The sequence below is a fragment of the Nocardia sp. NPDC059236 genome (assembly GCF_042754085.1).
Lineage (GTDB): Bacteria > Actinomycetota > Actinomycetes > Mycobacteriales > Mycobacteriaceae > Nocardia.
Window position 1 is genome coordinate 283,943 of the sequence record NZ_JBHZAF010000008.1, and the last position, 56,464, is coordinate 340,406.

Below are 56,464 nucleotides of genomic sequence, written 5' to 3' on the forward strand. Positions count from 1 at the left end.
GGCGAGACGGTGATCGACGTGCCCGCGAAACTCTCCGCGCAGGTGCGGGTCTTCGCCACCGGCAACGGCCGCAAAACCGACCCCGTCGACGCCCACTCGGTCGCCTTGGCCGCCCTGCACGCACCGAACCTGCGACGGGTCGAAGCCGACCCGGAACTGGTCGCCCTGGGCATGCTCGCCGATCGTCGCGACGAACTGGGCCGGGCCCGCACCGAGACCTTGTGCCGGTTACATCGCCTGCTGCTGGAACTGATCCCCGGTGGCGCCAAACAGTTCCTCACCGCTGCCCAGGCCCGCGCGCTCATCAAACCGATCCAGCCGCTGGACGCGGCCGCCCGGGTCCGGCTGCGCCTGGTCACCGAGCTGATCGAGGATCTGGAAACCATCGACCGCAAGACCAAGTCCGCCGACAAGGAGTTGCGGGCGCTGGTCCTCGAACGCGGGTCGACCCTGATGGATCTGCACGGCATCGGGCCTTCCGGCGCGGCACGGCTTCTGGCCGATACCGGCGACATCGGTCGCTTCGCCACCCGGGACCGGTTCGCGTCCTGGTACGGCACCGCACCACTGGACGCCTCCTCCGGCGATCAGCAGCGGCATCGGCTCTCACGCGCCGGCAACCGCAAGATCAACCGGGTCCTGCACATCATGGCGATCGTCCAACTCCGCAACCGCACCGCCGGCCGCGTCTACTACAACGCCCGCAGAGCCGGCGGGAAGACCTCGATGGAAACGTTGCGCGCGCTCAAACGCCGCCTGTCCAACACCGTCTACACCCGGATGCTCGCCGATCAGCAACGCCGCGAATTAGCAGGCCCGGGAGGGCAATCGGGGACGACTCCTGACTCCAGCGTGACCGGCTCCAACCCGCACACCGGCCCTTCGGACAAGCCACATCCCGGACCCACCCACAAGGCTAGCTCCGCACCTACACCAGCGTCTTGACATAGAGGGGTGCCAGTAGCGGATGTTCAGCCGGCCTCGGTTCGGCACGGCCAGTTGATCTTCCGATGCCCGGCGCTGGCCGGTTCGGTCAGCGTGGTATGCGGCAGAATAGTGCGCTCAGCACTGGCCGGTTCTCCGGTGGACTCGGCTACCAGCTGCTCGTCCTGTCGTGGTCGCCCATTACCGTTGTCGCAGTACCGGACCAGCACCTGGGGTAACGACACCTTCGTCCGCCTTCGCGTGGAGATGCAGCGAACCGATCCGCCGTAAAGGGGAAGCGCGTGGATGACCTGCTGGAGATCGCCGCGGCTCTCCTGCCTGGTGTCCGCCTCGATCGCGCCGTCCTCGCGGCCAACGGCAACATCCATGACGTGCTGCTGATCCCCGATGTCGCCGCCGTCCGGGTCAGCAAGCGACCGTTGGCTGCTGCCGCGATGCCACAGCGGGTGGAAGTGCTTCGTTGGTTGGCCCGCGCGGGCCTGCCGTTTCGGGTTCCGGAGCCGTTGACCTCTGTCGCCATGTTCGGCGACCGGGCCGCTGTTGCTGTCTCGTGGATCGACGGCGCAGCTCTGCCTGAAGGTGTCGGCTCCGTCGGCCAGATCGCCGAGGTGCTGTCGGCTGTCCGCTCCGTGCCTCTCGACAGTGATCTGTTGGCCGTGCTCGACAGCCGAACTCAGGGCCGCCACTGGTCGGAGATCATCATCGCGGACATCGTTCCCCGCCTACCGGTCCGGTGGCAGCCCGAGGTCCTGCGTCGGCTCGACGCCGCCCTAACCCTGGAACCGGTCCCCGATGCCTTGGTGCACGGCGACCTCTGTGGCCCCAACGTCCACTGGTCGACCGACGGTAGGTTGCTCGGCATCCTCGACTGGGACCTGGCCATGCCCGGCGACCCTGCCCTCGACGTGGCGATGATGGCCTGGCACGGGTGGGACACCGTCCGCCGTGCCGTCCCCACCGAAATGTTTCACCGCGCCCGCATCTGGGACGACCTTCTCGGTGTCGGTCATCTCGTCGCGTGTATGAACGGCCGCCCCATGACCAACCCCGACAGCTTCGTCCAGGCCGTCGTGCCGTGGCTGGAGTCAGAAGCGAACCGCCACCCCGAACGCTTCGCGTAGCCGCACCGTACCTCGGTGCGGCTACCGCCCCGCCTGCCTGCCCGGCTGACCATCCTCGAATACCGGACAGTTGAATACGGCCCTTCGCTGTTATCTGACGCCGTTACTGCCACTGCTGACTCGTTGACCGCACGAAAGCTCTTTGATCGCACGAAAATCGGCATCAGCGCGCACTGCCGGCGGCCGTACGGCGCTCTGCCCGTTGATCTTCCGATGCCCCGCGCTGGCCGGTTCGGTCAGCGCGCCACGCGGCAAGAGCCGATGTTCGCTGGGTTCGGACGTAGGGTGAGGTCTCGTGGAGTCAGAGAGCAAGCTCGAGAACTTACGGTCAGTGCTCTCGTGCGTTTTCGAGAAGCTCGAAGCCGAGAGCCTCACCGAGCCCGACCGGGTCGAGCTGGTGGCGCGCGCCGAGGCGGTTCAAGACCAGATCGACGCGATCGAGGATGTCATCGCCGACGAGGAGCTCGTATGCACGCGGACTGCGCCCGTGCCGGAGCATTCGAGTGATCGACTGTTCTGAATTGCGGAACTTCGCGCAGAAGATCAACGTCCCGAGATGACCTCAGGACTTTGATCTTCCGAGGGGCCATGTAGTCGATTCGGACCGCGCTGGAAGCGGCAGTAGCGGCTGTTCAGACGGCGAGTCGGGTTCGACGGTCGACCTCGTTCTCGAGTGCTGCCCAGGTCTTGAAGAAGTCCCGCCTAATCCGCTTGCCGAAGTAGAACCGGAACAGTACCTCGAACGGCCCGGTGACCCGCACGGTTTTGACGCAGCGGACGCGTCCGTCACCGAGATCCTCGAACAGGTTCTCGCCCACCAGTTTTCCACCGGGCAGCACACTCTGCGAACCCCACCGAGATAGCGGTTCCACCATCGTGATGACCCAATCGGCCCCCGGCCCGCCCCGGGGCTTGGACCACCCGGTCGTTCCCGGTGCGAAAGCCCCATCCAGCCGGGCCGCCTGCTCGTGCGGATCCCACGCGGGTCGATTCTCGACATCGGTGGCCGTCGCCCACACGCAGGCCAGATCCCCGCGGATCACCGTTTCGGCCGAAATCTCGTACACCTCGAGCACTCCCATCATGTTGTCGCAACAACAATAAAATGTTGTTGCGACAACATGCAACAGGTGCGCTGGAATCGGCAATAGCGGACGTTCTGTACCGCAACAGGTTCCGGGCGCCGGCGCCCCGCGCCGGCCGGTTCTGTCAACGCGAAATGTGCCAATGCAGGACGTTGGGTGCCGAGTAGTCGACCGCCGGGCGACTGATTCCCGTGCACTGATGGACGCGCACCATTCGGCGGTCCGCCGCCTTACTGTCGGTGCTGTTGCCGCCCCACGTGTTGGTGTGTGCTCGATGGTTGCGCGATAGGCTTTGGAGGTGCCGGTCAGGGTGGATGGCACCGAAGCTGTGTCGGATATTCAGGTGTGGTTGTCGATCGTCGCGTGGGGCCACACCTCGGGGATTCGCGTTCCGGGGTATCGATGTGGTGCATGAGTCCCTCGAGCATCTGATCATCGATCCGGCAGAACGGAGCCGCACGGCGCTCGCTGCGGCGGTATCCCGGTTCGAGCAGGCGTGGGCGGCGTCGGGGTGTCCTCCTGACCTGTCGGCGTACCTGCCCGACGCCGATACCGAGCGGCGTGCGGTGCTGGTGGAACTGATCAAGGTCGACCTCGAGAACAGGTGGGTTCGGCATCACTTTCCCAAGCGCCTGGCCGAGTATTGCGAGCAGTACGCCGAGCTGCGGAGCGGCCCACTTCCGGCGGACCTGGTGTACGAGGAATACCACGCCCTGCGTCGCGGCTCGCGGCCGGTCGCGGGGGAGGAGCCGACCGAACCCGGGGCTACCGAGTCCGCGGCCGCGGGGATCGGCCGGGCTCCGGTCCAGTTGGACACCACCGGATATCGCAGCACGATGGTTGCTCGCCCGAGCGCGCAGGTCGCTCTGGGGGCGATCAATCCGGGGGACCGGGTCGGGGACTTCGACCTGCTGACGATGATCGGGGAGGGTGCGTTCGCCCGGGTGTATCTCGCGCGGCAACGCTCGATGCAGCGGCTGGTCGCGGTGAAGATCTCGCACAACCACGGTACCGAGCCGGAGACCCTGGCCCAGTTGGACCACGAGTACATTGTGCGGATCTTCGACCAGCGACTGATCGCCGATGGCGAGCTCAAGCTGCTGTATATGCAGTACCTGCCGGGCGGCACGCTGCTCGATGTGCTGAATCGGCTGCGGTCGACCCCGGTTGATGCCCGCAGTGGGCGGGTGCTGCTCGATGCCGTGGACGGGGTACTCGAGGACAAGGGCGAGGTTCGTGCCACCGATTCGGCGGTGCGGGCCCGGATCGCGGCGATGACGTGGCCGGAAACGGTTGCCTGGCTGGGGCGTCGACTCGCCGACGCGCTCGGGCACGCCGCCGGGCGCGGGGTGCTGCATCGCGATATCAAACCGGCGAACGTGCTGCTGAGCGCCGACGGCATACCCAAGCTCGCCGATTTCAATGTCAGCTTCAGTCGGCAGATCCGGGGGACCAGCCCGCTGGCGTACTTCGGCGGATCGCTGGCCTACATGTCACCCGAACAGCTCGAAGCGTGTCATCCGGAGCTGCCGGCGACGGCTGCCGACCTCGACACGCGCAGCGACATCTACGCGTTGGCCGTCATGCTGTGGGCGTTGCTCACCGGCCGCGTCCCGTTCGCCGACGAGGAGTTCGCCGGCATGTCGGAGACATCGCTGGGTCGCATGCTCGAACTACGCCGCCGGCCCATCGATCCGCAGTACCTGTCCGAGGTTCCCTCCGATTGTCCTGCGGCGCTGCGGCAGGTGCTGCTGACCTGCCTGTCGCCGGATCGCGAGTCCCGGTATGGCAGCGGGTCGGAATTGGCGCTGCAGTTCGATCTGTGCCTCGACGAGCGGGCCCGTGACCTCGTCTATCCACCGGAGAACAGTTGGCGGGCACGGCTTTCGCGCCATCCCGTCCCGATCCTGTGGCTTATCGCGTTGGTCGGCGTCGGACCGGCGTTGGTCTACCTGTACGGGCAGAGCTTGCAGTTCGGCAGAGGGAGCCCGTCGGGGGCCGTCCACTCGGAGCTCATCCAGGCCTCGAACACTTTCCATCTGATCGCCTGGCCGCTGGCCATCGTGAGCTGGGTCTACCTGTGCCGACATCTGATCGCGGTGCCCCGCGGCCTGCGCAAGGGCAGACGCTACGACGAGGCGACGCTGGCCCGCGTCCGATCACGCACCCTGTTCTGGGCCGACTTCGACGTGATGTTCACCCTGGTGTTCTGGATGATCGGCGCGGGGGTGTGGGTGGCCCTGCTCGGCGAGATAGCCGCTCGTCCGCCGCGGCTGTTGGCCCATGCGGCGATGCTGGTGCTGGTGTGCGGCGCGATCGCGGTCTCCTACATGTTCTTCCTGCAGACGTTCTACATCGTCCGCTGCGTCTACCCGATCTACCTGCGCCATGGGCACACGACCGTTCGCGATGCCGCCCACCTCCGGGCACTGCACCGACGAAGCATTGTCTACCTCGGCATCGCCGCATCGGTGCCCCTGGTCGCCGTGCTGACCGGGTTCCTCTACCTCGAGCCGGACGAGCGCGTCCGCATCACGAATTCGGTGCTGTGGTTGTGCGGGATCACCGGGCTCGCGTTCGTGGCCACCTATTGGCTGTTCCGAAAACTGGACGCGGACCTACGAGCCCTCGAATGGGTCGTCGAGAAGCGCTCGGGTGTCGAGATCGCATGAGCACTCCCAGCCGATGCTAGGAGGCCAGTCCGGCCATGCCGCGCTCGATCGCCGCGACGATCTGCGGGCGTAGCTCGGCCGTGGCGATGATCGAGTGCACCGAACCGACCTCGCGGGCGCGGGCGATGGTGTGGATCGCCTCGAACTCGGGGTTTAAGGAACATCGGCGCGAAAAGTAGCTCTAAATTAGAGCCGGATCCCGCAGAGATGGGCTGCCAGGCGATTCCGTCGCGCGAAGGTCTCGCCCACGCGAGCGACTCCGGAATTAATCTGCGGTAGCACGGTGGATTGATAGCCAAACCGCTTAGCGTGACTTTTCGCGGATCTGTCCCTCGATCCCGCAACAGCCGATACCAAGAGCCCGAGCAAGACGCGACATTCGCAGTAGCGGACGTTCCGCCAGCCTCGGATGGGCACGGCCAGTTGATCTTCCGATGCCCGGCGCTGGCCGGTTCGGTCAGCACGGTATGCGGCACGAGCGGACGTTCCGGTCAATCTCGAGGCGCCAGCGAAGTCGGCTCGCTGGATGGCGACGGCAGCAACGGCGAGGTGATCGCCGGCAGTGGCACGACTTGCGCATCTTCACCCTCGTCCGGATCCCGCTTTGACTGGGCGAATATGAACCCGACCACCAATAGCATCACAACGATCGCCGACATGATTTGCCATCGCCCGCTGTACAGGTGCTGCTTCAGTGTTGCGGTTCCGCTACCTTCCCTCCCATCGGGTGCTGTGCAGGGAGTGGCGGTCTCAGTCCGGCGACGGATGGGATTCGAGCTCGGCGAGATACGTGGCGGCGGTGTTGGCTTCGGGCACGCGGAGGCGGCGATAGATGTCGACGGCGGTGCGCAGGTCGGTCACGGCCGAGGCAGTGTCGCCGAGGCTGGCCCGACTGCGGGCGGCGCCGTGCAGGGCGCGGGCCTGTTCGAGATGGCTTCCGATTTTTCGGGCTAACCCGAGCGCATCGGTGAAGGCTGTCAACGCTTCGATCGGTTCACCGGCGTCGAGCGAGGCCGTCCCGATCTCATTGAGCACGCGGGCTTCCCCAGGGCGGTTGCCGATCTCCCGCAACACGGCCAGGGCCTGCCGGGAAAGGTCTGCCGCCTGCACGTAGTCCCCGGTCAAACGGCGCACACCGGCGAGGTTGGTGAGGGCGTTGCCTTCTCCGAGGCGTTCGCCGCTCTCCCGGTAGAGGGTCAGGGCCTGCTGGTACAGGACGATGGACTGGTCGTAATCACCGGATGCCATGCGCACGGCGCCGAGGCTGGTGAGAGTGTTGCCTTCTCCTGGGCGGTTGCCGATCTCCCGAAATAGGGTCAGGGCCTGTTGGTGCAGGTCTGCGGCCTGTACGTAGTGCCCGGTCGCCATGCACACGCTGCCGAGGTCGGTTAAAGCGTGGGCTTCCCCGAGGCGGTTGTCGATCTCCTGAAACACGGCCAGGGCCTGCCTGGAAAGGTCTGCGGCCTGCGCGTAGTCTCCGGTCGCCCTGAGCGCGACGCCGAGGTTGGTGAGGGCGTTGCCTTCTCCGAGGCGTTCGCCGCTCTCCCCGTAGAGGGTCAGGGCCTGCCGATACAGGACGATTGACTGGTCGTAGTCACCGGTGAATTGGCGCACGATGGCGAGGTCGATGAGGGCGTTGCCTTCCCCGAGGCGGTTGTCGATCTCTCGGTAGAGGTCCAGGGCCTGCTCGTGCAGATCGATGGCCTGGCCGTAGTGCCCAGTCCTCCACAGCACGCCGCCGAGGTTGGTGAGGGCGTTGGCGTAGGCGAGCCGGTCACCGAGGCGTTCGGCCTCGTGTGCGGCGCGCCGGTGCAGGCGCCGGGCCAGCGGCCAGGGCCCTTCCCGCTGCAACAGTCCGGCCATCACGTCGGTCAATGCGACCATCCGGGCAGGATCGTGGCTAGTGGTGTAGTCCAGGCAGGCCAGCAGGTTGGCGCGTTCGGCACGCATCCACGCCAACGCCAGATTCTCGTCCCCGAACTCCCGTACCCCGACACCGCCGGTCTCGACTGTCGGTGTCCTGGGGACGGGACGGGTGTGGCGTCCCAGCCACCGGTCGGCATTGGTGGCGCCATGCTGGTAATAATCCAGTAGCCGAGCCACTGCCTTGTTGTTGGCCTCTGCCGGGTCGGTGACAGTGAGGGTATGGGCGTAGTCGCGCAGCAGGTCGTGCAGCCGATAGCGCCCCGGTATGGTCTCCTCGATCAGGTGATCGGTGTAGAGCATGTCCAACTCGCGCCGGGCGGTCATGGCCGCGATATCGGCCAGCGCCGCCGCCGCACCAGTGTCGGTGTCGGGTCCAGGATGCAGGCCCAGGCGACGGAACAGTCGCTGCCGCTCGACTGGAAGGTCGCGGTACGACAGGTCGAACGCGGCCCGCACAGCCCGCTGCCCAGCCTCCAGTTCACTGAGGCGATCTGTCGCGCTGGTGAATTCGGCGGCCATTTGTTCGATGGTCCAGGCAGGGTGATGGGCGAAGCGCGCGGCCAGCAGCACGATCGCCAACGGCAGAAACCCGCACGACCGGGTAATCCGATCGACCGCCGCCCTCTCCATATCGGAGGCTGGTGTGCGGCGGGCAACGGTAATGAACAGCGCGGCGGCCGGATCGGGATCGAGGATATCTAACGGTACCGGCATCGCGTGATCCACCGCGACCAGACGGCGGCGGCTGGTGACCAGGGTCAGACATTCGAGTCCGGAGGGGATCAGGGGCGCGATCTGATCGGCGTCCACCGCGTCGTCGAGCACTATCAATACCCGTTTGTCGGTAAGCCGGTCGCGCCAAAGGTTGCGGAGCCCTTCCAGAGTGTCGGGCAGGAATTGGGGGTCGATCCCGAGGTCGGTGAGCAGACGGGCGAGCACGTCGGCGGGATTGGCGGGGGCCTGCCCCTGGGTGTGAGCATGCAGCTCGACGAAATAGCGGCCGTCGGGAAACAGTTCGGCCAGCTGGTGAGCGGCGTGGACGGCGAGAGTGGTTTTGCCGATGCCGGGCATTCCGTCGATGGTGTGGATCGACACGAGCCGCCCCTTACTCGCCGCTGCTACGATCCGCCTCAATTCGCTGTCACGGCCCAGGAATGTGCGCGGACCGACCGGAAGGGTACTGACCACAGTTGGGCGCGGAGGCGGGGTCGCTTGCTGCACAGTGACATTGGCGTCGCCGCCGGCCTGGACCATCAGGTTGTGGTCCCCGCCGATGGTCGCCCGCTGTTCAATTCGGGGGACCGGATCGACGTGACGATCGATGTCCTCGGAGGTGTCGTCGTCGCTCGGCTCGTCCGCAGGATCAGTCACGACGTGGGTGCCGGGGCTGTTGCTTGACGTTGGCGTCGCGGCCGGCCTGCACAGTGGTGTTCCGGTTGCCTTTCACTTCGGCGGTCTGGGTGATCGCCGCGACGGTGCTCTGGTCTCCGACGCTCAACCGCGGGAGGAGGTCATCGCTCAGGAGTTGTTCGAGTCCCCCACGTAGATCAGGGTTTTCGTTCAGTAGCCGGTGCAGCCGTAGCCGCCACGCGCCAGTCAACGCTTCCTGTGTCGAGGTGTCGTCGCCAGCAGCGACCGCGTCGGAGCGCAGCTCGTCGAGGTCCTTGCCTACCTGGTCGGCCTGCTCGGGCCGGGCCTTGCGCCACCAGCGCACGACGGCCTCCTTGGCCGTGTTCCAGGTTTCGGTGGCCATCACCTTCACCAACGCGGTCCCGACCGCCATCACGATGGGATCCACCGATCCGCCTCCTTCAGGCTCCGCCACACGAGTCGAATAATCGTAGATCCAAGGCCCCCAGCGTGATACCCGAACCAACACCCGAACAGCAGCAGGGCATACAAGAACACGCCATTTGTCGCCGCGAGTCATCGGTGTCATTTGCCTAGGCATTCGGAAACGATCGCTCGCTTACCAGATATGCCGGGTCGGTCAGGCATCATCGGAGCCTGCTATCCCGACCCCTCGCAGACTCGCTCATCGGCATCACCGTGCACTGACGACCTTGGTCAGCGGGCTCAGAGGGCCTCTGTCCGTTGATCTTCCACGCACCCATGCCGGCCGGTGCGATCGCCGTCGATCGGAGCCAGTGCTCGCTGAGCGGCCGTGTACTGTCGGCGCATGCAAGTGCGTCGTCGGAGGTTGGACCGCGCGGGCTGAGATGATCTGAGAGAGTTGAATTTCCACTGGCCCCGCCTGTCGGGGCGGGTACTGGTACGGGTGGATTCCTGATGGCGGGCCGAACTGTATTACGCCTGTTGGTCGATGAGCCGCAGGCCGTGCGTCAGGTCTGTTCCCGAATCCTGGATGTCACGTGGACGCCAGAATCGCACTCCTGGAAGGATCTCCGGACATATATCGTGCGAACGCTGTCGAACTCGACCCTTACTGCGTGGTCGCCTCCGGCATTTCAGCCCGGATTGTCGGCGTGGGTGAGGGTTTCCCACATGGAGAACATGTCCAGCCCGGCCGGGCGTTGCTTGTCGGTGAGGTGCTCGGTGTCGGGGAGGTCCAGGTGCATTCGGTTGTGCAGGGCGTTGTAGGCGACTTCGGTGACCGGGCCGAGTTCGCGTTGTAACTGCCCTTCGCAGAGCCAGGTCGGCATCGGTTGGCCGAGTTGGTATTTCGAATGCAGTTCGAGGGCGGCGCGGAGGCGGTCGGCTACTTGGGGGTAGAGGTCGTGTTGTTGGATGCGGCTGGTTTCGGCGATGTGGGCGATCGCTGACAGGCCGTATCCGGTGTGCGCGAAGTCGCGGCAGGTTTCCTGTGCGACGCCATCGACGAGCGTCGATTGGCCCCACCAGTATTTGGTGATCTGATCCGGGGTGGAGGCGTGGGTGCGGACCGAGATCCGCGGTTGTGGACCGTCCGAGGTGAGGTAGATATAGGCGGGGACACGATCGAGGTACATCGTTGCCGCCGTGTCGTAGGCGTGGTGATCTTCGAGGAAGACGCCGATGCCCTGGGTGGCCTCGATCATCGACAATTCCCAGTTGCCGTTCGACGTGGAGCCGGTGATTACCTTGGGCAGGTATACGTTTCGCAGCAGGTCCTGGAATCGAGCCAGATCCGGCCAGCTGCCGGAATAGGTGTAGCGGACGATCTCGGCCGCGCGGGTCCACACCGAGGCCGCCCATCCACTCTGTAGCGGGGCGTTGCTGCCGGTGTGATCGGTGAGCGTCGCCGACCACGCATCCATGACCTGAATCGACTTCCGCGCATAGCGCTCGTCACCGGTCAGATACCACGCCAGTGCGCTGGTGTAGGCGGCGTCGGCGTCGCGCCGCTCATCACTGCACCCGTTGTCGGGGTGGTCGTAGGGTCCGCAATCAACTACTGCCCGCGGCTTCGCCACGTACCCGAGGCCCGCGTACTGGCTCGCCATCATCGCGTCGAAGGCCGCCTTCCATGGCTGCGCCTGCGCCCGCACCTGCTGCCGCACGAAATCCAGCTGCCCCCGCGAGTCCAACACTCCCGGATGCACGAACCCCGCGGCGCCGGCGACAACGCTCGACGTCGTCGCCGGATGTGATGTCCCCGAGGGAGATCCGCATCCGAGGAGCGAGCCGACGATCACAACGACAGTCAGCGCCAGCCGGGGGGACCGGACCTGACTATTGACACGAGACGACCTCACCTCATCCCCAATCAGGGCAGCATTCAACACAATTCGGCCGTTCGGGTCCCGGTGGGCACGCCTGGATCGACCACGAAGACAGTACACCCGGGTCGCCTCGGGCCCACGGTGAACGACCGTGCCCGGCCCTCGTGCCCCGCGGGTGACCCTCGGTCGCGATCGCCACCGGCTCGGACACTTCGCCGTGCCGCTCATCGGGAATCGTCGATCGTGTGCTTTCCGGCGTGTGCAAATATTTCGCAATGGCTGGTGGAACGCATATGTGGCCGGTTGTCGACCTGGCCGATCTGCTCGATGTCCTCGATCTGACCGAGGTCGGGGCGGGTCGGTTCCGTGCTCGCAATGTCACCTCGACGCTGCCGACGACGCTCGGGAGTCAGACGCTCGCGCAGGCCGTGGTTGCCGCGGAGCGGACGGTGCCGCACATGGCCGTGCAGTCGCTGCACGGTGTCTTTCCGCGCGGTGGGTATGCCGATCGGGACGTCGATGTGGCGGTCGAGGTGGTGCAGTCGGGGCGGGCGCTGGCGACGGTCCAGGTGTCGTTCTCCCAGGAGGGGCGCGAGCACGCGCGGGTGCTGTCGATGCTCAGCGCCGAGGAGCCGGACTTCCTCAGCCACGGTGCGCACCTGACCGAGGGGCTGCCGGGGCCGGAGGAGTGCGAAGAGCTGCCGTGTGCGCTGTTGCCCTGGGAGGTACGGACATTCGGCGGAGCGGACGCGCTCGCGGCCGAACTGTCGGGACCGCCGGCCCTGGATGTGTGGATGCGCTGCGACAAGGCGCCGGATCTGCCCGGCCTTGGTCGCGCGTTGCTGGCGCACGGCAGCGAGGGCTTCCTGGGACCGGTCGCGATGCGCCCGTACCCGAAATCCGAGATCGCGCGCCGCGGCGGCCGCGGCGCGGCCGCGATGCTCGCCCAGACCGTCACCTTCCATCGGCCGTTCACGATGCACGACTGGCTGCTGCTGCACTGCGAGAGCCCCTTCGCCGGTGGCAGCCGGATGTACGGTCGCATCCAGATCTTCACCCAGGCCGGTGATCTGGTGGCGTCCGTTTCCGCCCAGGGCCTGATGCGCCAGGCCGGCTGACCAGCCGCGTCGAGCCTGCGGCCATGACCTGGGCCCACCCTGCGTCACCGAGGTGAGGCCGCCGGGTTTGTAGCCTGGACGGGGTGGATGCTGTGGACTTCGGTGACGAGCCCGATGCGGGGTGGGATTTCGCGGGTCCGGACGATGCCGGATGGCCGGGCGGCGCGATGATCGGTTATCGCGATATGGGCAGGGCCGGACTGGACCTCCGGGTTGCCGGGACGACGGCGGTCACCCTCGTGATCGGCTTCGGTGCCAGCGCGGTGCTTGTCGACGATGTCGCCGGCCGGCGAACTCTCGACGGGTTCGCCGCAGGGCTTGCCCTCTCGGCCATGCGAGTTCGCAGCGAACGAGCCGCATGTATCGAGATTCGCCTGTCGCCGACACAGGCGTACTCCCTGTTGGGTCTTCCCCCAATCGATTTGGGCTGCGGCGCTGTCGCGCTGGAGGATCTCTGGGGACCGCGGGTTCGGGTACTGCGCGAGCAGCTCGCCTCCGCCCCGGCGTGGGACGAGCGTTTCGCGCTGACGAAATCGTTTCTGGCACAGTGCGACAACCCGAATCGGTCGCCGGACCCGGAGGTGCTGGAGGCCTGGTTTCGAATCGAGTCCGCGCACGGCCGGTTGCGGATCGGTGAACTCGCCCGATCGCTCGGCTGGAGTCACAAGCGGCTGGGGTCGAGGTTCGAGTCCCAGATCGGACTCACTCCCAAGCGGGCGGCGATGCTTGCCCGATTCCGGTATGCCGTCGACAAACTGATGGCGGGCCGGCCCGCCGCCGACGTTGCGGCCGAGTGCGGGTACACCGATCAGGCTCACCTGTGCCGGGATGTGTCGATCTTCGCGAACGACACCCCGAGGGCTCTCACCGCACACTATCTGCCCGCCATCGCCCGGCACCGGTACCGGGCCTGGGGAGAATTTTTCCAATACCGGGCCGGGTAGCCCGGCCGATAGTGGTGGCCACCGACATCGACAACGAGAGGACACGTGTCGTGACCACCACCCTCGATTCCACGCAGCTGCAGGCCGCCCTGGATGCCGTCCACCGTGCGGGCATGCCGGGAATCTTCGCGGAAGTCCGCGCCGGTGACCAGATCTGGTGTGGCGCAGCCGGAGTCGCCGACGTCGCAACCGGACGACCCGTCACCAGCGATATGCGCCACCGCGTCGGCAGCATTACCAAGACGTTCACCGCCGCCGCCGTACTGCGGCAGGTCGACAACGGTGAGATCGAGCTCGACGCACCGATCGGCCGCTATCTGCCCCGTCTGGTTCCCGGGGATCGGGGCGCGGAGATCACGGTACGGATGTTGCTCAACCACACCAGCGGCCTCGCCGAATACCTGCCCCATGCCTATCCGTCACTCGCGGCCTTTCCGGACCTGGCGAGGACGACGCCGGACAGCCTGGACGACAACCGATTCACCCGCTTCCACCCGACCGAGCTGATCGAGATGGGTGTCTCGGCGCCGGCCACCGGAGCCCCGGGTGGCACCCCCGGGATCTACTCGAACACCAATTACCTTCTGCTGTGCGAACTTCTGGAGTCGGTCACCGGCACCTCGGCCGAGAAGTACATCACCGCAGACATCATCGAGCGTGCCGGGCTGCGCGATACCGAACTCCCGGCCGGACCGCACATCGACGGGCCTCACTCCCTGCACTACGAATCGTGGTTCGGCATGATCGAACCGCCGCGCGACTACAGCGTTTTCGACATGTCGTGGGTCGGACCGGCGGCGTCACTGATCTCCACCGTCACGGACCTGAACCACTTCTTCGGCCTACTGCTGGCCGGTGAAATCATCAGCCGCCCGGCCCTGGCGGAGATGCAGCGCACCGTTTCGGTTATCTCCTTCGAGGGAAAGACCCTCGACTACGGTCTCGGCCTCCAAACGCTGCCGGCCCCCGGCCCCGCCACCTTCTGGGGCCACGACGGCTCCGTCTGGGGTGGCGGCGCACTCTCGATGGCCAGTGTCGACGGCACCCGTCAACTGTCCGCCGCCGTGAACCTCCAACGCTGGAACCGTCCCGCCATCGCGCCGCAGCCCCATCCCATCGACGCTGCCCTGCAAGCCTTTATCCACCAGGCGCTCGCGTAGCAGCGTGTCCCGCAGCGACAGAATCCGCCTGACTTGGTGAGCGAGCACATTTCTAGACCAGTGTCTGGAATGTGGTCCATTTCATATGGTAGCGTCACCCGCGCACAGATCGAGGTTGATCACACGGCCGTGGGGAGGGGGTCGGCGCGCGGCGTCCGACTTGCCCTCGAGGGTTGAAAGACCGGTCGTACGAGGAGGTTCGATGTCGGCGGCTGAGATGCCGGTGCGGCCGGATGCCGAGGGGATGACCGTGGCGGGGGTAGTGCGCCGGAACTTCGCCGAGACCGTGCTGTCGAGCCTGGCCACGCTGGGGCGTGCGTTGCGGATCGGCGCCGGCGCGATCCGCATCGGTGTCATCGATGTCGTGCGGCTGCGCTTCCAAGTGCACGAAACGCTCACGCAGGCTTGGTTTTTGATCCGGGTGACCGCCATTCCGAGCGTGCTGATGGCGATTCCGTTCGGGGTCATCGTCTCCGCGCAGGTCGGCAATATCGTCTCGCAGCTGGGCGCCGACTCGATGATCGGCGCGGCCGGTGGGCTCGGGGTGATCAAGCAGGGTGCGCCGATGGCCACTGCGATGCTGCTCGGTGGTGCGGGTGCGGCCGCGATCGCGGCCGATCTCGGGGCGCGGACCATTCGCGAGGAGGTCGATGCCATGCGGGTCATGGGCGTGGATCCCATTCAGCGCCTGGTCGTTCCGCGCATCGCCGCGATGATGCTGGTCGCCCCGCTGCTCAATGTGCTGATCGTGTGCATCGGCATCGCCTCGGGGTTCGCCGTGGCGGTGGCCGCGCTCGATGTCACTCCGGGCAGCTACTGGCAGTCGTTCGGCGCCTTCACCACGCCCATCGACATCTGGGTGTCGCTGGCCAAGGCCCTGATCTTCGGGCTGCTGGTGGTGGTGATCGCCTGTCAGCGCGGGCTCGAGGCGAAGGGCGGCCCGCGCGGTGTCGCCGACGGGGTGAATGCCGCGGTCGTGATGTCGGTGGCGGCGGTCGCGGTGCTGAACACCGCGATCACACAGGTGGTCACCATGTTCTTCCCGGTGAGGATGGCGTGATGGCGGCGTCCTACCTCCCGGCCGGATTGCGGTGGGCCCGCCGTGGTCTCGCGCATCCGCTGCGCCCGATCGAATCCCTCGGTTTCGCACTGGGTTTCGGCTGGCAGGTGCTCGCGTCGCTGCCGTACACGCTGGTCCACTACCGGCGCGAGACGATCGCGGTGATCACCGACATGACCTGGGGGCGCGGCTCGGTGATCATCGGTGGCGGTGTGGTGCCGCTGATGCTGCTGCTGGGTGCGGCGATGGGCGCGTCCATCGGCATCGAGGCCTTCAGCGCCCTGAATCTGCTGTCCCTCGGCCAGCTCAGCGGCCTCATCTCGGCGTTCGGGGTGACGCGCGAGCTCGCGCCGATCGCCGCGGGCGTCGGCTTCGCGGCGCAGGCCGGGTGCCGGATGACCGCGGAGATCGGCTCGATGCGCATCTCCGAGGAGATCGACGCGCTCGAATCGCTCGGCATCCGGTCGGTGCCGTTCGTGGTGACCACCCGGGTCGTCGCCGGAATCGTCGCCGTCGCACCGGCATTCGTCGTCGCCCTGATACTCAGCTACTTCTCGTGCGAGGTGATCGTGACCACCGTCCACAGCACGCCCTCGGGCACCTACAACCATTACTTCGATCAGTTCGTGGCCGGCTGGGACGTGATCGCCGCGACCATCAAGGTGATGCTGTTCGCGGTGGCGGTCGTGCTGATCCACTGCTATCAAGGATTTTTCGCCACCGGCGGGCCCGAGGGCGTCGGGATCGGCTCGGGGCGCGCGATCCGGGCGAGCCTGGTGTCGATCATCGCCCTCGACATGGTCGCCACCATCGTGCTGTGGGGATTCCGCTCGCCCATCTCCTTCACCGGGTGACGCCATGCCACCTTATGCACTGCCCGGAACCGAAGTCGGCCCGCGCCGGGCGCGGATATTCGGCGTGTGTGCGCTCGTGCTCGCCGTGTGCACCGGTGTCGGCTGGCGAGCGTGGCCGGAGCCGGCATCGGCCGGCGAGATCCATGTGGCGTTGGTGGTGAACGAGGTCGGTGCGGGCGTCGGGCCAGGGACCGATGTGCGGCTCGATGGCGTGCGTGTCGGATCGGTCGGCGCCATCGACGTCGCCGGGCGTGGTCGCCAGCGAATCATGCTGAGCCTGACCGGTTCTCAGCTGTTCGGCCTCACCGACGCGGTGACCGTCGACTACGCGCCGGGCAACCTGTTCGGTATCAGCGCTCTGGACCTGCACTCGGCTCCGGGCGGCACGGTGCTCGCCGACGGCATGACCGTCGATCTGACCGGGGCGGCCGATCGGGTCCGGGACGCGACACTGGCGACCCTGCTGAAGTCCACCGGCAAGCTCACAGGGGCCGTGCTCACACCGCAACTGACCGAGCTGCTGCGCACCGCCGCGCACGATCTCAGCGCGTTCACCCCGCTGTTGCAGGCCATCGGCGCCACCGCCCGGGCGTTCGCCGAAACCCAGCAGCTGCCACCGTCGCTGCTGTTCGACCGATTCGGTTCGGCACTGGCGGGAGTGCCGCCCATGCTGACCGGCGGTCTGGCGGTCCTGGAGGCGAGCTATGTGAACAAGCAGCTCGCCTCCCCGGAACAGCTGGCCCGATTCGGCGCCATGTTCTCCGGAATCCGCACCGACCTGCTGCCCACGGCCACGACCCTGCTCGGCACCTCGCAGCGCTACTTCTCCGGCCTGTTGCCCATCGGCACAACGATTCTCGACCAGGTGTCCGCGTCGATCAGCACGCCGGACCACACCGCGAGCGAGCTCACCGAACTGCTCACCCGGCTCGGCGCGGCGTTCCACGACACACCGGACGGACCGGTGCTGGACGCAGCCGTGGAACTGACGGGCGTGCCCGGCTTGGCGACGCCGCTCGCGGCGGTCCTCGGCTCGCACCCGGTGACGGGAGGCCGCTGATGTCCACCCGTGCCCTGCTGCTGCGCGTGGCCCTCGCAACAGCGCTGATGGGTGTGGTGCTGGCGGGCGTGTTCCGCGTCGTCGAACGACCCGTCAGCGGCGAAACCGATTCCTACACAGCACTGTTCACCGACGCGAACGGTCTGCGCCCCGGTGACGACGTGCGCCTCTACGGCGTTCAGGTCGGCAAGGTCGGCGACGTCGGCCTGGACGGCACGCTGGCGCGGGTGCGGTTCACCGTCACCCGCGCCCACCCGCTGTTCGCCAACAGCAAGATCGCCATCCGGTACCAGAACCTCACCGGATTCCGCTATCTCGACATCGAACAGCCGGATCGGCCCGGCGCACACCGGAATCCGGCGATGGTCTTCGACACCGCGGAGACCGTCCCCGCCTTCGACATCACGACCCTGTTCAAGGGTCTGCAACCGGTACTGGCGCAACTGTCACCGGAAGACCTGAACCAGTTCGGCGCCGGCATGCTCGCCGTCATCGAGGGTGACGGGACCGGGCTCGGACCGGCGCTGGGGGCCATCGAGAAACTGAGCCACTACGCCTCGGACCGGCAGGCGGTGCTCTCGACCCTGGTGGCCAACCTGTCGCAGATCTCCGATCACCTCGGCGGCAAATCGGGCAATGCGATGAAACTGCTGACGAATCTCACCGACCTGTTCGTCACCATCAGCGACAAGCTGCCCGGTCTGGTCAGCTTCTCCGACCAGATTCCCCCGGTGCTGCAACCACTTCGGAGCATGCTGACGGTGCTGGGCGTCACCGGCGCCCCCGACCGCGACCTGGACGCCGCGCTGAAACAGGCGTTCCCGGATCCTCGGGAGGCGGTAGCGGTCTTCGACCGCCTGCCCGGCCTGATCCAGGCGATGACGGCGGCCGTCCCGGCGACCGGCCCGGATGCCACCATGACCTGCTCACACGGCGCTGCCACCGCGCCCGAACCCCTGCGCATGCTGATCGCCGGACAAAGGATCGTCCTATGCCACAGGTGATTTCGTGGCGGCGACGCACGCCGCGCGACCCGCACCGCACGCCGGTGGGAGAGTCCGCCCGCGACCTGCGGTGGGGGATCGCCGGCATCTGCGCCGCGGTCGTGCTGGTGATCGCGATCAGCGCCGTCTACATCTCCGGGACCTCCCCGGAGCGAACCTATACGGCGGAGATGACCCAGGCCGGTGCCGTCCGGCCCGGCGACGATGTCCGTATCGCGGGCATTCCGGTCGGCAAGGTGAAGTCGCTGACCCTGCTGGCGGATCGGGTCCGCATGGAGTTCACCGTCTCGGAGCGGGCGTTCCTCGGCGATCAGACCACCCTCGACATCCGCATGCTGACGGTCGTCGGCGGCTACTACGTCGCGGTCGAACCCGCCGGGGGCAAGCCACTCGGGTCGTCGGTGATACCGCCTGATCGAGTCATCGTGCCCTACAACCTCACTCGGGCTTTCCAGGACGCGATACAACCGGTGCAGCGGATCGACGGCGACGTCCTGCGGCAGGATCTCGCCGCCGTGGGACAGTCGATCGGCGCGAACCCGGACTCGGTCCGTGCCGCTGTCCGTGCGGCCGGGGATCTGGTGGGGGTTCTGGACAAGCAGAACGCCGCCATCTCCCGCACCCTGTCGCTCGCCGACGAGTATCTGACCGCGCTGAACCAGAATTCGGATGTCGTGGCGCGGCTGTTGACCACGCTGGGCACCCTCGAGACGATCGTCCAGAACAACAAGGTGCAGGTGGCTCAGGCGCTGCGGGATCTGGCGGCGGTGCTGCGCGATCTGACCCCGTTGGGCCGGGTGTGGGACGAGTCGCTGAAACAGCGTGCGCAACCGCTCGCCGACGCGATCCCGAAGCTGTCGGAACTCGGCGGCCGGCTGGGCGCACTGGTGGATTCCCTGCGCGGCTTCGAACAACGTCTGTTTCCGCTGCTGCCCGCCACCGGCGGCGTGAGCGTCGACCAGTCCGCCGCCACGCTCGCGGTCGCGGCGGTGTGCGTACCCGTTCCGGGAGGGGGATGTTGATGATGAAGATAATCCTGGCCTCGCGCGGGCTGATGTCGGCCACGGTGGTCGTCACCCTCGTGCTGGCCGCCGTCATCGGCCTGAAATTGAGCCGACCGCATCCGCAGCTGCGTGGCTACTGCGCCGACATGCCCGACAGCATCGGCCTTTACCAGGGCAGCGCGGTCACCATCATGGGCGTGCCGGTCGGCCGGGTCACCGACATCCAGCCCGACGGCACCTCGGCGCGGGTGCGATTCGAGATACGGGCGGATCGCAAGCTGCCAGCGGAGGTGGGGGCGGTCACGGTCAGCGACACCCTGGTCGCCGATCGGAAGCTGGCGCTCATCGGCGCCGAACCGGCGGGCCCCGGCTGGGACGCAGACCACTGCATCACCAAAACCCTCACGCCCAAGAGCCTTTCGGAGACATTCGCGGCCCTCGCGGGTCTGGTGGACAAGCTCGACGGCACTCGGGACCCGAGTCAGCGCACCGCCCTCGCCGACGGGCTGGACGCGCTGGACAATGCCACCGCCGGCACCGGCGAACAGATCAACGCCACCCTCCTCGCACTGTCCCGGGCGCTGCAGGCGCCCGATGCGGCGATCGGCCATCTCGGCAAGCTGCTGGACGCGCTCACCGAACTGGCGCATCGCGCCCGCGGCGGATGGAATCGGGTGCAGGACAGCGTGACCGGCTTGCCGCAGACCTTCGGTGATATCGACACGATCGCGTTCCCGCCCATCATCGATCTCGTCGCCGCGCTGGCGGAGGTCCTGCCGCAGGCCAACGACGCGCTCATGATGCTGGGTTCGCCCGCGCTGCGCGCACTGGACTCGATCCCCGACCTGCCGCACCTGATCGCGTCCGGGGTCGGCTCGCTGGCGGACGTGATCCGGATGGCGCCCGCGGTGGCGAACGGGTTCGCGAGCGCTGTCGACCCGGTCTCCGGCAAGCCGACCATCGGCTACGCGCCGCCGAAACTCGTGCTCGCGCAACAGGACACGGATCAGATCTGCACCGCCGTGCGGACACTCACCGGGCAGGGGTGCCAGAACTCCGGCGGCGTGGTGACGGTGCCCGCCCTGCCCGTGCTGCTGGCTGCGGCGGGCGCGCGATGACGGCCGGGCGCGCAGGCAAGGCGTCACGCCGCATGGTGCGGTCGGTGGTCGCAGCTCTCACCGTGGCTTCCGCCGCCGGATGCGGCTTCCAGCCCGCGGACCTGCCCGTCCCCGGCGCCGGCGTGGGTGGCCCGACCTATGCGCTGCGGGTCGAATTCGCCAATGTGCTCAATCTTCCCCAGGGCGCCAAGGTGATCGCCGACGGCGTCCGGGTGGGACAGCTGACCCGGGTGACGCTCGTCGACCCGGTGGCCGCCGCTGCGGCCCGGCCCGCCCGGCGGGGATACGCCATCGCCGACATCGCGATCCGGACCTCGGTGCGACTGCCGGTGGGCACCACCGCGGAACTGCGGCAGGACACCCCGCTCGGCGATGTGCACATCGCGCTCACCGAACCGGCCACGCCGGCCGGGGGCGAGCTGGCGGCGGGCGCGACGATCCCGCTCGCGGACACCACACAATCGGCCTCCATCGAGGACATCCTCGCGGGGCTGTCCACATTCGTGGGCAGCGGTGCGGTGTCGGATATGCAGAGCATCGTCCGCCAGGCGAACGCGATACTCCCCAGGGATCCGGCGGACACGGCGCGCATCGCCGGAATCCTGGGCGCGGATCTGTCGGATCTGGGTGATCACCTGGGTTCGATCGACGCGGTGCTCGACGGCCTGCAGGCGACGGTGGATGACGGATTGCAGAAGAACGCACCCGTGTTCGACGATCTGCTCACCCCGTACGGCGTGCAGCACACCACCGACGCGGTGAACGCGGAGATCGGCGTGATCTTCGTGCTCACCTCGCTGGACCCGCTCGCACCCGCGGCGAAATGGCTTGCGCCGCTGCTGCAATCGCTCGACGGCAGTGTGCGGGCGGTGGTGCCCGTGCTCTTCGGTGCGCACCCGCTCGACACCGATTCCCCGTCCACTATGAAGCGGCTGGTGGATCTCATCCAGAACCGGATCATTCCCTTCGTCGACCGAGGCCCGAAGATCGACATGGTCCAGGTCGCCGTCGACCCCGCCGTTGGTTCCGCGATGTCACCCGATGAGCAGACCGGCCGGATTTTCGACACCCTCCGGATGATCGGTGTGGTCCGATGAATCTGCGTGCGACGGTGTCGCTCTCGGCGATCGCCGCGGTGCTGGTCCTCGGTGTCGGCTACATGTCGGTGGGCGTCGTGCACCTGGATCGGCGGCGGTCGTTCATCGTCGCCGAGATGCATCTGTCCGATTCGGGTGGTGTGGTGCCGAATACGCCGGTCCTGCTGTCGGGCATCCAGGTGGGGCGCGCCGAGTCGGTCCGCAAGCAGCCTGCCGGTGTGCTGGTTCGGCTGCGCATCGACGACCGGTACCGCATCCCCGTGGCCAGCGATGTGCGCATCGAACAGCTGTCGGCGCTGGGTGAGCCCTACATCGAATTCGCGCCCGGCACCGCCGCCGGGCCGTATCTCCAGAATGGCCAGATCATCGCGGCCGACCGGATCAGGACGCCGTTGACGATCACGGCTCTGTCCACTCGGGTGGTGGAACTACTGAATCAGGTTCATCCCGAGTCGATTTCGCGCCTGGTCGGCACCTTCGACACCGCGCTGGCCGGAACGGACGCGGCCGTGCAGACCCTGCAGCGATCGACGACTCTGCTCGCCGCCGCGCTGCTCGGCCGCACCGCCGCCCTGCGGCAGCTGTTCGCCGACATACAGGCAATCGGCGGCAATATGGAGTGGCTCGGTCCCTCGCTCGCCGATGCCGGGCCCAAGTTCGGCGAATTCGGCATCACCCTGAACCAGATCGTCGCCTCGGGCTCATTGCTGGCCGAAAGCCGGCCGGTCCCCGACTATTTCACCGGCGACGGGCTCGTCCCGTTCCTCACCGATCTGAACGCGCTGCTGGACAAGATCGGTCCCGCCATCGCGCCGCTGGCGCCGGTGCTCGAACCGATGCGTGACGCGGTCGGTCGCGCACCCGCCATCGATATCAGCGCGCTGATCGACCAGGCCCTGCAGGGCGTCGGCGAGGACGGCGCAGTGCATCTCCGGATCGCCATCAAATGAACGCAGACACCGTCGGGCATCGCCGCGCGGGCGGAAGGACACAACCATGAGCGCACTCACCGATGAAGCACCCGCCTCGGCCGAAACGGAAAGCCGTTCACCGGCTTCCAGCGATCGCACGGCTGCGCCGCGCACGGTGTCGCTACGATTGTCGACGGTGCTGGTCAGCGCCGGTATCGCGCTGCTGACCGCCGTGGCGGTGACCTTCGCTTCGCTGTACTGGTCGGCCAGGTCGACGCTCGCCGACCGTGACGGGAAGGCTGCGGACGATCGGCACGCCGAACAGATCGCGACGGACTACTCGCTGGGTGCCTCCACCATCGACTATCACGACGTGAAGGGCTGGATCGGCCGCCTGCAATCCGGCACGACGCCGCAACTCTCGGCCAAATTCGACGCCACCGCACCGCAACTCGAACAGATTCTGCTGCCGCTGCAGTGGACCTCCAAGGCAGCGCCCCTGTCCGCGACCGTGATCTCCGAATCCGGTGGAATCTACAAGGTCAACGCCTACCTCACGGTGACGTCCACGAGCGCGCAGACTCCCGACGGCGCTCAGACCACCGTCACGTATTCGCTGACCGTCGACCGCAATTCGGGATGGAAGATCACCGACGTGGGCGGCCTGCAGAACGCCTTGCCGTCGAAGTAGTGCGGGAGCCTGGCTCATTCGGAGCCGGGCCGACCTCTCTCGGCGAAGGCGAGCCACGCCTGGTCAGGGTCCCGGGCCCTGATGACCTACTTCCCCGGATGCGCGATCAGTACGCGAGGAAGAGGATCTCGTCGCGGGAATAGTCGTGATCGGGGTGCCGCTCGGCGAGGTGGGCCTGGGTCTTCTCGACCAGGTCGTCCTCGTTCTCACCGCGAATGTATTCGCCGCAGGGGCAGCTCAGGCGGGTCTTCATCATCTACTCCCAATGTGATTGCGGGGGACAGCTTCTCGTCCGATCCGCGCCGATCGAGTATGCACCGGGCGATCCGCTCGACGATACGGTGGGCCCGGCTATTCGTACCGGACCCGCCAGTGCTTGATGCCGTTGATCCACCCCGACCGCAGCCGCTCGGGCGCGGCGACCTCGGACAGGTCCGGCATCGCATCGGCGATGGCATTGAACATGAGATCGATCTCCAGCCGGGCGAGATTCGCGCCGACACAGTAGTGCGCGCCGGTGCCGCCGAAGGCCAGGTGCGGATTGGGGTCGCGGAGAATGTCGAATCGGAACGGGTCGTCGAAGGCGTCCTCGTCGAAATTGGCGGAGCTGTAGAACAATCCGAGCCGCTGGCCCCGCCGGATCGGCTGCCCGCCCAGTTCGGTGTCGGCGGTGGCGGTGCGCTGGAACGCGGTCACCGGCGTCGCCCAGCGCACGATCTCGTCGGGAGCGGTGCGCGGGCGCTGCCGCCGGTAGAGCTTCCACTGCTCGGGGTGGTCGATGAATGCCTTCATCCCGTGGGTGATGGCATTGCGGGTGGTCTCGTTGCCCGCCACCGCCAGAAGGATGACGAAGAAGCCGAATTCGTCCGAGCCCAGGGCGTCCCCGTCGAGATCGGCGTGCACGAGCCGGCTGACGATATCGTCGAGCGGATCGGCGCGGCGCTGCTCGGCCATGGTCCAGGCGTAGCCGAGGATCTCCATCGACGCGGTGGTCGACGAGGTCGTGCTGGTGTTGTCCCCGTATTCGGGGTCGTCGTAGTTGAGCATCTGATTGGACCAGTCGAACAGTTTGCGCCGATCCTCCTGTGGCACGCCCAGCAATTCGGCGATCGCCTGCAACGGCAGCTCACACGCCACCTGCTCGACGAAGTCGCCACCGCCGGTCTCCCGTGCCGCGCGCACGATCGCGGCCGCCCGCTCGGCCAGTGTGCCGCGCAATCCCTCGATCGCGCGCGGGCTGAAGCCCTTCGAGACGATGCGCCGGATCTTGGTGTGCTTGGGCGGATCCATGTTCAGCAGCAGCGCGCCGGTGAGCTCGATCTGCTCGGGCGTGATCTCGCCGGGCAAGCGGATCACCGCGCCCTTGGACCGGGCGGAGAACAGCTCCGCGTTGCGCGAGATCTCCTTGATGTCCTCGTGTTTGGTGACCACCCAGTAGCCGCCGTCGCGGAATCCGCCGGACTGGGCATCGGTCTGCGGGTTCCACCACACCGGGCCGGTGCGGCGCAGCCGGGCGAATTCTTCGACGGGGTTGCGGGTCTCCCACAGCGCCGGATCGGTGAAATCGAATCCGGGGGGAATGGACGGCGCGGACACGGCTGCCTCCTGACGGGCCGACATCATTGTGGACCGGGACGGACTCAGCGACGGCGGCGCCGGTAGCGGACGCGGCACGGCTGCTGCAACTGCACCACCATCTTGGAGTGGTCGTTGCGGTAGGTCTCCGACGGCTGGGCCAGCTCGAACTCCCAGTCCCGCAACAGGATCGAGAAGATCGCCTTGAGCTGCATGAGCGCGAACGGTGCGCCCACACAGCGGTGGCGGCCCGCACCGAAGGGGATCCAGGTCCAGCGATTGACCAGATCCTCCTGCCGCGGATCCAGATAGCGGCCCGGGTCGAAGGTGTCGGGGTCCGGGAAGTCCTCCGGTATCCGGTTGGAGATGGCGGGCGTGGCGGCCACCATGTCGCCCGCCTCGATCCGATGCCCGCACACCTCGAACCGGGCACGGGCGATACGCATGAGGATGATCAGCGGCGGGTGCAGGCGCAGCGCCTCCTTGAGCGCGGCCTCCAGATTCGGAATCTGGCGCAGCGCATGGTGACTGACCTCCGCGCCGTCGGCGTACAGCTCGTCGAGCTCGGTCACCACCGTGGCCAGCGTGTCCGGGTGACGCAGCAGTTCGATGATGGTCCAGGCCGCCGTGCCGGAGGTGGTGTGGTGCCCGGCGAACATCATGGAGATGAAGATGCCGGTGATCTCGCTGGCCGAGAAACGCGGCACGCCGTGCTCGTCCTTCACCGAGATCAGGACGTCGAGCATGTCGCGATCGTCCTTACCGGTCGGCGGATTCGCCTCGCGCTGATCCATGATCGCCTGCACGAGCTCGACCAGTGCGGCGCGGGCCTCGTCGCGGCGGCGGAAGCTCTCGATCGGCGCGTAGGGGTCGACGTAGGCCAGCGCGTCGGTGCCCTGCTCGAGTTCGTGATAGAGATGCGCGAACCGGGAGTCCAGCTGCTCGCGGAACTTGGGGCCGATCAGGCAGGCCGAGGATGTGTAAATGGTCAGCTCGGCGAAGAATTCGAGCAGATCGATCTCGCCCTCGTCGGTCCAGCGGGCCAGCATGCGATCCACCTCGCGGGCGATGGTGGCCGCGTGCCCGCGCATGTGGTCGGCGCGTAGCGCCTGATTGTGCAGCATCTCCTTGCGGCGTTCGGGCGGCGCGTCGAAGACCACGCCCTCGCCGAAGATCGGCTTCATGAACGGGTAGGCCGCACCCTGATCGAGGTCCTCGTCGCTGGCGCGGAAGAAGAACTCGTTGGCCTCGGCGCCCGACAGCAGGATCACATCGCGCCCGGCGAGTTCGAAGGCTCCGACATCGCCGCATTCGGCGCGCACCCGCCGCATCAGCGCGATGGGATCTGTGCGGAACTCCTCCAGGTGTCCGTGCTCATCCGCGCCCCCGGACACTCGCTGCGGCTTGACCAGCGTCATTGCAAATCCCTCCACGTATAACCTTGTCCAGACACGTGATGGACATGTGTCTGGACGGTACTATGATCGGCGGCGTGCGACAAGGTCCGCGGCCGGTTTCGGACGTTGAATCGGATCGGCGGCCGCGTGCTGTCCGGGCCTGTGTTTTGCTGCCCGTCGATCACTCGGCCGCGGGATCTGCCAGCAGTCGGCGCGCCGACATTTCCAGCAGGTCGGCGACCTGCTCGTAGGAGAGCAGGCCCATCCCGGCCTGGAGCAGCGCGCCCGCGTAGAGCAGCTCCAGCATCGAAACCCGTTCGGGGTCATCGGATCCCAGTGCTTCGGCGAGCCGGCCGCGAATCTCCCGGCCGATGCGCACCCGCAGATGCCGGACATCGGGATCGTCGCCCAGCAGTGCATTGCTGACCGCACCGGCGAGAGCCGGGTCATTGGCCACGAGCAGGGATACCTGACGCAGCACCGCGACCACCCGGGTGGCCGGGTCCCCTGCGTCCGTGTCCAGCTTCGGAGCCGCGACCAGTCGCCGCCAGAACACCTCCGAGATCAGGTGCTCCTTGGACGAGAAGTACGTGTAGGCGGTGGCGGTGCCGACTCCCGCGGCCGCGGCGACCAGCCGAATCGTCGTGCCGGAGAAGCCTTCCCGGGACAACACCTCGGCTGCCGCCGTGGTGAGGCGGTCGACGGTGTCGGCCTGCTTCTCGGTGAGTCGCCGTCGGGTTGCCTCGATACCGGTGGATGCGAGTTCGGACATGTGTCTGGATGATACTGACGCCACGAAGTCTGGACTAGTGTCTGTATCGGCTTCCAGGTCTGTGATAGCGTCGCTGGACCTGCGAAAGGGCCGGCATGCAGATCACCGACGCGATGATGGACGGTCAGCTGCGTGCGACCGGTGTGTGGTTGCGGCGCATGGGGTCTCGGCACAGTGAACGGCGGCTTCGCGTCGCCGGGGCTCTGGTCGACGGGCTGCTGTGGCTCGCGCGGGCCCGTCGCCCGAAGACCCTGCGGGTCGAGAAGTTCGGAATCGATCGCGGCGATGGAACGCGGCTGCGAGTGGTCGTCTATTCGCCGTCGGCGCCCACCACCGCCGCGGCCGGACTGCTCTGGCTGCACGGGGGCGGATACTTCCTCGGGCGACCGGAACAGGACCTGCGGATCTACCGGCGATTGGCCGAGCGGACCGGCTGCGTGGTGGTCGCGCCCGACTATCGGCTCAGCGTGGTCCACCCGTATCCCGCGGCCCTCGACGACTGCTACACCGCGTTGATCTGGATGCGCGACAATGCGATTCGGCTCGGCCTCCGCGAGGATCAACTGGCGGTCGCGGGGGAGAGCGCGGGCGGGGGACTGACCGCCGCGCTCACCCTGCTCGCGCGGGACCGTGGCGAGGTGAACATCGCCTTCCAGATGCCGATCTATCCCATGCTCGACGACCGGCAGTCCACCGAATCGGCCCGCGACAATGACGCGCCGCTGCTCGATTCGGTCACGCTGGCCTCGGCGTGGCAGCTGTATCTGCGGGATCTGCATGGGACGCAGCGGGTTCCGGTGTACGCGGCGCCCGCGCGGGCCGGTGATCTGCGAGGTCTGCCGCCGACCTTCACCTATGTCGGGGGCCTCGAGCCGTTCCGGGACGAGACGATCGCCTACGTGAACGGCCTGCGATCCTGCGGCGTGCCGGTGGAGTTCGAGGTCCATCCCGGGTGCTGGCACGGCTTCGACCGGCTCGTTCCGCGCGCCGAGGTGAGCCGGCGGGCGTTTCGATCGCGGGAACGGTGGCTGCGGCATGCGCTGGACACCTATGTCGCGCCACAACCGGGAGCGGACCGGGACTGGGCCTGAGGGCATCCCGCCCCTTCCGGATAAACGAATACACGACTCTCTGTGCGCAGTGGGAGGGCAGCAGGCATGGTCAAGCCGCCGCTATCGATGAAACCGACGGGATGGTTCCAGGTGGCCTGGTCGCCCGAGATCGCCGTCGGGGACGTGCACCGGATGACGTCGACGGCCCGGTGTCCTATGTCGACTTCACCGTCACCTTCGGTGACGCCACCGGGATGACCGCCGACGATATGGCCAGCGGTCTCGAGGCGATCAATGCCGGACTCGGCGTCGCGGTGACCAAGAGCTGGGGCGTGATCGACAATCGCACCATCTCCGCGGTCACTCCGGTCGACGACCGCACCTGCGATGTCCGCTTCACCGTGTGGGCCGGACGCCCGCCCGGTGACGACAGCGCCACCGCGCCGCCGTGGGCCGAACGGGTGATGCGGGCGGTGATCGACCAGTTCCTGGCCGACGTGCATATCTGGTCGCACCAGCGCTATTCGGATCCACCCGCGCTGGCCCGCTCCGAATACGACGGATTCATGGCCCTGCGCACCTGGGCCGCCCAGTTCTATCCGCAATCCTGATCACACGAAAGGCGATGCCGCCCATGGTATCTGTGTTCCCCCGGCGGCCGATCCGGGTCTTCCAGGTGGCGACCGGCAATGTCGGCACCGAGATGATCAAGCGAATCGGCACCCATCCCGACCTCGAACTGATCGGCTTGCACTGCTACACACCGGAAAAGATCGGCCGCGATGCCGGAGAGCTGGCCGGGCTCGCGCCCATCGGCATCCGCGCGACGGGCTCGGTCGACGACATCATCGCCGCGCGGCCGGATGTGGCGACCTTCCACGGTGTGTTTCCCGACGAGGACCTCTATGTCCGGGTCCTCGAGGCCGGAATCGACATTGTCACCACCGCGGATTGGATCACCGGTCACCACCGCGACCGCAATCATCCGCACCCGTCGGGCAAACCGACCTCCTGGGTGCTCGAGCAGGCCTGCCGGCACGGCGGATCGACGTTCTACGGCACCGGCATGAATCCCGGGCTGACCCAGATCCTGGGCGTGGTGCACACCTGCGATGTCGCCGAGCTCGAGAACGTGACGGTGATCGAGTCGGTGGACGTCTCCTGTCACCATTCGGTGGGCTCGTGGCAGATGGTCGGATACGGCCGCCCCGCAGACGATCCCGCGATCCCGGCCATGCTGGAACGGGGCACCCGGGTATTCGCCGACGGCGTCCACCTGATGGCGGACTGCTTCGGCCTGGAACTCGACGAGGTCACCTTCGGCTACGAACTCGGCGCCTGCACCAAGGACATCGACCTGGGCTGGTATCAGCTGCCGAAAGGTTCACTGGGAGCCAACTACATCAAGTACCAGGGCCTGGTCGCCGGAGTGCCGAAGGTCGAGGTCCACGTCGAATGGCAGATGACCCCGCACACCGAGCCACACTGGAACGTCCAGGGCTGCTATATCACGAAAATAACCGGCGACCCCTGCATCGCGAGCAAACATCGCGTCCTCCCCAAGCCCGGCACCGACTTCACCAACCCCGCCGCCTTCGCATCGGTCGGCATGACAGTCACCGGCCTCCCCGCCCTCAACGCCATCCCCGCCGTTGTCGCCGCCCCACCGGGCATCATCACCAGTGCCGACCTCCCATTGCGCGCCTTCGCCGGGCGATTCAAATCGTGACAGACCATCGTGGGAGCTGCGCGCGACCTCGCGACCCCCTGGGCTGTACTCGGTGCGCCACCGCCTTCACGTAGTATCGCCCGGGTAGTTCGCTCCTCGAAACCCGTTGTGGTGGCAGGTGATCGGGAACCGACAGGGGGTTCGCATGGGCAAGGACTGGGTACGCGAAGCAGAGTCGCTGGCCGCTGAGGTGCTCGAGGTCAGGGCGGCAGAAGTGGATCGCGGCGGGCTGATTCCGCCTGCGAACTTCGAAGCGCTCGCGGCACGGGGGTTCTACGGGTTTCCGCTGTCGGACGGCATGTCACCGGGAATCCTGATCGATACCGCCGCGACCGTCATCAGCGGTTGCCTGGCAACGGGATTCGTGTGGGCACAGCACCTGGGTGCGCTGCGCTCGCTCGTGGCCAGCAGCAATCAGGAGCTGCGTGAGCGGTACCTCGCCGACATGATGAGCGGTGCCTATCGCTGCGGAGTTTCCTACGCCGGAACTCGGACCGAGCCGACCCTGTTCGCCGAACCCGGCGACGGTGGATACCTGCTCACCGGTACAACGCCCTTCGTGACCGGGTGGGGCTACATCGACGCGGTCGCCACCGCCGCGCGCGTGCGTGACGGTGCGACCGAATCGGTGGTGACGCTGTTGGTTCCGGTGCGTGAGGCGGAGAACATCCGCGCTGAACGGCTCTCGTTGATCGCGGCGGACGCCAGTGCCACGGTCAGGCTGACTTTCGACGGCGCCTTCGTGGGCGACTCTGGGGTGATCGATATGAAGGCCGTCGCCGATGGACCGGAAGGCGGTGTCGCGCTCAGTGATTGGGTCAATGGCGGACTGGTCCTGGGCGTGCTGATGCGGTGTGTGCGCTATCTGGAGGACTTCGGCGCCGAGGCGGAGCCGCACGCGAGGCAGCTCGCGAGTTTGCGGGAACGCTACGGCCGGGTGATCGGTGACGTCGCGGCCACCCACGCGCTGCGCGCGGAGATCGCGCACGCGGCGGTGAATGCCGCCGCGGCCGGCGTCGTGTGCGCCGGCAGTCGGTCAGCGCTCGCAGACGCGACCGCGGAAAGACTCGTACGACAGGCGACCTTCGCCCTGGTCTGCACGACTCGAGATCCCATCAAATCCGCTCTGCTGCAGGCACTCCAGCCCAGCCCGCAGCCGGTCGGCGGCTGACCGGAGCACGTCACGGCCATCGGCGACGACGAGGACAATGGTCATCCCGGGTCGGTGATCGGGTGGGCGGCCGCGACCTCGCGACATAGGGCAACCGGTCCGTCCGAAGGGTTCGCGGTCACGCGATGGAGGCCATGTGGGCGGGAATCGGGGTGGATCAGCGGGTGAGGATTCGCCGGATCCAGCTTTCGCGGGCGGTGTCCTGATGGCCCGGGCACCACTGGTCGGCCGGTACGGCGGCGCGGACCTGGGCGACGTGGGCGCCGCAGCCGGACCAGGTGGTCTTGCCGCAGGTCCGGCATCGGGCGGGATGGCACATGGGTGGTTTCTCCGGGGTGGTCAGGCGGGGGATTCGCCGGATTCGATGGCGGCGGCGAATTCGCAGAACGCCTCGTAGGCACGGGCGCCGTGGATGGTGGCGGGGCCGCCGTGCATGAGGAAGGTGACGCCGATGGCCTCGGCGGCCTCCTGCCTGGTCGCACCGGCGCGCGCCGCGGCCTGACCGTGGGAGGCGATGCAGCCGTCGCAGCCCTCGACCACCCCGATGGCCAGCGCGATCAGCTCCTTGGTCTTGCGATCCAGCGCGCCCGGCGCGAACGCCGCCTTGCTGAGCTCGCCGAAACCCTTGTACACCTCGGGAATCGCGCGCCGCAACTCCCGGTGCAGCGGGGACAGCTCGTTCAGGACGGCCTTGCCGTGCGGCGAGGCGTGGGTGACGTCGGTCGGTGCGGACATGGCTACTCCTTCGGTTGCTTCGGCGAAGCGCGGCATCGTCCGATCCGGCCGCGTCGCGGATACCCCTTGGGGTATGAACCTAAGCTAGCATACCCCCAGGGGTATGTGCCGCGATGTGCCTCACATCGGCCGTCCCGAGCGAGGTGCCCCGAACTCGCCCGGCTCGGGATCGGTTCGAAGCCGGGCGCTGACGGTCAGTTCAACCCGAGGACCACAGCGTTGCCGTCGTGATCGCCGGTGGAGGCGGTGGCGGTGTTGTACGTGTTGCCCAGCGGCACCGTCCCGAGATCGGTCCCGCCCTTGGCGAGCACCGCGGTGCGGACATTGTCGCGGGCCTGGGTGAAGGACACGTAGGCATGGGTCACCACTTCGAACTTCTCGCGACTGAAGGCCGCCGACCACACGAATCCGCCGCCGGGCAGCGGGGCCGGGCCGAAAACCCTGCCGTGGTCATTGGTTTCGATCGCGATCGCGTCGGAGAAGGCCGAATCACTGCCGTCCGGCGGCTGCTGCGCGTAAAGCTGACCGTTGATGCGCCCCTGATATCCCGTGCTGTGCAGCCACCGCACCGGGAACCCCGCCGCCGAAAGCTGGTCCGTCAGCTTCGAAGTGGCGGCATCGGCCGTGGTGGAGGTCCGATCGACCAGCAGCACATCGATGGGCTCGAACAACGACTTGCCCTGATACTGCTGCCCCAGCCAGTCCGCGACATCCCCATTGGACTGCAACATCCACACCCCGATCGACCCGTACGCCGTCGAGACGCTCGTCCCCGCCACCGGCGGCGTCCCCGTCGAACTCTGGGACGTCCCGGTGGGCAGATCGGACGATCCGGTCGGCAGCGCGGCAGCCCCCGGCGCCATCACGACAACCGCCGCCGCCGCCACCGCCAACGAAATCGACCGGACCCGAATCACAGAGCGAGACAACATATTCACCTTTCACCGACGATCCACAGGTCTTAGCAGAGAAAGGCCGACCAGAGGACCGTTACGCCCGAGGAAGCCTCGGACCGATGGGTTCCGAGGCGGCCGGTCAGTGGAGCGGGGCCGACCAGCGGAGGCGGGTGCCGGTGTCGTCGGGGTTGGGGAGGATGGTGAAGGTGCCGCCCAGTTCCTGGGCTCTGCGAGCGAGGTTGGAGAGGCCGCTGGGGGTGATGTTGTCGGGGATGCCGGTGCCGTCGTCGGAGACGGTGATGGTGAGGTCGTCGGCGACGTCGAGGGTGACGGCGAGGGAGTGGGCGTTGGCGTGGCGGACGGCGTTGGAAACCGCTTCTCGGACAACGGCTTCGGCGTGGTCGGCCAGGACGGGGGTGACGACGGAGAGGGGGCCGGAGGTGCGCAGGGAGGTGCGCAGGTCGATGTCGGCGGTGTGCTGGGCGATGACCTGTTCGAGGCGTTGACGCAGGCCCGGGGATTGGTCGTTGGCGCCGTGCAGGTCGAAGATCGAGGTGCGGATCTCCTGCACCACGTCCTGGAGGTCGTTGACCACATCCGACAGGCGCTGCCGGATTTCAGGGGCGCGGGTGCGGGCGATGGTGCCCTGCAGGCTCAGGCCCGCGGCGAACAGGCGCTGGATCACGTGGTCGTGCAGGTCGCGCGCGATGCGGTCGCGGTCGCTGAGGATGTCGAGTTCGCGCACCCGCTGCTGGGCCTCGGCCAGCTGGATGGCCAGCGCCGCCTGCTCGGTGAAGGCCGTTGCCAATTCCAGGGTTTCGGCCGAGAACGGGGGAGCGGAGATCGGCCGGACAATGACCAGCACGCCGAAGGTGGCGCCCTGGGCGTGCAGCGGGAGGATCAGCGTCGGTCCGGGGTCTGCCATCGGCTTGCCCAGATCGATATCGCCCGCGTCGTCGAAGCTCAGCGGCGTGCCCTCGGTGATCGCCCGTCCGATCGCGGTGCCGGTGGTCCGGACGACCAAGCTGCTGGGCCCGGCGCCGGGCCCAGCCCAGCGCGCGATCCGCAACTCCCGCGTCTCCTCCGCCGGGATATCCGGATCGTCCTCGATCGCCAGGAACGCGCGTTCGGCCTGGGTCAGCGTGCGTACATGCTCGACCACGTGCGCGAGCACCTCGTCGGCGGCGGTCCCGGCCAGGAACGCGGTGGCGGTGTCGCGGGTGGCCTCGATCCACGCCTGCCGGGCGCGGGCCGATTCGTACAGCCGCGCATTGTCGATGGCGATGCCGGCCGCCGCTGCCAGCGCCTGGACGATCACCTCATCGTCCTCGTTGAACGGCAGCCCGTTCTTCTTCTCGGTCAGATACAGGTTGCCGAAAATCTCGTCCCGGATCCGCACCGGCACCCCGAGGAAGGTGTGCATGGGCGGGTGGTTGGCCGGAAACCCGACCGACGCAGGATGACTGGCGATGTTGTCGAGCCGGATCGGCTCGGGCTGATGGAACAGCACCCCCAGCACACCGCGCCCAGCCGGGAGGTCGCCGATGGCATCAGCTGTCTCGTCATCGATGCCCTCGTGCACGAACTGGGTGAGGTTCGCGTCCACGCCGCGCACGCCGCGCACACCGAGTGCGCCGTAGCGGGCGTCGACCAGGCTGATGGCGGTGCGCACGATGGTGCGCAGGGTCTGGTCCAGATCCAGCCCCGCGGTCACCGACAGCATGGCCTCGACGAGTCCGTCCATCCGGTCGCGCGCGTCGATGATCTGATCGACCCGATCCTTGACCTCGGTCAGCAGTTCGCGTAGTCGCAACTGCGACAACGTGCTTCGCACCGAGTGCTCGGCATCGGAGGGGGAAGTCATCTGAGGGCATCCTGGGGCTGTTGCGGGCGAATCCGAGCTTTCGCTCGCCCACAGTGTATTGGCGCTGCGCGGGATACCGCCTCCGGAGCCGCCGGCGTCGGGGCCGGATCAACTCACCCGGCTGCCGCGGCCGGGTGGTGCAGCGCGGCGAGCGCCGCACCGAGCAGCCGGTGTGCTTCGGCGGCAATACCGTTGAGCGCGGGTTGCGCGAGCGTGCCTACCCGAACCTCGGGATCGGCTGCTTCGATCAGCACTCCGGTCTCGTCCTCGCGCAGCACGATCCGGCTGGGCAGCAGCAGACCGGCCCGCTGGTCGACCTCCAGCGCTCGCGCGGCCAGCCGCGGATGGCACACCTCGAGAATCAGGTAGTCCCCGATGTGCTCACCGGCCTTCTCCCGCAGGATTGCCTGCATGTCGATCTCGGCGACGACTCCGAAGCCCTGCCGGTGCAACGTTTCTCGTGTCCGGGCGGCGGCGTCGGTGAGGTTGCCGTCGAGGTGTACGGCGATCGCGGGTGCGGGTGCGACCGGGATCCGGATTTCGGTGATCAACTGCCGCGGATCGCTGACCTCGTCGGGGCCGACCAGATATGCCTCGGTCGGTGGCCCGATCGGTGTGCAGCCCGTCTCCCGCACCCAGTCGGCCAGCGCGCGGTAGGCGGCCTCCAATCCGCCGTAGCCGCCGCGGTGGCAGGTGCGTGCGACCAGTGTCGACGGCAGCACCACCAGCTGCGCCCCGGACGCGGGCCCGAGATTGGGCGCGGGCTCGATGGGTAGTCCGAAATCGACCTTGATGGAATCCCCGGCAGGCGACTCGTGATGAAACGTAATGGTGGGTGCGCCGGAAGCCGTCAGACCGGCACGGTCGGCCACCTCCGCCATGCGCTCGACGCCCGCGACAATGGCGTCGCTGAGTCGATCGGGCGGGATCTCGAGGGGAATCTGCACAACGGTCTGCGGCGCCGTCTCGCACAGACCGATTCGATAGTTCATCACGTGCCTCCTGTTCGACGGGTGTCTCTTCAGAGTCCGACTCGGGGCCGGGTCCGTCACAGAGGCGAATGTCCCCGCGCCCGAGGCAGAAACGCAGTGCCGGTCGGAAATCAGGACGGTCATCGAGGACCTTAGGCCCTGCCGGGCAGGAGAATTCAATGGTCCTATGGAGATCGAATGCCCATCGAATCGATGAACCATGACGGGAGACGACGGCATGAACCGTTTCCGGGCCGAGGAGGCCGCGCGGAGCACGGCCGAGGAGGCCGCGCGCAGCGTGGTGGACCTCTCCCGGGACGAGTCGATGCGCCTGCTGGCCAGTGTCCCGTTCGGCCGGGTGGTGTTCACCCGTGATGCGTTGCCGGCCATCCGGCCCGTGAATCACATCGTCGACGGAGAGACCCTCATCGTGCGGACCCGGCTGACGTCGCGACTGACCTCGACCGTGCGGGCCGACTCCGATGTGGTGGTCGCCTACGAGGCCGACGATATCGATCGGGTGACTCGATCGGGCTGGTCGGTCGTGGTGACCGGCCTCGCGCGGACCATCACGGCCCCGGACCTGGTGGCCCGCTACGATGCGCTGGTGCGGCCGTGGGTGGACGGGATCATGGACACCATTGTGGCCATCGAGCCGACGCTGGTGACCGGTATCCGGCTGGTCGATCGGGAATCGATCGGGGCCGAGCCGCTCCGGTGAGCGACGCTCCGGCTACCATCCACGCTGCCGCGTCTCGGATGGTGTGCCGATCCGACGACGCCGTCCGACCCGACCGATCCCGAGAGGACCATCATCATGTGTCAACCGACCCCTTGCGACTGCGGCAAGATCACCTGGGCCGGCTGCGGCGAGCACATCGACCAGGTCAAGGTCAGCGTCCCCGCCGAGCAGTGGTGCGACGGCGAGCACGAGACCGCCGGCAAATAGCAGCCGATCGCCTCCCGCGACCATCGGCCCGCGGCGGGGCGGTCTTTGGGCCCCTGGTCCCATGACCATCGGCCGCAGTGCCGGCACCCCGGTGATTCATACCGTGAGGGTGGGCGGCGCTCCGCCGCCCGGTAACCGCACCGCCGGGAGATGGCAATGGCTGAGCAGGAATACGACGATCCGCACCGACTGGTCTCCGCGGGAGTGGTCGTCGGCGTGGACGGGTCGTCGGGATCGGACATCGCGCTGCGCTGGGCAGCCGACCTGGCGGCGCGCCGGGGACGCACACTGCAGGTCGTCCACGGGCTGGACCTGGTGGGCACCAGTGCCGTGATGGGCCCGTATGCGGTGGTCACACCCGAGGTGATCGACGCTGCACAGGCCAAGGGCCGGGAGGTGGTTCGGCATGCGGTCGAGACCGCACAGTCCGCGCACCCCGATCTGCAGGTGACGGCGCACCTGTTCAACGACTCCGCCGCGGGATTGCTGATCGACTTCAGCGCCCGCGCCTACGCCGTGGTGCTCGGCGCCACCGGGACCACCGGAACCTTCGCGCATCTGGGCTCGACGCTGCTGTCGGTCACCTCGCACGCGGCGGGCACCGTGTTCGTGGTGCGCCCGGATCACCAGGTGGACAACATCGTTCGTGATTCCGGTCCGGTGGTGGTCGGCATCGATTGCGGCCCGGTGAGCGAGCCCGCCATCGCCGCCGCATTCGCCGAGGCGTCGGAGCGGGGCGCGGACCTGGTGGCCGTGCACGTCTGGAGTGACTGGAGCGCGGGGGTATTCGCCGGCGATCATCCGACTCCGATGCTCGACGACGTCGAAGCCGTCGAGGAGTCGGTCCTGGCCGAGCGGCTCGCCGGGTGGCAGGAGAAGTACCCCGACGTGACCGTGATCCGCCGCGTCCACTTCTCCGCTCCGGCGGCGCACCTGCAGGATTGGTCCAAGCACGCGCAGCTGGTCGTGGTCGGCAATCGTGGCCGCGGGGGATTCCTGGGCTTGCTGCTCGGGTCGACCGCGCACTCGCTGGTGCAGCACGCCCACTGCCCGGTCATGGTCGTCCACGCGGCCGACTGACGCCCGCACCGCCGACAACCCTCGGCCGGCCCGCACCCTCGTGAAACCCGTTCGGCCACCGTCATTCCGCGGTACCGGGCGCATCCTCGCCGTCAGTGGGTTTCGATCATGTTCCCGAAGTGTCCCGTACGCCAGATGATGCGGTTCCGCACCTCGGTCATACGCCACCCATCGGGGGTGCGGGCCAGATCCGCGGTAACAACGCCGCCTGCCGTGAACAACCGCTCGAGCATGCTCGACTCGACGGGCATGTCCTTCCACAGATGTATCGCAACAAGATTGGCCCGCACCTCGGCCGTGTCACCGTCGATCGCGACATCATGACCGCTGAGCAGATGCTGGGTGGCGTCGAAGCGAGCGAAGCTCACCGCATGACTGCCCGCGATACTCGCGGGTCCCGCCACCGCCGCCCCGTTCGGCCGCACGATTCGCCCATCGCTGGTGAAGATCTGCTCGAAACGCGGTACGTCGAAACACATCTCGTCCAGAGCACGAAAGTAGCTGTTGAATACCTTGTTGATCCGCGCAGTGTCGACCCAGCAGTCGACTTCGTCCTGATCGATTCTCGGCACAAGCTTCTCCTTCTGGCTGTCGCCCCCGACGCTAGATCCTGACCCGACGTCAGCTTCAAGTCCGCGCCGTCGTTTCAGGTCCGCAGCAACTGTGTGGGCCGTCTGTGCCGGCTATGAAATTCCGGCCTGAAACACTGCGGCGCAATGTGTTTCGGCGGAGATGGTTTGTAGCGTCGGCGACTGTGAAGCGTCTCAGGAGTGGCTGTGCAACATGCTGTCGCTGGGTAATCAGACCTCGCCGGCGTGTAGTTGATCCGGAATCGTTCGGTTCTTGCTGGTCCGGGCTGAATCGCGGGGTTGGCGGGGTGTTCTTGACAGGCAAGTAATCACTTGCCTATGGTCGGGTGGTGGGCGATATTTTCAAGGCCCTCGCCGATCCCACGCGGCGGATCATTCTCGATGAATTGGCCGAGCGGGACGGGCAGACGCTGTTCGAGATTTGTGCTCGGCTCAGTGGGCGGCATCAGCTGAGTTTGACGCGGCAGGCCGTGTCGCAGCATTTGGCCGTGCTGGAGGAGGCCGGGCTGGTCGAGACGCGGAAGCAGGGCAGGTACAAGTTCCACCACCTCGATACGACTCCGCTGGCCGTCATTCAGGAACGGTGGCCGGTGCACAGGAAAGGGTAAGGGCCGTGCGGATTTACATCACCAGCGTGTTCGTGGACGACCAGCAGAAGGCGCTCGACTTCTACACCGGGGTACTGGGCTTCACCAAGAAGCATGATGTGCCGCTGGGCCCGGGGGCCCGCTGGCTGACGGTGGTGTCGCCGGAGGACCCGGAGGGCGCGGAATTGCTGCTCGAACCGGATGAGCATCCTGCGGTCAAGCCGTATAAGGACGCGCTCGTCGATGACGGCATTCCGGCCGCCTCGTTCCAGGTGACGGATGTGCGGGCCGAATTCGAGCGGCTGAGCGGTCTCGGGGTGACGTTCACGCAGCAGCCGCTGGAGGCGGGACCCGTCACCACCGCCGTATTCGACGACACTTGCGGGAATCTGATCCAGATCGTCACCCCGGCCTGACGCGTCCGCTCAGACGCGGGCGCGCTCACGGGCGAGGGAGCGGTCGCGCTGCTCCTCGAAACGCGGAATCTGCACCTGGTGGAGATTGTCGAGGTAACGCGCCAGCCGCTCCCGCGCCTGTTCACCCTGGGGCCCGAAGTCGGTGCGGCCGAAGACATTCCAGTGCCGCAGCACCGGCATCAGCACGTCCTCGTAGTGCTGGCGCAGATCGTAGATCCCGTGCTTGGCCATGAGGACGCCGTGGCGGCGGAAGTTGGGCATGCCGGTGCCGGGCATGCGGAAGTTCTCGACGATCAGGTCGATGGCCGCCATGGCCTGGTCGGGCACGAGGTCCAGGGCCGCGCCGCACAGGGTGCGATAGAAGATCATGTGCAGGTTCTCGTCCAGCGCCAGCCGCTGCATGATGCGGTCGGCGACCGGGTCCGCGCAGACCTCGGCGGTATTGCGGTGGCTGATCCGGGTGGCCAGCTCCTGGAAGCTGACATAGGCCACCGAGTAGAGGAAACCGGCGTGCGCGGCCGCGGTGCCCGGATCGACGGGTGCGGCGAAACCATTGGTCATATGGGTCATCCGGTCGTTCTCCAGCGCAACCGGATCGACGCCGCGGGTGACCACCAGATAGTCGCGCAGGACCACGCTGTGCCGGTTCTCCTCCGCGGTCCAGCGGCCCACCCACGTACCCCACGCCCCGTCGCGGGAGAAGTTCTCGGCGATCTCGCGGTGATAGGAGGGCAGATTGTCCTCGGTGAGCAGATTGGTGACGAGCGCGGCCTTCGCCACCTCGGAGAGCCCGGATTGGTCCGGATCCCAATCGATTCCACCGAGCTGCGCGAAATTTCGACCGTCGTCCCAGGGCACGTAATCGTGCGGATGCCAATCCTTGAACACCGACAGATGCCGGTCCAGCGCCTGCCCGGCGACCGGCTCCAGTTCCACGAGAATCTCCCGCTGCGTCAGCTCACGCGCCACGAGTCCTGTCCGCCTTCCTGTCCGATGAATGGAGGCCATGCGGCCACCGCCCACCGTTCCGGGCCGCGACCGAGCGCGACAGAGCCGAAAGTCCCGACCGGACCGGGACTTCGATCTTGGAATCCGGGACCCACCGAAAGGTGCGCCTCGCCACCTGATCCCGGGACCTTCGGCCCTGTTTGCACCGCGGTGCCCGGTGCTGACATGGACGCGTCGACATCAGGGTCGATCACCACCAGGAGGTCGTGCAGCGTGTACGCGGACGAGGTCGCCACCATGCCGGAATCGTTCGTCGAGGTGGGAGTGGACGGCACGGCCTCCGCGCAGGAGATGGACCGGGCTCGCGCTGAGCTCACGGAGGTGCTGCGCCGCCACGGCCTGGCCGGCAGCGCGCGCCTGCGGCTCACCCACGATGCCCGCGTCGACCGCACGTCGGTCGCACAGGTCAACCTGTGCGTCGCCGGGAATCCGGTGCGCTGCCAGATCGACGGCCCCCGCACTCTCGTCGTCCGCTTCGCCGCCGAACGCCTCGACCGCGCGTTGAATCGCCAACTGGCGCAAGCACCCCCGCGCTGGGCGCCCGACCCGGCCCGCGCGCCACTGGTCACCGTCGGCGCGGAACGCCCCATCGTCCGCCGCAAGCACTGCGTGCCACACCGGTGCGACCCGGCGGCCGCCGTCGCGACCATGGACGCCCTGGACTACGACGCCCACCTCTTCACCGACCTCGACACCGGCGAGGAGGCCATCGTGTATTGGGCCGGGCCCCTGGGCGTCCGGATGGCCCGCCAGCGCCGGGCATGCCCGCCTCGCGATTTCGAGCATCTCCCGCTGACCATGAACCCCCACCCGACCCGCATCCTCACCGAGTCGGCCGCCGCCCGCCGCCTGTGCGGCTACGGCCTGCCCTTCCTCTTCTTCACCGACGCCGAGGATGGCCGCGGCCGCCTGCTCTACCGCCGCTACGACGGCGACCTCGGCCTTGTGATCGCGACGTCCGCTCTGCCGGTCTCGTAGCGGCGGCCCGCACCGGGTCGGGCCTTCGATCACAGCGTCCTCTCAGCGATGTTCCGCTAAACCTCGAGTACGGCCTCGTAGGCTTACCGCCGACGTCACGACAGGAGAGTGCGGATCATCATGGGACCCACGACCATCAATGGGCTGCCGGCCCACGTTCTGTTCGTTCACGCTGTGGTCGTGCTGGTGCCGGTGACCGCATTACTCGTCGTGGCCGCGGTGCTGTGGCCCTCGGCGCGGCGCCGGATCGGCGTGCTGTTGCCGGTGGTCGCCTTCCTCACTCTGGTGTCCGTGCCGCTGACCACCCACTCCGGTGAATGGCTCGAACACCACACGCCGCGAGATCCGCTGTTGCGCGTCCACACTCACCTCGGTGACGATCTGCTCGTCTGGTCGGCGGCGACGTTCGTTTTCGCCACCGTGTGGTGGGCGATGCACAGTGAGCGCGCGCGGGACCTCCTGCGGCGGCGGGTGCCGCGGGTCGACGCTGTCTCCGGTCGCCGGGCGATCGCGGCCATGGTCGCGGTGGCTGCCCTCGCCGTGTCCGTCGGATCGGTCGTGCAGGTCTATCGCATCGGGGACAGCGGGGCGAAGGCCGCCTGGCACGATCGAACCGCCTCCCAGGCCAGGTGATCCCCGGTGGCCCGGCATGTCAGGAGGCGACGCGGCCGAAGAGGACGGACTCCATGAGGCGGATCACCCACTGGCGCGGGTAGATTCGCTCGTCGTCGCCGAAGACGCGGCCGTAGTCGACGACCAGCCCGAGGGCGGCGTGCACGAGGATCTGCCCCTCGGCGGGACTGAGCTCGGGGCGGACCCGGGCCAGCAGGGTCGCCCACTCGGCGACGACCAGGCGTTGCACGACCCGCAGTGTCGCGCGTTCGTCGTCGGGGACGTGGCCGAATTCGGCGAAGTAGACGAAGATCAGTTCGCGTTCGTCGAACGCTCCTGCCACGTACATGTCGACGAGTTTGGCCAGAGCGTCGGCGGGACCGGAGGATTCGGCCAGGGTCGGGCCGATGACCGCCGACATGCGGTCGGCGGCCCGGCGGAACGCGGCATTGAGCAGGTCGCTCTTGCCGCGGTAGTAGCGGTACACCGCCGAGGGCGAGGGCAGGCCCGCAGCGGTGGCGATATCCTCGACGCTGACATTCGGGTAGCCGCGCTCGTAGAACAGCCGGATCGCCCGATGCAGCAGCAGTTCGTGCTTGAGTATCGGCGGCACCTCCACCGCGCGCGGCGCGGCCGCCGGGAGTCCGGACGCGGGCAGATCGGCCTCGACCAGCGCCCAGCAGGCCGAATTCAGCAGGGCGGCCGTGGCTTTCGCGCCGAGGGTGATGCGGTGATCGCCCAGGCCGCTCGCGGTGCTGAACACGCCCACCGCCCGGACCCGCCGCTCGTGATCGGACAGTTCGGGCCGCACCTCACCCATCAGACCGGCGAGCGCGGTGAGAGCAGTCGCGAAATGCCCGTCCACCGTGCGCTTGTCGGCGTCGTCGAGGTAGCGGAACTCCCAGCGCGCCAGCCCGACCGTGGTCCGGTTGGCGATGGTGCCCGCGATGATCCCGTCGATGGCGTGCCCGAGCCGCCGCCGGGCGGGCCAGGCCCCGGCCTCCGGAGGCAGGCGCACCGCGGCCACGGTCAGTGCGCCCAGCCGCAGCAGTTCGCTCGCGAACAGTGCGTACTTGCTCGGGTAGTGCCGGTACAGCGCCGTGGAGGTGATCCCGAGCCGGGCCGCGATATCCTCCATGCTCACCCGGTGATACCCGAGTGCGGCGAACTCGGCCGCGGACACCGCGGCGATCTGGGCCCGCCGGTTCTTGGGGCGTCGCCGCACCGCCCGCGCTCCCGGGTCGGAGGCGGGCGTGGTGGCGCGGTTCACGACTGCGGCTGTTGTGCCAGCGGCGAATTCACCTTGTTCACCAGCCACCGGTCGCCGGACCGCTCCAGCCGCATGACCATGGACAGCTGCCCGGGCGCGGGCTTGCCCTGGGTGCCGAGGCTGGTGATGGTCTGCCCGATCACCACGATGGCCTCGGCGGAATCGCGGTCGGCAGTGCGGACCGCGCACTGCACGTCGGTGGCCTTGGACACCACCTGGCCCTGGGTGAGCACGTCCCGCAGATCCTTGCTGGTGGAATCGAATTGCTTGCGCCAGTCACCGGTCGCGCCGTCGAGGACACCGGAGAAGTAGGCGTCGAGATTCTTGGCGTCGTAGGTGGCCAGCAGCGGCGCGTACTTGCAGGCCGCGGCCCGGGCCTGCTCCTGGGCGGTGAGCAGATCGCGGTGGTGCGCGTCCTGCTGGTGGAAGACGATGCTCGAGCCGATCGACCCCGCGAGCGCGAGCACGACGGCGGCCCGGGCCACGATGCGGCCGCGCTTGCCCAGCGCGGGTACGGATACTCGCGGCAGCCGCGACTTCTTCACGCGCGCAGCGGCTTTCGGAGCGCTGGCGGGCTCCTGCGCCGCCTCGGTGTCCGCAGGCCCGGCCTGCTCTGCTTCTACGGTGGCCTTGTCCGCAGCATCGCTGACGGTCTCGGTATCCGGTTCGATGGTCGCAGCGCTCGTTTGCGCGGCGTCGGTGCTCATTTCGACCTTCTCGGCGCTCGCCCGGTCGGCTTCCGCAGCCGTATCGTGCTGAATCATGTTCTCGCTCATGGGAAGTCTCCTATCGGGGGACGGGCTGGGACATTTCGTTGCCGGTGGTCCCCGGCGGCTTGGTCACCCCGTTGTCGGGCACGTCGGGCCGTGGCGCGTCGGCCGAGCCGCGGATCTGTAGTGCCGGATTCGAGGTGACGCAGTAGTTGTAGAGCCGGACCCGGGTATCGGCCTGGACATCGGTCGGCACCACCGGGATGGTGTCGTAGTCGCAACTCGGCCGGGGCCAGGGGTCGACCAGGGTGTTGTACGCGCCGTCGTGCGCGGGGATCCCGAGTGCCTCGGTGCCCACCCGCAGGGCGGGGAACAGCGCGGCGATGGCCGGAGCGCGCAGCTTGGCGGCCTTGGTGACGGCCACGAAGTTGGTCACCAGATTGGTGATCGGGTCCTGGGTCTGGGTGATGAACCCGCTGAGGGTGGCCAGCTGTCCCGGCCCCTGCTGGAGCAGTGTGCGCAATTCCTGGTCGGCGGAGGCGAACTGGTCGAACAGCACGCTGCCCGCCCTGGTCAGCGTGCCCAGGTCGGGCTGGGCGTGCTGGGTGGTGCCCGCGATGACCTCGAGGTTCTCGATGAGCTGGCGGGTCTGGGGGAGCAGGTCGTCGAGCCCGTTCATGGCCCGGCTGATGCCGGAGATCATGTTGCGCAGCCGATCCGGGCCGCCGGTCAGCGCCTTGTCGAGCTCGTCGATGATGACGTCGAGCCGGTCCGGGTTCATGCCGCCGATCAGATCGCTGAGATTGGTGAACACCGACTGGATCGGCATCGGCACGCTGGTGCGCGCCCGCTCGACCAGCGAGCCGTCGTGCAGATAGGGCCCGGTGTCGGAGTCGGGCCGGAAATCCAGGTACTGCTCGCCGGCCGCCGAGAGTCGCCCGACCGCGACGGTGCCGCCGATGGGAAGCTGTGCGCTGTCGTCGATCTCGGCGACCGCGGCCACACCGTCCCCGGCGACGTGCACGTCGGTGACCTTGCCGATCCGGCTGCCCCGGAAGGTGACGTCATTGCCGGGCAGCAGCCCGCCCGAGGAAGCCAGCTCGACGGTCACCTTGTAGGTATGCGGAATCGGGTTGAACCGCAGCACATATCCGCCGATATAGCCCGACCCGAGCACCAGCACGACGCCGAGCCCGATGTTCGCGAGGGCGATGCGATGCCGCACCACCCACTGCCACAGTGGCGGATTCATCGATCCCTTCCCTGCTGCGCCGGGCCGGGCTGCGCGTCCAGCTGCCCGGGTGGGCTGGTGAGCCGGCCGAACACCTTCTCCAGCACCTGCGCCAGGCTGCCGACGAACTGCCCGGCGTCGCCGAGTTCGGGCCAGCGGCTGCCGCTGGGGTCGGTGAGTGCGCCGACGCTCAGATACGACACGGTCGCCGCGACCGCCAGCGCGGGTCCGCGCAGGCTGGCCGTGAGCGACGGGTAGATGGTGTGCAGCCCGTCCAGCGCCCCGGTCAGCTGATCGCTCTGCGCGAATCCGGACATGAGCGCCTGAATGCTGTTGAACAGGCTCACGAAATCCCTGCCGCTGGTATCGGCGAAGTCGCCGAGCGCGTCGGTGGTGGTGGCCACCTTCGACAGCAGGTCCACGATCTGCTGATTGTTCTCGGTCAGCAGGGCGATCAGCGCGGGGAAGGTGTCGGCGGCGGCGCCGAGTTGCGCCTTGCGCCGGGCCAATTCGCGCGAGAGCGAGTTCATCCCGCCCAGCACCTGGTCGATATCCCCGGTGCGGGCATTGAGCGCGCCGATGGCGGCGGTCATCTCGGTGATCAGATGGGACAGCTCCGGCGCCCGGCCCGCGAACATGGAGTTCATCTCGCCGGTGATCTTGGCGGCCTGATTGATGCCGCCGCCGTTGAGCAGCAGCGAGATCGACATCATGAGCTGCTCCACCGACGCGCCCGCCGCGGTGTGATCGGTGCCGATGGTGTCGCCGTCGCGCACCGGATCCCCGGCCTCCTGCGCGGAGGGCAGCGTCATGGCCACGAACATGTCACCGAGCGGGGTCGCCTGCCGCAGCTCGACCGTGGTGCCCTTCGGGAGCCGGATGTCGTCGCGGATGAGCATCTGCACGTCGGCGATGAAGTTCGTGCTCTTGATCCTGGTGACCACGCCGATATCGGTGCCGCCGATCTTGACGTGCGCGTGGTCGGGCAGATTCAGCGCATCGGCGAAGGCCGCGTGAATCGTGTACCCGGGCGCGCCCAGGCCGGGCTTGGGCATGGGGAGCGTGTCCACCGTGACCGCGCACCCGGTGGCGGCGAGCAGGGTGGCGGCGGTGAGCAGTCCGCCGAGAGCTGTTGTGCGTAGTCTCATTTCAGGTTCGCGATTCCCAGTAGTGCGGCGGTGAGGCCGAAGTCGGGGCCGAAGTCCTGGACCTTGCCGGTGCGGCAGCCATCGAGCCGCATCTGGATGCGCTCGCAGAAGGTCGACAGGATCTCGCCGTCGAGCAGCGACTTGTCGAGCAGGCCGTGCAACCGCAGTGCCTGATCCTCCTTGCTGGTGGCCTTGGCGATGTTCTGGAACAGCAGCGGCCCGACGTCCACGATCTCGGTGAGGCCGCGGGCATTGGCGCGCATCTGATCGGTGATGGCCACGAAGCGGGTGAGCGCCCCGGCCAGCTGACCCCTGTTCTGCCCCACCAGGGTCGAGGTATTGGTGACGAAGTCGTCGAGCTGCCGCAGCACCGCGTCGATGCCGGGGGCCTGGTCGCCCATGAGGTTCACCAGCTCGGTGAGCCGCCCGCTGAAGTCCCGCACCGTCTGATCGTTGGCGGCGATGACCTGGGTGATGTCATTGAGTTCGATGATGGTGTCGGAGATCTGGTCCTTGTTGGCGAAGGTCACCTCGAAGGCCGAGGACAGCTGGTCGAGGGTCTCGCGCAGCTTGTCGCCATTGCCGTTGAGCAGCGGGAACAGCACCCGGCTGGCCATCGGGCCGGTGGTGTTGTCGCCCTTCAGCGCCTCGCCGAGCTGGGAGAAGGTCGCGAGGATGCGATCCAGTTCGACCGGAACCCGGGTGCGCTGCAACGGAATGTAGGCGCCATCGGTCAGGGTGGGGCCGTCGCCGGTGTAGGCCGGGGCCAGCTCCACGTGACGATTCGTGATCAGCTGCGGATTCACCAGTGCCGCAATGGCGTCGGCGGGAATCTTGACATCCCGGTCCAGCGACATGGTGACCTGGACGTAGCTGCCCTTGGGCGTGACGGTTTCGACGGTCCCGACCGGAACCCCGAGCACCGCAACGTCATTGCCCGCGTACAGGCCCGCCACGTTCTCGAAGTCCGCGGTGACCTTCATCTGCCCGCCGAGATACTCCTTCGACAGCGAGAACACCGAATCGGGCAGCATGCCGCACGCCGAGGCGAGCAGGAGCGCGCCGCAGGCCGCGGCCAGCTTCATTCGTCCGCGAAGTGTCATCACTTGCACCCCTGCACGGCCTGCGCGAAGCACAGCCAGTTGTCCGGGAACAGCCACGGCGCGTACACATTTCCGTACGGGCCGTCGCCGAGCACATTGTTGAACTGCCGCAAGGTCACCGGCATGATCTGGTACAGCCGGTCGAGGTTGCCCTTGTTCTTCTCCAGGCCCTCCGACATGGTGTTCAGGTCGGTGATGAGCGGGCCGAGCTGGTTGTTGTTCTCCAACCCCATCTGCTGCAACAGCTTCGACAGCGACGCCACATTGTCCAGCAGCTGCTTCAGCAGCGTCTGGCGCTGCTGCACCGCGCTGCCGATGGCCTCCCCGCGGGTGAGCAGCAACAGCACGCTGTTCTGGTTGTCTGCGGTCAGCTGCGAGACGGTGTCCATGCTCTTCAGGAGGGTGTCCACCTCGTCGCGGCGGTCATTGATCACCTTCGCCAGTGCGCCCACACTGTCGAGTGCCTGCACGGTCAGCTCGGGGGAATTGCCCATCTGCTGATCCACCAGATCCAGCGCCTGCCGCAGCTTCTGCGGATCCAGCTTCTCGACACGCTCGAAGCTGTTCTTGTACTGCGGATCCTGGATGACCTTGCCCAGGTTGTAGGGCACCGAGGTGTGGTCGAGCTTGATCCGGTCGCCGGGCAGGGCCCGGCCGGCGCCGGGCGTCAGATCCACGTGCAACCTGCCCAGGATCGTCGACATCTTGATGGCCGCGCGTGCGTCGTCGCCGAGCTGGATGTCGCGGTGCACCCGCATGTCCACCAGCACCTTGCCGTTGTCGAGCTCGACCGCGCTGACCTGACCGACCTCGATGCCCGACACGTCCACGGTCGCGCCCGGCCGCAACCCGGCGGCCTGGGCGAACTCGGCGTGAATCGTCTTGTCGCCCAGCTGCGCCTGCTCGATCAGGGTGGAGCCGACCAGCAGCAGCACCACGAACGCCGAGGCGAGCAGACCCAGCCGCAGATAGCGGTTGCGCAGGAAGCCGGGATAGCGGATCGAGGGCCGGCGCAGCGCCGGAACGCGTGGCCTCCTCATCGGCACACCTCCGAATGGGATTGGCCGCCGATCTGATCGAACAGACCGGGCGGGAGCAGCACGCCCCACAGCGAGACGTCGAGACTGCACAGGTAGGCATTGCCGTATGCGCCGTAGCTGCTGAAACGCGCGACGCCATTGAGCATGTCGGGCAGTTCGACGGCCGCCTTGTCCAGTGAGGCGCCGTTGAGCAGCAGCAGGGCGACACCGGCGGAGGCGTCGGTCTGGGCCCCGGCCGCGCCGGGCTTCACCTGGGCGAGCACGTTCACCAGCGAATTCGTCGCCGTCGCAACGCGTTCCACCGACGACTTCAGCGTGGAGCCCTGCGTGTACAGCGCCTCGGTGAGTGCCCGCGCCTGGGTGATCAGCGTTTCCAGCTCGTTGCTGCGGTGGGCCAGCCCGGAGATGACGCTGCTGAGATTGCCGACCACCTGTCCGAGAATCTCGTCGCGCTGGCCGAAGGTACTGGCCAGCTGTGCGGACTGGGTCACCAGCGCGCTCAGCGAGACGCCATTGCCCTGCAGGGCCTGAATCAGGGTCTCCGACAGCGAATTCACCTGATCCGGTTGCAGCACGCTGAACAGCGGCTCGAAACCGGACAGCAGCGAGGAGACGTCGAAGGAGGGTTCGGTGCGCTCGATCGGGATCTGTCCGCCCGGCGCCATCGGCTCACCGGCGTCCTTGCCGGGCATCAGCGCGATATAGCGCTGCCCGATGAGGTTCTGGTACCGCACCAGCGCCTTGGTCGTGGTGGTCGGATGCTGGTCGTCCTCGATGCGGAAGCCGACCCGGGCGCGGTAGCCGTCGGTGAACTCGATCTTGTCGACCCGGCCGACGCGCACCCCCGCCATGCGGATGTCATCGCCGATCCGCAGCCCGAGGACATCGGAGAACACGGCGGAGTAGTCGTGTGTGCGGCCGGGCACCGAGCGCTGCAGCGTGGACCACATGGTATAGGTCAGCACGATCGCCACCACGGCGAAAAGGCTGAATCCCGCCAGGGCTTTTCCGGATTTCACGAGGCGCCTCCGGTCTCGGCGGGAACCAGGGATCCACCGGCCAGAATGGGTGTGAGCAGCAGGACCTGTGCGGCATTGGGCCTTCCGCCGACGAGGGCGGCGATGGCGTCGGTGCCGCGCAGCCCGGCGGGCTGGGCCGCAGCCGGATTCGTCTCGGTGGCCGCGGCCGGTGCGGTGAGCCCCGGGATCGCCGGTAGACCGGGAATCGCGGGCAGGCCCGGGATCGCGGGCAGGCCGGGTGCCGCCGGCTGGGTGGTCTCGACGGGCACGGGCCCCGCGGCCTCGAGTCGCTTGGGCATGAGCTGCTGCGGAAACTCCTGTGCGGGAGCGGTTTCCGGCACGGTCGCACCGCCGCAGCGGGGCCCGGCGAGGTCACCGTAGTGCGGGCAGTCCGCCGCGGTGTACTGCTGGAACGGCGTGAAGGTCACGTCCATCCGCCAGACCATCTGCTTCTTCGGGCCGAAGGTGAAGGTGCCCTGCAGACGCTGCAGCGCCGTATTGAGATTGGCGATGGCGGTCGGAATCGCCTGCGGGTCCTGGGCCAGGCTGCCGAACAGCTGGTCGAGGCCCGATACCAGGAACTTGCCGGAGTCGGGATTGCGGGCGAAGAGCCCGTTCACCGTGTCCACGGCGGTGCCGCCGCTGGTGAGCAGGTCCATGAGCGCCGCGCGCTGCTCGGTGAGGGTGCGCGCGGTGGTCACCGACTTCGCCAGTGTCCCCACCAGATCCGGGGCCGACTCGCTCAGGGCGGTGGCCGCGCGACCGAGATTGCCCAGCAGATCCCCGATGCCCTCGATGCCGCGCACCTCGGTGATCCAGTGATCGAGCCGCTCCACGGTGGAACCGGGCACGCGCGCCGACGGATCCAGCGCCGCGGACAGCGTGGACAGCACGCGGCCCAGCTTCTCCGGCTGAATATTGGTCAGCACCGTGCGCAGCACATTGAGCGTGGTCTGCAGCTGCACGGTCGCGCTGCTGGTGTCCTCGGGAATGGTCGCGCCCGCCCGCAGGGTGTCCCCGGTGGGCGTGGTGTCGACCAGTTCGACGGCGGTCACCCCGAACAGGTTGTCGGGAATGACCCGCGCCGCCACGGTCGCCGGAATCGTGCCCGCCACTTGCGGTTTCAGCGCCAGCGCGGCCCGCTGCCGCTCACCCTTGGCCACCACCGACACCTCCTCGACGCGGCCGACGACCATGCCGCGGAATTTCACGTCGGCGTGGTCGGGCAGCCCGTCGCCGGTGCTGGTGAGTTCGGCGGTGACCGCCACCTTGGCCTCGAAGCGGCCGTTGTAGCGCATCGCCAGCAGATACAGCAGCAGCGATACGGTGGCGATCAGGGCGAGTCCGGCCAGCGTGAGCTGCCGGGCCGTGGGGCCCCGCCCGCTGGGATCGAGAATCATCGAAACACCTATCCCGAGATGCGGAAGCCGGGGTCGATACCCCAGATCGCAAGGGTCAGAAAGAGATTGACGAAGACCATGACGACGATGACCATCTTGATGGCCTGCCCGGCCGCCACCCCGACGCCTTCCGGCCCGCCGGTGGCGACGAAGCCGTAGTAGCACTGGATGAACGTCGAGATCATCACGAAGACCATGACCTTGAGCAGCGACCAGAACACGTCCGGTCCCAGCAGGAACTGGAAGAAGTAGTGGTCGTAGGTGCCGGCGGTGGTGCCGCCCAGGAACAGCACCGACAGCTTGGTCGCCAGGTACGCCACCGCCAGGCCCACGCTGTAGAGCGGGACGATGGTCAGCGTGGAGGCGACCATGCGGGTGCTGATCAGATACGGAAGCGGCCGGATGGCAAGGGATTCCAGCGCGTCGATCTCCTCGGAGATGCGCATGGCGCCCAGCTGCGCGGTGAACCGGCACCCGGCCTGAATGGCGAACGCCAGGGTGGCGATGACCGGCGCGATCTCGCGGGTGGTGGCGAAACCGGAGATGGCGCCGGTGAGCGGCGACATGGTGAGCAGGTTCAACGCCGTGAACGACTCCATGCCGACGGTGATGCCGCCGAAGCCGCACAGCGCCACCACCACGCCGATGGTGCCGCCGCCCACCACCAGGGAGCCGTTGCCCCAGCCGATGTCCGCGGTCAGGCGCAGCACCTCCTGGCGATAGTGCCTGAGCGCGAACGGAATCGCGAGCAGGGCCTGGAAGAAGGTGATGACCTGATGGCCGAGGCGCTGATTGGCCCGCACCGGAACGGACACCATATTCGTGGCCATCCGCACGGGTTTGAGCGCCGGGGGAGTGTAGGTCGTGCCCACCTCACACCACCTTCGACGGCAGCAGCGTGTTGTAGAGCTGGGTGAGCACGATATTGGTGGCGAACAGCATGAGCGCCGAGCTCACCACCGCCGAGTTCACCGCATTGGCCACCCCGCCGGGGCCGCCGTGTGCGTGCAGGCCGATATCGCAGGCGATCACGGCGGTCAGCAGGCCGAAGACGGCCGCCTTCAGCACCGCGATGACCAGATCATCGGCCACCGCGAAGGACGCGAACGAGCCGATGAACGAGCCCGGCGTCCCGGACTGGGCGTAGACGTTGAACATGTAGGCGGTGGCGAAGCCGACGAAGACGATGAACCCGCACAGCAGCATGCTCACCAGCACCGCGGCCGCGATGCGCGGCGCGACCAGCCGCCGGACCGGGTCCACGCCCATGACCATCATGGCGTCGATCTCCTCGCGAATGGTCCGCGAGCCCAGGTCGGCGGTGATGGCCGACCCGACCGCGCCCGCGATCATCAGCGAGGTGACCAGCGGTGCGCCTTGGCGGATGATGCCGAGCCCGGCCACCGCGCCGATGAACGTGGTTGCGCCGACCTGGTTGACCAGCGCGCCCAGCTGAATCGACACCACCACCGAGATCGGAATGGCCACCAGCACCGTCGGCGCGGCCGACACGCTGGTCATGAACGCACACTGTTTGATGAACTCCTGATACGGGAACCGCCGGCGCAGGATCGACACCACCAGCTGCCGCAGCGCGTCGCGGCCCAGATCGACCTGTCGCCCAAGGGTTTCCAGCGAACGCTGCGGATGCCGCCGCCACAGACCGCGCACGCTCTCACCGATCCGCTCGAGCTCGGTGGGTTCGGCATCCGCTGCGGCGGACGGCTTTTCGAGTGTCGTCATCAGGCCATGTCCTCGAGGTAGCGCTGCAGCAGGACCAGTAGATACCCGGCCACCGAGAGGCCCGCGGCCACGGTGCACAGCACGGCCACCCACAGCCCGAAACGCAGCACGGGATTGACTTCCATACGCCCACCGAGGATCTTGATGCCGATCACCAGGATGTCGATGAGCCAGACCAGGGCCATCATCTACGTCATGCACACGTTCGAGAAGGTGAGCACGGGCCAGCACACGATGGATCCCAGGAACGAGATGATCACGTCGATGCCGTGCAGCTGCTTCAGATGCGAGGTGTGGGTCAGGGTCCAGATCACCCCGACCAGCCCGTAGGGGATGCCGAGAATGATGAGGGTCCCCAGGAACTCCGACACCTTCATCTCGTAGCTGAGTAGCCGATCCAATCGTTTCAGCATGTCGCGTATGTCCTTCCACTTCCCTGTCGACCCCGGGCGCGGTGCGTGCCTCATTGCCGGTGCCGCGCTGTCCCCGCCGCCGGTGCGCCCCGGGCCGCTTCGCGAGAGCTGCCCGCAGCAGCGTATGTTACTAACTATTCTCGAAAGTGGAAGCGGTTCCGATGATCTTCTTCGGTCAATATGCTCTGTAGTAACGCAGGTATCAGCTCATTACTGCTGTGGACGAGGTTCTAAGTTATTTGGGATTCCTGCGTCAATCGACTGCCCGAGAACGAGAATAATCAGTAACATAGCAGCCGTGCCGGGGTGCTCGGCGCAGGTTCGACGAGGAGTGTCCGATGCAGGCAGGGGTCGGGTACGCCGTGACCGCCACGGAGAGAGGGAACCAATATGACGACCGGGGCAGCGCAGCCGTCCGGCTGGAATGATGATGAGGCACAGTCGAATCCGGATCCGACAGGGGACCGGGGCAGACCCCGGGTCCGGCGGATCTCGGTGGCTTCCGCACCGGCGACCGGGGGCGCGGCGACCCTGACCCTGGAGCAGACGCGCATCCACATCCCGGGCGTGCACCGCCCGGACACCAAGCGGCCGCCGAAACTCGAAGACGCGATGGACTTCTGGCAGTTCTCGGGGGCCGCAGCGAATGTCGCCATGCAGATGGCGCGACCCGGCGTCGGCCACGGGGTGGCCGACAGCAGGGTGAAATCCGGCGCGCTCATGGTGCATCCCTGGAAGCGGTTGCGCACCACGGCCTCCTATCTGGCGGTGGCCATCCTGGGCACGCCCGAGGAGAAGATCGCCTTCCGGGAGGCGGTCAATGTGGCGCACCGCCAGGTGAAGTCGGAACCCGGTGCCGCGGTGAAGTACAACGCCTTCGACCGCGACCTGCAGATGTGGGTCGCGGCCTGCCTCTACATCGGGTTCGAGGACTCCTACCAGCTGCTCAACGGCCGGATGAGTCCCGAACAGGCGGAGGCGTTCTACTCCACCGCCGCGCCGCTGGGCACCACACTGCAGGTGACCGAGGAGATGTGGCCGGGGACCCGCGCCGAGTTCGACGAATACTGGGTCGAGGCGTGCCGTCAGGTGGCCGCCGACGACAAGATCCGCCGCTTCATCGAGGACCTACTGCACCTCCGCATGATCCACTGGTATCTCCGGATCGTCTTCGGTGGACTGCTGCGCTTCCTGACCGTCGGCTACCTGCCGCCGTACTTCCGCGAGCAACTCGGTGTGGAGTGGACGGCCGCCGACCAACGCCGCTTCGAGCACCTGTTCCTGTTCGTCGGCTTCGTCAACCGCTTCATCCCGAAGTTCCTGCGCACCATGGGTACCCGCACCATGATGGCCGACGTGCGCCGGCGCATACACCGGCACAAGGCGCTGATCTGACCGCCGGTCCGATCGGTTCGATTGCACCCCCTGTGGCTGGGTCCAGCGGTCGATCACGCCCTGCATGGTGCGGGCCGAGATAGCCAAAAGCCAGACGACGTCGGCGATGACCTCGTCCGGAAAGCCGGTGAGGCCGTGGATCTCGATCATGCGGCCCACCGATTCCAGGCGGTCCACCGCGTAGTCGAGGGCGCTGGCCACCCGGTAGAGCTCGGTGCGATCGGGCATCTCGAAGCGTTCGGCGTCCAGCAGGCACACCAGCTGTTCGGCAGCTGGTGGCTGACCCGCGCGAAGGCGGAGACCCGACCCGCACGCCGTGCGGGTCGGGTACGTCGAGGCGGATCTCCTCGAGGGTGCGGGCCGCGGCGACGAGATTGTTGGCGGCCGAGGCGAATTAGAGCTCGATCGCCGGCCCCGGACGGGGCCGGCGCAGCCGTTCGTAGCTCACGCACTCACTGGCTGGGACAGGTCGTAGACGGTGGTTCCGCCCACGGTGACGGTGGCGAAGTGGGACTTCACCCACTCGGTGATCTGGGCGGACGAAGAGTTCGAACCGCCCATGCCGAAGCCCGCCAGGAAGTACCGGACCTGACCGGCTGACACATAGTGCTGGAACTGCTCGAGCGTGGGAGAGCTGTCGCCGCCGGTGAAGCCACCGATGGCCATGACCGACCGGCCGGATTGCAGGGCGAGCGTACCTGCGGAGCCCGCGCCCACGGTAGCGGCGGACCAGCGACTCTCAGTGTGCTCGAGCAGGGTGACAAGTTCGGCATTGTTCGAGAAGTCGGCACCCGGGCCACGACCGCCCGGCGAGGTCGGCGTGCCGCCGTCGCTCGAAAATCCCTCGGGCCGTTGGTCGGACGTGCCCTCCGGCTGCGAGCCGGACGCACCGCCCGGTTGCCGGCCGGGGGTATCGCCGCCCGATTCTGGACTGCTGCCGGGGTTGCCCGAAGGCATCGCTCCGAACGCCTGACTGGTGGGTCCGGAGTTCGGATTGCCGCCGCTGTGGGACTGGCCCGCGGTGGCGACGGCCCAGGCTCCCGTACCGCCGAGCCCGAACAGCAGGCCTGCGGTCGCGAGGGCGACTGCGAAGCGGCGGGACTGTCGTGAGACCGCGATCAAGCCGATGGCGACCAGGATCGAGCCGGCCAGGACCGCCCAGCGCAGCCACGGCAGCCAGGCGGGCGTCCGGTCCAGCAGGGCGAATGACCAGGCGCCGGTCACGACGGCCATGGTCACGAGGGTCAGCCGCGCGGCGGGATGCGCTGCACGGGACCACAATTCACGCACCGACAGGGCAACCAGCGCGCCGATGGCCGGGGCCAGGGCGACGGTGTAGTAGGGGTGCACGGTGCCGCTCATGTAGGAGAAGGTCAGGCCGGTGACCACGAGCCAGCCGCCCCACACGACGAAGGCCGCCCGCGTGCGGTCCGTGCGCGGGGCGCGGCGGGTCAGCCAGAGTCCGGCGATTAGTCCGATGAGCGCGGCGGGCAGCAGCCACGAGATCTCGCTGCCCATCTGGGAATTGAAGACCCGGGTGATGCCGGGTGACCCACTGAAACCGGGGAAGCCGTGCAGGCCTTCGGGTAGCTCGGTCTCGCCCCCGCCCCCGCCGCCGGAGCCCGGGTTGCCGTGGCCGCCGAAGATACGGCCCAGGCCGTTGTAGTCGACCGCCAGCTGCCAGAGGCTGTTGGTGGTGGAACCGCCGATATACGGCCGCGAATCCGCCGGCCACAGCTCCACCAGTGCGATGTACCAGCCCGCCGAGACGACCACGGCGACGCCGGCCAGGATCAGGCTCCAGATCCGCTGGCGCAGTGGCGCGTTGGCCGCGATCAGATACGCCAGGGCGAGTCCGGGCAGGATGAGGAACGCCTGCATCATCTTGGTGAGGAAGCCGAAACCGACAGCGACACCGGCCGATACCAGCCAGAGCGTCGGCGCGGAGAGCAGACGGTCCCCGGTGGCCGTGATCGCGCGGACCGTGCAGTAGGCAGCCGCGACCAGCAGCAGGACCAACAGCGCGTCCGGATTGTTGAATCGGAAGATCAGCACGGCCACCGGGGTCAGCGCGGCGATCGCCCCGGCCACCAGCCCCGCGCCCGGCCCGCTGAGCCGGCGTACGGTCGCGACCAGCAGCCCGGTCGAGGCGACACCCATCAGCGCCTGCGGCACCAG

General features: G+C 67.6%; 56 protein-coding genes and 1 pseudogene (2 of these 57 cut by a window edge). 29 read left to right on the forward strand and 28 right to left on the reverse strand.

Features of this window, described 5'->3' with window-relative positions; all coding sequences use genetic code 11:
• The 3 genes from ACFXIV_RS22845 to ACFXIV_RS22855 all read left to right on the forward strand — a co-directional run.
• On the forward strand, positions 1-945 hold the 3' portion of the coding sequence (locus ACFXIV_RS22845; protein ID WP_379395974.1) for an IS110 family transposase. 216 nt of this gene lie to the left of the window's left edge; the window shows 945 of its 1,161 coding nt (coding positions 217-1,161); the start codon falls outside the window, past its left edge; the stop codon is at positions 943-945.
• Between the two features lie 281 nt (positions 946-1,226).
• On the forward strand, positions 1,227-2,066 hold the full coding sequence (locus tag ACFXIV_RS22850) for a phosphotransferase family protein (protein WP_379395972.1): 840 nt from the start codon (positions 1,227-1,229) through the stop codon (positions 2,064-2,066).
• A gap of 295 nt (positions 2,067-2,361) precedes the next feature.
• Complete coding sequence (locus ACFXIV_RS22855) at positions 2,362-2,586, forward strand: hypothetical protein (protein WP_379395970.1); 225 nt, start codon at positions 2,362-2,364, stop codon at positions 2,584-2,586.
• Between the two features lie 112 nt (positions 2,587-2,698).
• On the opposite strand, the gene ACFXIV_RS22860 is transcribed toward ACFXIV_RS22855, so the two are convergent.
• Entirely contained in the window at positions 2,699-3,142 is a 444-nt protein-coding gene (locus tag ACFXIV_RS22860) for an SRPBCC family protein (protein WP_379395968.1), read from the reverse strand.
• Positions 3,143-3,555: 413 nt separating this feature from the next.
• Here ACFXIV_RS22860 and ACFXIV_RS22865 point away from each other — a divergent pair, with 413 nt between their 5' ends.
• Together ACFXIV_RS22865 and ACFXIV_RS22870 are read left to right on the forward strand one after the other, a co-directional pair.
• Positions 3,556-5,823 (forward strand): serine/threonine-protein kinase, encoded by a 2,268-nt coding sequence (locus ACFXIV_RS22865; protein ID WP_379421323.1) that lies wholly within the window; start codon positions 3,556-3,558, stop codon positions 5,821-5,823.
• Between the two features lie 35 nt (positions 5,824-5,858).
• Positions 5,859-6,002, forward strand: coding sequence for a hypothetical protein (locus ACFXIV_RS22870; protein WP_379395964.1), 144 nt, complete (start codon positions 5,859-5,861; stop codon positions 6,000-6,002).
• A gap of 571 nt (positions 6,003-6,573) precedes the next feature.
• Here ACFXIV_RS22870 and ACFXIV_RS22875 read toward each other — a convergent pair.
• The 3 genes from ACFXIV_RS22875 to ACFXIV_RS22885 all read right to left on the reverse strand — a co-directional run bounded on the left by ACFXIV_RS22875 (position 6,574) and on the right by ACFXIV_RS22885 (position 11,279).
• The gene (locus ACFXIV_RS22875; RefSeq protein ID WP_379396457.1) at positions 6,574-9,003 is read right to left on the reverse strand and encodes an ATP-binding protein; all 2,430 of its coding nucleotides are present in this window, start codon (positions 9,001-9,003) and stop codon (positions 6,574-6,576) included.
• Positions 9,004-9,112: 109 nt separating this feature from the next.
• Positions 9,113-9,547, reverse strand: coding sequence for a hypothetical protein (locus ACFXIV_RS22880; protein WP_379395962.1), 435 nt, complete (start codon positions 9,545-9,547; stop codon positions 9,113-9,115).
• 670 nt (positions 9,548-10,217) lie between these two features.
• Positions 10,218-11,279 carry an alginate lyase family protein gene (locus tag ACFXIV_RS22885; RefSeq protein WP_379395961.1) on the reverse strand — a complete coding sequence of 354 codons (1,062 nt, stop codon included), beginning with the start codon at positions 11,277-11,279 and terminating at the stop codon, positions 10,218-10,220.
• Positions 11,280-11,686: 407 nt separating this feature from the next.
• On the opposite strand from ACFXIV_RS22885, the gene ACFXIV_RS22890 reads away from it, so the two are divergent.
• The 12 genes from ACFXIV_RS22890 to ACFXIV_RS22945 all read left to right on the forward strand — a co-directional run bounded on the left by ACFXIV_RS22890 (position 11,687) and on the right by ACFXIV_RS22945 (position 23,432).
• Entirely contained in the window at positions 11,687-12,529 is an 843-nt protein-coding gene (locus ACFXIV_RS22890) for an acyl-CoA thioesterase (protein ID WP_379395959.1), read from the forward strand.
• Positions 12,530-12,612: 83 nt separating this feature from the next.
• On the forward strand, positions 12,613-13,473 hold the full coding sequence (locus ACFXIV_RS22895; RefSeq protein WP_379395957.1) for a helix-turn-helix domain-containing protein: 861 nt from the start codon (positions 12,613-12,615) through the stop codon (positions 13,471-13,473).
• Between the two features lie 50 nt (positions 13,474-13,523).
• Positions 13,524-14,633, forward strand: a complete 1,110-nt coding sequence (locus tag ACFXIV_RS22900) for a serine hydrolase domain-containing protein (protein ID WP_379395956.1) — start codon at positions 13,524-13,526, stop codon at positions 14,631-14,633.
• A 202-nt stretch (positions 14,634-14,835) separates the two neighbouring features.
• Positions 14,836-15,693 (forward strand): MlaE family ABC transporter permease, encoded by an 858-nt coding sequence (locus ACFXIV_RS22905; protein ID WP_379395954.1) that lies wholly within the window; start codon positions 14,836-14,838, stop codon positions 15,691-15,693.
• Entirely contained in the window at positions 15,690-16,547 is an 858-nt protein-coding gene (locus tag ACFXIV_RS22910; RefSeq protein WP_379395952.1) for an ABC transporter permease, read from the forward strand. The genes ACFXIV_RS22905 and ACFXIV_RS22910 overlap by 4 nt, the downstream gene beginning before the upstream one ends.
• A 4-nt stretch (positions 16,548-16,551) precedes the next feature.
• Positions 16,552-17,607, forward strand: coding sequence for a mammalian cell entry protein (locus ACFXIV_RS22915; RefSeq protein ID WP_379395950.1), 1,056 nt, complete (start codon positions 16,552-16,554; stop codon positions 17,605-17,607).
• Positions 17,607-18,611: an MlaD family protein gene (locus ACFXIV_RS22920; RefSeq protein ID WP_379395948.1), complete on the forward strand. Its 1,005-nt coding sequence runs from the start codon at positions 17,607-17,609 to the stop codon at positions 18,609-18,611. Before ACFXIV_RS22915 ends, ACFXIV_RS22920 begins: the two co-directional genes overlap by 1 nt.
• Positions 18,599-19,633 (forward strand): MlaD family protein, encoded by a 1,035-nt coding sequence (locus ACFXIV_RS22925; RefSeq protein WP_379395946.1) that lies wholly within the window; start codon positions 18,599-18,601, stop codon positions 19,631-19,633. The genes ACFXIV_RS22920 and ACFXIV_RS22925 overlap by 13 nt, the downstream gene beginning before the upstream one ends.
• Positions 19,633-20,733, forward strand: a complete 1,101-nt coding sequence (locus tag ACFXIV_RS22930) for an MlaD family protein (RefSeq protein ID WP_379395944.1) — start codon at positions 19,633-19,635, stop codon at positions 20,731-20,733. Before ACFXIV_RS22925 ends, ACFXIV_RS22930 begins: the two co-directional genes overlap by 1 nt.
• A gap of 44 nt (positions 20,734-20,777) precedes the next feature.
• Positions 20,778-21,830 (forward strand): MlaD family protein, encoded by a 1,053-nt coding sequence (locus ACFXIV_RS22935; protein WP_379395942.1) that lies wholly within the window; start codon positions 20,778-20,780, stop codon positions 21,828-21,830.
• Positions 21,827-22,780, forward strand: a complete 954-nt coding sequence (locus tag ACFXIV_RS22940) for an MlaD family protein (RefSeq protein WP_379395940.1) — start codon at positions 21,827-21,829, stop codon at positions 22,778-22,780. Before ACFXIV_RS22935 ends, ACFXIV_RS22940 begins: the two co-directional genes overlap by 4 nt.
• Before the next feature lie 46 nt (positions 22,781-22,826).
• Positions 22,827-23,432, forward strand: a complete 606-nt coding sequence (locus tag ACFXIV_RS22945; RefSeq protein WP_379395938.1) for a hypothetical protein — start codon at positions 22,827-22,829, stop codon at positions 23,430-23,432.
• Positions 23,433-23,538: 106 nt separating this feature from the next.
• Here the strand turns inward: ACFXIV_RS22945 and ACFXIV_RS22950 are convergent, their stop codons facing one another.
• From ACFXIV_RS22950 to ACFXIV_RS22965, 4 genes are all read right to left on the reverse strand, one after another.
• Entirely contained in the window at positions 23,539-23,685 is a 147-nt protein-coding gene (locus ACFXIV_RS22950) for a DUF1059 domain-containing protein (protein WP_354845559.1), read from the reverse strand.
• A 98-nt stretch (positions 23,686-23,783) separates the two neighbouring features.
• Positions 23,784-25,028 (reverse strand): cytochrome P450, encoded by a 1,245-nt coding sequence (locus ACFXIV_RS22955; RefSeq protein WP_379395936.1) that lies wholly within the window; start codon positions 25,026-25,028, stop codon positions 23,784-23,786.
• A 44-nt stretch (positions 25,029-25,072) separates the two neighbouring features.
• Positions 25,073-26,425: a cytochrome P450 gene (locus ACFXIV_RS22960; protein WP_379395934.1), complete on the reverse strand. Its 1,353-nt coding sequence runs from the start codon at positions 26,423-26,425 to the stop codon at positions 25,073-25,075.
• A gap of 160 nt (positions 26,426-26,585) precedes the next feature.
• A complete protein-coding gene (locus ACFXIV_RS22965) occupies positions 26,586-27,176 on the reverse strand; it encodes a TetR/AcrR family transcriptional regulator (RefSeq protein ID WP_379395933.1) in 591 nt (196 codons plus the stop codon).
• 95 nt (positions 27,177-27,271) lie between these two features.
• Between ACFXIV_RS22965 and ACFXIV_RS22970 the strand changes: the two genes are divergently transcribed.
• The 4 genes and pseudogenes from ACFXIV_RS22970 to ACFXIV_RS22985 all read left to right on the forward strand — a co-directional run bounded on the left by ACFXIV_RS22970 (position 27,272) and on the right by ACFXIV_RS22985 (position 31,128).
• Positions 27,272-28,267 (forward strand): alpha/beta hydrolase, encoded by a 996-nt coding sequence (locus ACFXIV_RS22970; RefSeq protein ID WP_379395932.1) that lies wholly within the window; start codon positions 27,272-27,274, stop codon positions 28,265-28,267.
• 155 nt (positions 28,268-28,422) lie between these two features.
• Positions 28,423-28,839 (forward strand): annotated as a pseudogene (locus ACFXIV_RS22975) (2Fe-2S ferredoxin); the annotation flags it as partial.
• A 23-nt stretch (positions 28,840-28,862) separates the two neighbouring features.
• On the forward strand, positions 28,863-29,957 hold the full coding sequence (locus ACFXIV_RS22980; RefSeq protein ID WP_379395931.1) for a dihydrodipicolinate reductase: 1,095 nt from the start codon (positions 28,863-28,865) through the stop codon (positions 29,955-29,957).
• 145 nt (positions 29,958-30,102) lie between these two features.
• A complete protein-coding gene (locus ACFXIV_RS22985) occupies positions 30,103-31,128 on the forward strand; it encodes an acyl-CoA dehydrogenase (protein WP_379395930.1) in 1,026 nt (341 codons plus the stop codon).
• 157 nt (positions 31,129-31,285) lie between these two features.
• Here the strand turns inward: ACFXIV_RS22985 and ACFXIV_RS22990 are convergent, their stop codons facing one another.
• The 5 genes from ACFXIV_RS22990 to ACFXIV_RS23010 form a co-directional block, all read right to left on the reverse strand.
• Entirely contained in the window at positions 31,286-31,447 is a 162-nt protein-coding gene (locus ACFXIV_RS22990; protein WP_379395929.1) for a hypothetical protein, read from the reverse strand.
• Positions 31,448-31,467: 20 nt separating this feature from the next.
• Complete coding sequence (locus ACFXIV_RS22995) at positions 31,468-31,863, reverse strand: carboxymuconolactone decarboxylase family protein (RefSeq protein WP_379395927.1); 396 nt, start codon at positions 31,861-31,863, stop codon at positions 31,468-31,470.
• A gap of 194 nt (positions 31,864-32,057) precedes the next feature.
• Positions 32,058-32,792: a hypothetical protein gene (locus ACFXIV_RS23000; RefSeq protein WP_379395925.1), complete on the reverse strand. Its 735-nt coding sequence runs from the start codon at positions 32,790-32,792 to the stop codon at positions 32,058-32,060.
• Between the two features lie 106 nt (positions 32,793-32,898).
• Positions 32,899-34,623, reverse strand: coding sequence for a GAF domain-containing protein (locus ACFXIV_RS23005; protein ID WP_379395923.1), 1,725 nt, complete (start codon positions 34,621-34,623; stop codon positions 32,899-32,901).
• Between the two features lie 113 nt (positions 34,624-34,736).
• Positions 34,737-35,615 carry a DUF302 domain-containing protein gene (locus ACFXIV_RS23010; RefSeq protein ID WP_379395921.1) on the reverse strand — a complete coding sequence of 293 codons (879 nt, stop codon included), beginning with the start codon at positions 35,613-35,615 and terminating at the stop codon, positions 34,737-34,739.
• A gap of 217 nt (positions 35,616-35,832) precedes the next feature.
• Here ACFXIV_RS23010 and ACFXIV_RS23015 point away from each other — a divergent pair, with 217 nt between their 5' ends.
• The 3 genes from ACFXIV_RS23015 to ACFXIV_RS23025 all read left to right on the forward strand — a co-directional run bounded on the left by ACFXIV_RS23015 (position 35,833) and on the right by ACFXIV_RS23025 (position 37,623).
• Entirely contained in the window at positions 35,833-36,315 is a 483-nt protein-coding gene (locus ACFXIV_RS23015; protein ID WP_379396455.1) for a pyridoxamine 5'-phosphate oxidase family protein, read from the forward strand.
• A gap of 96 nt (positions 36,316-36,411) precedes the next feature.
• Positions 36,412-36,543 carry a hypothetical protein gene (locus tag ACFXIV_RS23020; RefSeq protein WP_379395919.1) on the forward strand — a complete coding sequence of 44 codons (132 nt, stop codon included), beginning with the start codon at positions 36,412-36,414 and terminating at the stop codon, positions 36,541-36,543.
• A gap of 156 nt (positions 36,544-36,699) precedes the next feature.
• Positions 36,700-37,623 (forward strand): universal stress protein, encoded by a 924-nt coding sequence (locus tag ACFXIV_RS23025; protein ID WP_379395917.1) that lies wholly within the window; start codon positions 36,700-36,702, stop codon positions 37,621-37,623.
• 92 nt (positions 37,624-37,715) lie between these two features.
• Here the strand turns inward: ACFXIV_RS23025 and ACFXIV_RS23030 are convergent, their stop codons facing one another.
• Positions 37,716-38,195, reverse strand: a complete 480-nt coding sequence (locus ACFXIV_RS23030) for a nuclear transport factor 2 family protein (protein WP_379395915.1) — start codon at positions 38,193-38,195, stop codon at positions 37,716-37,718.
• A 347-nt stretch (positions 38,196-38,542) separates the two neighbouring features.
• Between ACFXIV_RS23030 and ACFXIV_RS23035 the strand changes: the two genes are divergently transcribed.
• Both ACFXIV_RS23035 and ACFXIV_RS23040 read left to right on the forward strand, forming a co-directional pair.
• Positions 38,543-38,821, forward strand: coding sequence for an ArsR/SmtB family transcription factor (locus tag ACFXIV_RS23035; protein ID WP_379395913.1), 279 nt, complete (start codon positions 38,543-38,545; stop codon positions 38,819-38,821).
• A gap of 5 nt (positions 38,822-38,826) precedes the next feature.
• A complete protein-coding gene (locus tag ACFXIV_RS23040; RefSeq protein WP_379388251.1) occupies positions 38,827-39,216 on the forward strand; it encodes a VOC family protein in 390 nt (129 codons plus the stop codon).
• Between the two features lie 9 nt (positions 39,217-39,225).
• Here the strand turns inward: ACFXIV_RS23040 and ACFXIV_RS23045 are convergent, their stop codons facing one another.
• Positions 39,226-40,185: an acyl-ACP desaturase gene (locus ACFXIV_RS23045; protein ID WP_379395912.1), complete on the reverse strand. Its 960-nt coding sequence runs from the start codon at positions 40,183-40,185 to the stop codon at positions 39,226-39,228.
• Positions 40,186-40,437: 252 nt separating this feature from the next.
• Here ACFXIV_RS23045 and ACFXIV_RS23050 point away from each other — a divergent pair, with 252 nt between their 5' ends.
• On the forward strand, positions 40,438-41,202 hold the full coding sequence (locus tag ACFXIV_RS23050; RefSeq protein WP_379395910.1) for a sigma 54 modulation/S30EA ribosomal C-terminal domain-containing protein: 765 nt from the start codon (positions 40,438-40,440) through the stop codon (positions 41,200-41,202).
• A 120-nt stretch (positions 41,203-41,322) separates the two neighbouring features.
• The gene (locus ACFXIV_RS23055; protein ID WP_379395909.1) at positions 41,323-41,835 is read left to right on the forward strand and encodes a DUF2231 domain-containing protein; all 513 of its coding nucleotides are present in this window, start codon (positions 41,323-41,325) and stop codon (positions 41,833-41,835) included.
• Between the two features lie 19 nt (positions 41,836-41,854).
• Here ACFXIV_RS23055 and ACFXIV_RS23060 read toward each other — a convergent pair whose 3' ends face one another.
• From ACFXIV_RS23060 to ACFXIV_RS23115, 12 genes are read right to left on the reverse strand one after another with little or no spacing between them, the layout of a single operon-like run.
• A complete protein-coding gene (locus tag ACFXIV_RS23060) occupies positions 41,855-43,084 on the reverse strand; it encodes a TetR/AcrR family transcriptional regulator (RefSeq protein ID WP_379395907.1) in 1,230 nt (409 codons plus the stop codon).
• Positions 43,081-43,860 (reverse strand): hypothetical protein, encoded by a 780-nt coding sequence (locus ACFXIV_RS23065; RefSeq protein ID WP_379395905.1) that lies wholly within the window; start codon positions 43,858-43,860, stop codon positions 43,081-43,083. Before ACFXIV_RS23065 ends, ACFXIV_RS23060 begins: the two co-directional genes overlap by 4 nt.
• 10 nt (positions 43,861-43,870) lie before the next feature.
• Positions 43,871-45,046, reverse strand: a complete 1,176-nt coding sequence (locus tag ACFXIV_RS23070; protein ID WP_379395903.1) for an MCE family protein — start codon at positions 45,044-45,046, stop codon at positions 43,871-43,873.
• Positions 45,043-46,173 carry an MCE family protein gene (locus ACFXIV_RS23075; protein WP_379395902.1) on the reverse strand — a complete coding sequence of 377 codons (1,131 nt, stop codon included), beginning with the start codon at positions 46,171-46,173 and terminating at the stop codon, positions 45,043-45,045. Before ACFXIV_RS23075 ends, ACFXIV_RS23070 begins: the two co-directional genes overlap by 4 nt.
• The gene (locus ACFXIV_RS23080; RefSeq protein WP_379395900.1) at positions 46,170-47,276 is read right to left on the reverse strand and encodes an MCE family protein; all 1,107 of its coding nucleotides are present in this window, start codon (positions 47,274-47,276) and stop codon (positions 46,170-46,172) included. The genes ACFXIV_RS23075 and ACFXIV_RS23080 overlap by 4 nt, the downstream gene beginning before the upstream one ends.
• Positions 47,276-48,316 (reverse strand): MlaD family protein, encoded by a 1,041-nt coding sequence (locus tag ACFXIV_RS23085; protein ID WP_379395898.1) that lies wholly within the window; start codon positions 48,314-48,316, stop codon positions 47,276-47,278. Before ACFXIV_RS23085 ends, ACFXIV_RS23080 begins: the two co-directional genes overlap by 1 nt.
• Complete coding sequence (locus tag ACFXIV_RS23090; RefSeq protein WP_379395896.1) at positions 48,313-49,335, reverse strand: MCE family protein; 1,023 nt, start codon at positions 49,333-49,335, stop codon at positions 48,313-48,315. Before ACFXIV_RS23090 ends, ACFXIV_RS23085 begins: the two co-directional genes overlap by 4 nt.
• On the reverse strand, positions 49,332-50,735 hold the full coding sequence (locus tag ACFXIV_RS23095; protein ID WP_379395894.1) for an MCE family protein: 1,404 nt from the start codon (positions 50,733-50,735) through the stop codon (positions 49,332-49,334). The genes ACFXIV_RS23090 and ACFXIV_RS23095 overlap by 4 nt, the downstream gene beginning before the upstream one ends.
• Before the next feature lie 8 nt (positions 50,736-50,743).
• Complete coding sequence (locus ACFXIV_RS23100; RefSeq protein WP_379395892.1) at positions 50,744-51,607, reverse strand: ABC transporter permease; 864 nt, start codon at positions 51,605-51,607, stop codon at positions 50,744-50,746.
• Between the two features lies 1 nt (position 51,608).
• Positions 51,609-52,478 (reverse strand): MlaE family ABC transporter permease, encoded by an 870-nt coding sequence (locus ACFXIV_RS23105; protein ID WP_379395890.1) that lies wholly within the window; start codon positions 52,476-52,478, stop codon positions 51,609-51,611.
• Positions 52,478-52,666 carry a hypothetical protein gene (locus tag ACFXIV_RS23110; RefSeq protein ID WP_354845476.1) on the reverse strand — a complete coding sequence of 63 codons (189 nt, stop codon included), beginning with the start codon at positions 52,664-52,666 and terminating at the stop codon, positions 52,478-52,480. The genes ACFXIV_RS23105 and ACFXIV_RS23110 overlap by 1 nt, the downstream gene beginning before the upstream one ends.
• Positions 52,667-52,891, reverse strand: a complete 225-nt coding sequence (locus tag ACFXIV_RS23115) for a hypothetical protein (RefSeq protein ID WP_354845474.1) — start codon at positions 52,889-52,891, stop codon at positions 52,667-52,669.
• Positions 52,892-53,386: 495 nt separating this feature from the next.
• Between ACFXIV_RS23115 and ACFXIV_RS23120 the strand changes: the two genes are divergently transcribed.
• Positions 53,387-54,286 (forward strand): oxygenase MpaB family protein, encoded by a 900-nt coding sequence (locus tag ACFXIV_RS23120; RefSeq protein WP_379395888.1) that lies wholly within the window; start codon positions 53,387-53,389, stop codon positions 54,284-54,286.
• Between the two features lie 444 nt (positions 54,287-54,730).
• Here ACFXIV_RS23120 and ACFXIV_RS23125 read toward each other — a convergent pair whose 3' ends face one another.
• Positions 54,731-56,464: the 3' portion of a glycosyltransferase family 39 protein gene (locus tag ACFXIV_RS23125; RefSeq protein WP_379395886.1), read on the reverse strand. The gene runs 366 nt beyond the window's last position; 1,734 of the gene's 2,100 nt are visible here — the last part of the coding sequence; its start codon lies beyond the right edge, outside the window; its stop codon occupies positions 54,731-54,733.

Excerpts from the sequence above, each read along its gene's own strand:
- ACFXIV_RS23075 (WP_379395902.1), bottom strand. The coding sequence starts at position 46,173 with ATGAGACTACGCACAACAGCTCTCGGCGGACTGCTCACCGCCGCCACC.
- ACFXIV_RS22970 (WP_379395932.1), top strand. The coding sequence starts at position 27,272 with ATGCAGATCACCGACGCGATGATGGACGGTCAGCTGCGTGCGACCGGT.
- ACFXIV_RS23005 (WP_379395923.1), bottom strand. The coding sequence starts at position 34,623 with ATGACTTCCCCCTCCGATGCCGAGCACTCGGTGCGAAGCACGTTGTCG.
- ACFXIV_RS23015 (WP_379396455.1), top strand. The coding sequence starts at position 35,833 with ATGAACCGTTTCCGGGCCGAGGAGGCCGCGCGGAGCACGGCCGAGGAG.
- ACFXIV_RS22995 (WP_379395927.1), bottom strand. The coding sequence starts at position 31,863 with ATGTCCGCACCGACCGACGTCACCCACGCCTCGCCGCACGGCAAGGCC.
- ACFXIV_RS23115 (WP_354845474.1), bottom strand. The coding sequence starts at position 52,891 with ATGCTGAAACGATTGGATCGGCTACTCAGCTACGAGATGAAGGTGTCG.
- ACFXIV_RS22925 (WP_379395946.1), top strand. The coding sequence starts at position 18,599 with ATGCCACAGGTGATTTCGTGGCGGCGACGCACGCCGCGCGACCCGCAC.
- ACFXIV_RS23055 (WP_379395909.1), top strand. The coding sequence starts at position 41,323 with ATGGGACCCACGACCATCAATGGGCTGCCGGCCCACGTTCTGTTCGTT.
- ACFXIV_RS22915 (WP_379395950.1), top strand. The coding sequence starts at position 16,552 with ATGCCACCTTATGCACTGCCCGGAACCGAAGTCGGCCCGCGCCGGGCG.
- ACFXIV_RS23085 (WP_379395898.1), bottom strand. The coding sequence starts at position 48,316 with ATGAGGAGGCCACGCGTTCCGGCGCTGCGCCGGCCCTCGATCCGCTAT.
- ACFXIV_RS23025 (WP_379395917.1), top strand. The coding sequence starts at position 36,700 with ATGGCTGAGCAGGAATACGACGATCCGCACCGACTGGTCTCCGCGGGA.
- ACFXIV_RS23065 (WP_379395905.1), bottom strand. The coding sequence starts at position 43,860 with ATGAGCGAGAACATGATTCAGCACGATACGGCTGCGGAAGCCGACCGG.
- ACFXIV_RS23105 (WP_379395890.1), bottom strand. The coding sequence starts at position 52,478 with ATGACGACACTCGAAAAGCCGTCCGCCGCAGCGGATGCCGAACCCACC.
- ACFXIV_RS22980 (WP_379395931.1), top strand. The coding sequence starts at position 28,863 with ATGGTATCTGTGTTCCCCCGGCGGCCGATCCGGGTCTTCCAGGTGGCG.
- ACFXIV_RS23110 (WP_354845476.1), bottom strand. The coding sequence starts at position 52,666 with ATGATGGCCCTGGTCTGGCTCATCGACATCCTGGTGATCGGCATCAAG.
- ACFXIV_RS22920 (WP_379395948.1), top strand. The coding sequence starts at position 17,607 with ATGTCCACCCGTGCCCTGCTGCTGCGCGTGGCCCTCGCAACAGCGCTG.
- ACFXIV_RS23095 (WP_379395894.1), bottom strand. The coding sequence starts at position 50,735 with ATGATTCTCGATCCCAGCGGGCGGGGCCCCACGGCCCGGCAGCTCACG.
- ACFXIV_RS22950 (WP_354845559.1), bottom strand. The coding sequence starts at position 23,685 with ATGAAGACCCGCCTGAGCTGCCCCTGCGGCGAATACATTCGCGGTGAG.
- ACFXIV_RS22890 (WP_379395959.1), top strand. The coding sequence starts at position 11,687 with ATGGCTGGTGGAACGCATATGTGGCCGGTTGTCGACCTGGCCGATCTG.
- ACFXIV_RS22990 (WP_379395929.1), bottom strand. The coding sequence starts at position 31,447 with ATGTGCCATCCCGCCCGATGCCGGACCTGCGGCAAGACCACCTGGTCC.
- ACFXIV_RS23010 (WP_379395921.1), bottom strand. The coding sequence starts at position 35,615 with ATGAACTATCGAATCGGTCTGTGCGAGACGGCGCCGCAGACCGTTGTG.
- ACFXIV_RS23070 (WP_379395903.1), bottom strand. The coding sequence starts at position 45,046 with ATGAATCCGCCACTGTGGCAGTGGGTGGTGCGGCATCGCATCGCCCTC.
- ACFXIV_RS22985 (WP_379395930.1), top strand. The coding sequence starts at position 30,103 with ATGGGCAAGGACTGGGTACGCGAAGCAGAGTCGCTGGCCGCTGAGGTG.
- ACFXIV_RS23020 (WP_379395919.1), top strand. The coding sequence starts at position 36,412 with ATGTGTCAACCGACCCCTTGCGACTGCGGCAAGATCACCTGGGCCGGC.
- ACFXIV_RS22945 (WP_379395938.1), top strand. The coding sequence starts at position 22,827 with ATGAGCGCACTCACCGATGAAGCACCCGCCTCGGCCGAAACGGAAAGC.
- ACFXIV_RS23080 (WP_379395900.1), bottom strand. The coding sequence starts at position 47,276 with ATGACACTTCGCGGACGAATGAAGCTGGCCGCGGCCTGCGGCGCGCTC.
- ACFXIV_RS22960 (WP_379395934.1), bottom strand. The coding sequence starts at position 26,425 with ATGACGCTGGTCAAGCCGCAGCGAGTGTCCGGGGGCGCGGATGAGCAC.
- ACFXIV_RS22940 (WP_379395940.1), top strand. The coding sequence starts at position 21,827 with ATGAATCTGCGTGCGACGGTGTCGCTCTCGGCGATCGCCGCGGTGCTG.
- ACFXIV_RS22965 (WP_379395933.1), bottom strand. The coding sequence starts at position 27,176 with ATGTCCGAACTCGCATCCACCGGTATCGAGGCAACCCGACGGCGACTC.
- ACFXIV_RS22870 (WP_379395964.1), top strand. The coding sequence starts at position 5,859 with ATGCCGCGCTCGATCGCCGCGACGATCTGCGGGCGTAGCTCGGCCGTG.
- ACFXIV_RS22875 (WP_379396457.1), bottom strand. The coding sequence starts at position 9,003 with ATGGTCCAGGCCGGCGGCGACGCCAATGTCACTGTGCAGCAAGCGACC.
- ACFXIV_RS22905 (WP_379395954.1), top strand. The coding sequence starts at position 14,836 with ATGTCGGCGGCTGAGATGCCGGTGCGGCCGGATGCCGAGGGGATGACC.
- ACFXIV_RS22930 (WP_379395944.1), top strand. The coding sequence starts at position 19,633 with ATGATGAAGATAATCCTGGCCTCGCGCGGGCTGATGTCGGCCACGGTG.